68 protein-coding genes and 3 tRNA genes (2 of these 71 cut by a window edge) are annotated in these 57,671 nt (G+C 36.0%); 11 read left to right on the top strand and 60 right to left on the bottom strand.

What is annotated here, in order from left to right; all coding sequences use genetic code 11:
• From rpsK to FNOD_RS05995, 35 genes are all read right to left on the bottom strand, one after another.
• Positions 1-134, bottom strand: partial view of a 30S ribosomal protein S11 gene (gene rpsK, locus FNOD_RS05825; RefSeq protein WP_011994272.1) — the beginning only. Its footprint begins 259 nt before the window's first position; the window shows 134 of its 393 coding nt (coding positions 1-134); it begins with the start codon at positions 132-134; its stop codon lies off the left edge, out of view.
• Positions 135-227: 93 nt separating this feature from the next.
• On the bottom strand, positions 228-599 hold the full coding sequence (gene rpsM / locus FNOD_RS05830; RefSeq protein ID WP_011994273.1) for a 30S ribosomal protein S13: 372 nt from the start codon (positions 597-599) through the stop codon (positions 228-230).
• 46 nt (positions 600-645) lie between these two features.
• Complete coding sequence (rpmJ, locus tag FNOD_RS05835; RefSeq protein ID WP_011994274.1) at positions 646-762, bottom strand: 50S ribosomal protein L36; 117 nt, start codon at positions 760-762, stop codon at positions 646-648.
• 41 nt (positions 763-803) lie between these two features.
• The gene (gene infA / locus FNOD_RS05840) at positions 804-1,067 is read right to left on the bottom strand and encodes a translation initiation factor IF-1 (protein ID WP_083756826.1); all 264 of its coding nucleotides are present in this window, start codon (positions 1,065-1,067) and stop codon (positions 804-806) included.
• Between the two features lie 47 nt (positions 1,068-1,114).
• On the bottom strand, positions 1,115-1,867 hold the full coding sequence (gene map, locus FNOD_RS05845) for a type I methionyl aminopeptidase (protein ID WP_011994276.1): 753 nt from the start codon (positions 1,865-1,867) through the stop codon (positions 1,115-1,117).
• Positions 1,864-2,520, bottom strand: coding sequence for an adenylate kinase (locus FNOD_RS05850; RefSeq protein WP_011994277.1), 657 nt, complete (start codon positions 2,518-2,520; stop codon positions 1,864-1,866). Before FNOD_RS05850 ends, map begins: the two co-directional genes overlap by 4 nt.
• Before the next feature lie 19 nt (positions 2,521-2,539).
• A complete protein-coding gene (gene secY / locus FNOD_RS05855) occupies positions 2,540-3,826 on the bottom strand; it encodes a preprotein translocase subunit SecY (protein ID WP_011994278.1) in 1,287 nt (428 codons plus the stop codon).
• A 2-nt stretch (positions 3,827-3,828) separates the two neighbouring features.
• On the bottom strand, positions 3,829-4,275 hold the full coding sequence (rplO, locus tag FNOD_RS05860; RefSeq protein ID WP_011994279.1) for a 50S ribosomal protein L15: 447 nt from the start codon (positions 4,273-4,275) through the stop codon (positions 3,829-3,831).
• A gap of 14 nt (positions 4,276-4,289) precedes the next feature.
• Positions 4,290-4,475: a 50S ribosomal protein L30 gene (gene rpmD / locus FNOD_RS05865; protein WP_011994280.1), complete on the bottom strand. Its 186-nt coding sequence runs from the start codon at positions 4,473-4,475 to the stop codon at positions 4,290-4,292.
• A 3-nt stretch (positions 4,476-4,478) separates the two neighbouring features.
• Positions 4,479-5,009: a 30S ribosomal protein S5 gene (rpsE, locus tag FNOD_RS05870; protein ID WP_011994281.1), complete on the bottom strand. Its 531-nt coding sequence runs from the start codon at positions 5,007-5,009 to the stop codon at positions 4,479-4,481.
• Between the two features lie 22 nt (positions 5,010-5,031).
• Positions 5,032-5,400: a 50S ribosomal protein L18 gene (gene rplR / locus FNOD_RS05875; RefSeq protein ID WP_011994282.1), complete on the bottom strand. Its 369-nt coding sequence runs from the start codon at positions 5,398-5,400 to the stop codon at positions 5,032-5,034.
• A 13-nt stretch (positions 5,401-5,413) separates the two neighbouring features.
• Complete coding sequence (gene rplF, locus FNOD_RS05880; RefSeq protein WP_011994283.1) at positions 5,414-5,968, bottom strand: 50S ribosomal protein L6; 555 nt, start codon at positions 5,966-5,968, stop codon at positions 5,414-5,416.
• A 13-nt stretch (positions 5,969-5,981) separates the two neighbouring features.
• The gene (gene rpsH, locus FNOD_RS05885; protein ID WP_011994284.1) at positions 5,982-6,386 is read right to left on the bottom strand and encodes a 30S ribosomal protein S8; all 405 of its coding nucleotides are present in this window, start codon (positions 6,384-6,386) and stop codon (positions 5,982-5,984) included.
• Positions 6,387-6,403: 17 nt separating this feature from the next.
• A complete protein-coding gene (locus tag FNOD_RS05890) occupies positions 6,404-6,589 on the bottom strand; it encodes a type Z 30S ribosomal protein S14 (protein ID WP_011994285.1) in 186 nt (61 codons plus the stop codon).
• Positions 6,590-6,607: 18 nt separating this feature from the next.
• Positions 6,608-7,162, bottom strand: a complete 555-nt coding sequence (gene rplE, locus FNOD_RS05895) for a 50S ribosomal protein L5 (protein ID WP_011994286.1) — start codon at positions 7,160-7,162, stop codon at positions 6,608-6,610.
• Between the two features lie 13 nt (positions 7,163-7,175).
• Entirely contained in the window at positions 7,176-7,499 is a 324-nt protein-coding gene (gene rplX / locus FNOD_RS05900; protein WP_011994287.1) for a 50S ribosomal protein L24, read from the bottom strand.
• A 13-nt stretch (positions 7,500-7,512) separates the two neighbouring features.
• Positions 7,513-7,881 (bottom strand): 50S ribosomal protein L14, encoded by a 369-nt coding sequence (rplN, locus tag FNOD_RS05905; protein ID WP_011994288.1) that lies wholly within the window; start codon positions 7,879-7,881, stop codon positions 7,513-7,515.
• The gene (rpsQ, locus tag FNOD_RS05910; RefSeq protein ID WP_011994289.1) at positions 7,878-8,180 is read right to left on the bottom strand and encodes a 30S ribosomal protein S17; all 303 of its coding nucleotides are present in this window, start codon (positions 8,178-8,180) and stop codon (positions 7,878-7,880) included. Before rpsQ ends, rplN begins: the two co-directional genes overlap by 4 nt.
• A 5-nt stretch (positions 8,181-8,185) precedes the next feature.
• Positions 8,186-8,386 (bottom strand): 50S ribosomal protein L29, encoded by a 201-nt coding sequence (gene rpmC, locus FNOD_RS05915; RefSeq protein ID WP_011994290.1) that lies wholly within the window; start codon positions 8,384-8,386, stop codon positions 8,186-8,188.
• Positions 8,383-8,811, bottom strand: coding sequence for a 50S ribosomal protein L16 (rplP, locus tag FNOD_RS05920; RefSeq protein ID WP_011994291.1), 429 nt, complete (start codon positions 8,809-8,811; stop codon positions 8,383-8,385). The genes rpmC and rplP overlap by 4 nt, the downstream gene beginning before the upstream one ends.
• A 103-nt stretch (positions 8,812-8,914) precedes the next feature.
• Entirely contained in the window at positions 8,915-9,544 is a 630-nt protein-coding gene (gene rpsC, locus FNOD_RS05925; protein WP_011994292.1) for a 30S ribosomal protein S3, read from the bottom strand.
• A gap of 24 nt (positions 9,545-9,568) precedes the next feature.
• Positions 9,569-10,012: a 50S ribosomal protein L22 gene (gene rplV, locus FNOD_RS05930; RefSeq protein ID WP_011994293.1), complete on the bottom strand. Its 444-nt coding sequence runs from the start codon at positions 10,010-10,012 to the stop codon at positions 9,569-9,571.
• A gap of 14 nt (positions 10,013-10,026) precedes the next feature.
• Positions 10,027-10,314 (bottom strand): 30S ribosomal protein S19, encoded by a 288-nt coding sequence (gene rpsS, locus FNOD_RS05935; protein WP_011994294.1) that lies wholly within the window; start codon positions 10,312-10,314, stop codon positions 10,027-10,029.
• Positions 10,315-10,330: 16 nt separating this feature from the next.
• Positions 10,331-11,158, bottom strand: coding sequence for a 50S ribosomal protein L2 (gene rplB / locus FNOD_RS05940; RefSeq protein ID WP_011994295.1), 828 nt, complete (start codon positions 11,156-11,158; stop codon positions 10,331-10,333).
• A 13-nt stretch (positions 11,159-11,171) separates the two neighbouring features.
• A complete protein-coding gene (gene rplW / locus FNOD_RS05945; protein WP_011994296.1) occupies positions 11,172-11,474 on the bottom strand; it encodes a 50S ribosomal protein L23 in 303 nt (100 codons plus the stop codon).
• Positions 11,471-12,142, bottom strand: coding sequence for a 50S ribosomal protein L4 (rplD, locus tag FNOD_RS05950; RefSeq protein ID WP_011994297.1), 672 nt, complete (start codon positions 12,140-12,142; stop codon positions 11,471-11,473). The genes rplW and rplD overlap by 4 nt, the downstream gene beginning before the upstream one ends.
• A gap of 107 nt (positions 12,143-12,249) precedes the next feature.
• Positions 12,250-12,873 carry a 50S ribosomal protein L3 gene (rplC, locus tag FNOD_RS05955; RefSeq protein ID WP_011994298.1) on the bottom strand — a complete coding sequence of 208 codons (624 nt, stop codon included), beginning with the start codon at positions 12,871-12,873 and terminating at the stop codon, positions 12,250-12,252.
• A gap of 20 nt (positions 12,874-12,893) precedes the next feature.
• On the bottom strand, positions 12,894-13,202 hold the full coding sequence (rpsJ, locus tag FNOD_RS05960) for a 30S ribosomal protein S10 (RefSeq protein WP_011994299.1): 309 nt from the start codon (positions 13,200-13,202) through the stop codon (positions 12,894-12,896).
• Positions 13,203-13,301: 99 nt separating this feature from the next.
• Positions 13,302-14,504, bottom strand: coding sequence for an elongation factor Tu (gene tuf / locus FNOD_RS05965; protein WP_011994300.1), 1,203 nt, complete (start codon positions 14,502-14,504; stop codon positions 13,302-13,304).
• Between the two features lie 69 nt (positions 14,505-14,573).
• The gene (gene fusA, locus FNOD_RS05970; RefSeq protein ID WP_011994301.1) at positions 14,574-16,649 is read right to left on the bottom strand and encodes an elongation factor G; all 2,076 of its coding nucleotides are present in this window, start codon (positions 16,647-16,649) and stop codon (positions 14,574-14,576) included.
• Between the two features lie 53 nt (positions 16,650-16,702).
• Positions 16,703-17,170: a 30S ribosomal protein S7 gene (rpsG, locus tag FNOD_RS05975; RefSeq protein WP_011994302.1), complete on the bottom strand. Its 468-nt coding sequence runs from the start codon at positions 17,168-17,170 to the stop codon at positions 16,703-16,705.
• 15 nt (positions 17,171-17,185) lie between these two features.
• Positions 17,186-17,590 (bottom strand): 30S ribosomal protein S12, encoded by a 405-nt coding sequence (gene rpsL, locus FNOD_RS05980; protein ID WP_011994303.1) that lies wholly within the window; start codon positions 17,588-17,590, stop codon positions 17,186-17,188.
• A 282-nt stretch (positions 17,591-17,872) separates the two neighbouring features.
• Positions 17,873-17,947 (bottom strand) — tRNA-Gln (locus FNOD_RS05985).
• A gap of 50 nt (positions 17,948-17,997) precedes the next feature.
• A tRNA-Val gene (locus FNOD_RS05990) sits at positions 17,998-18,072 on the bottom strand.
• Between the two features lie 88 nt (positions 18,073-18,160).
• Complete coding sequence (locus FNOD_RS05995; RefSeq protein ID WP_011994304.1) at positions 18,161-20,170, bottom strand: alpha-amylase family glycosyl hydrolase; 2,010 nt, start codon at positions 20,168-20,170, stop codon at positions 18,161-18,163.
• A 100-nt stretch (positions 20,171-20,270) separates the two neighbouring features.
• Here FNOD_RS05995 and FNOD_RS06000 point away from each other — a divergent pair.
• Positions 20,271-20,360: transfer RNA gene (locus FNOD_RS06000), tRNA-Ser, on the top strand.
• Positions 20,361-20,369: 9 nt separating this feature from the next.
• On the opposite strand, the gene FNOD_RS06005 is transcribed toward FNOD_RS06000, so the two are convergent.
• From FNOD_RS06005 to FNOD_RS06095, 19 genes are all read right to left on the bottom strand, one after another.
• Positions 20,370-21,680 (bottom strand): MFS transporter, encoded by a 1,311-nt coding sequence (locus FNOD_RS06005; protein WP_011994305.1) that lies wholly within the window; start codon positions 21,678-21,680, stop codon positions 20,370-20,372.
• A gap of 37 nt (positions 21,681-21,717) precedes the next feature.
• The gene (locus tag FNOD_RS06010; protein ID WP_011994306.1) at positions 21,718-22,461 is read right to left on the bottom strand and encodes a DUF3298 and DUF4163 domain-containing protein; all 744 of its coding nucleotides are present in this window, start codon (positions 22,459-22,461) and stop codon (positions 21,718-21,720) included.
• Positions 22,462-22,470: 9 nt separating this feature from the next.
• Positions 22,471-23,424 carry a 2-hydroxyacid dehydrogenase gene (locus tag FNOD_RS06015; protein WP_011994307.1) on the bottom strand — a complete coding sequence of 318 codons (954 nt, stop codon included), beginning with the start codon at positions 23,422-23,424 and terminating at the stop codon, positions 22,471-22,473.
• Between the two features lie 179 nt (positions 23,425-23,603).
• Positions 23,604-24,824: a M48 family metallopeptidase gene (locus FNOD_RS06020; RefSeq protein ID WP_011994308.1), complete on the bottom strand. Its 1,221-nt coding sequence runs from the start codon at positions 24,822-24,824 to the stop codon at positions 23,604-23,606.
• Between the two features lie 33 nt (positions 24,825-24,857).
• Positions 24,858-25,595, bottom strand: a complete 738-nt coding sequence (locus FNOD_RS06025; protein ID WP_011994309.1) for a class I SAM-dependent methyltransferase — start codon at positions 25,593-25,595, stop codon at positions 24,858-24,860.
• A 27-nt stretch (positions 25,596-25,622) separates the two neighbouring features.
• On the bottom strand, positions 25,623-26,912 hold the full coding sequence (locus tag FNOD_RS06030; RefSeq protein WP_011994310.1) for an IMP cyclohydrolase: 1,290 nt from the start codon (positions 26,910-26,912) through the stop codon (positions 25,623-25,625).
• A 17-nt stretch (positions 26,913-26,929) separates the two neighbouring features.
• A complete protein-coding gene (locus tag FNOD_RS06035; RefSeq protein WP_011994311.1) occupies positions 26,930-27,574 on the bottom strand; it encodes an SDR family oxidoreductase in 645 nt (214 codons plus the stop codon).
• Positions 27,575-27,618: 44 nt separating this feature from the next.
• The gene (locus FNOD_RS06040; RefSeq protein ID WP_011994312.1) at positions 27,619-28,941 is read right to left on the bottom strand and encodes a peptidylprolyl isomerase; all 1,323 of its coding nucleotides are present in this window, start codon (positions 28,939-28,941) and stop codon (positions 27,619-27,621) included.
• A 67-nt stretch (positions 28,942-29,008) separates the two neighbouring features.
• A complete protein-coding gene (locus tag FNOD_RS06045; protein WP_011994313.1) occupies positions 29,009-30,691 on the bottom strand; it encodes a peptidylprolyl isomerase in 1,683 nt (560 codons plus the stop codon).
• Entirely contained in the window at positions 30,688-32,217 is a 1,530-nt protein-coding gene (gene lysS, locus FNOD_RS06050) for a lysine--tRNA ligase (RefSeq protein WP_011994314.1), read from the bottom strand. The genes FNOD_RS06045 and lysS overlap by 4 nt, the downstream gene beginning before the upstream one ends.
• A gap of 42 nt (positions 32,218-32,259) precedes the next feature.
• Complete coding sequence (gene greA, locus FNOD_RS06055; RefSeq protein WP_011994315.1) at positions 32,260-32,730, bottom strand: transcription elongation factor GreA; 471 nt, start codon at positions 32,728-32,730, stop codon at positions 32,260-32,262.
• A 36-nt stretch (positions 32,731-32,766) separates the two neighbouring features.
• Positions 32,767-33,228 carry a transcriptional regulator NrdR gene (gene nrdR, locus FNOD_RS06060; RefSeq protein ID WP_011994316.1) on the bottom strand — a complete coding sequence of 154 codons (462 nt, stop codon included), beginning with the start codon at positions 33,226-33,228 and terminating at the stop codon, positions 32,767-32,769.
• A gap of 35 nt (positions 33,229-33,263) precedes the next feature.
• Positions 33,264-34,190: a DNA-binding protein WhiA gene (whiA, locus tag FNOD_RS06065; RefSeq protein ID WP_011994317.1), complete on the bottom strand. Its 927-nt coding sequence runs from the start codon at positions 34,188-34,190 to the stop codon at positions 33,264-33,266.
• A gap of 2 nt (positions 34,191-34,192) precedes the next feature.
• Positions 34,193-35,149, bottom strand: coding sequence for a gluconeogenesis factor YvcK family protein (locus FNOD_RS06070; RefSeq protein WP_011994318.1), 957 nt, complete (start codon positions 35,147-35,149; stop codon positions 34,193-34,195).
• Positions 35,146-35,994, bottom strand: coding sequence for an RNase adapter RapZ (gene rapZ, locus FNOD_RS06075; RefSeq protein ID WP_011994319.1), 849 nt, complete (start codon positions 35,992-35,994; stop codon positions 35,146-35,148). The genes FNOD_RS06070 and rapZ overlap by 4 nt, the downstream gene beginning before the upstream one ends.
• Positions 35,927-36,757, bottom strand: coding sequence for a glutamate racemase (murI, locus tag FNOD_RS06080; RefSeq protein WP_011994320.1), 831 nt, complete (start codon positions 36,755-36,757; stop codon positions 35,927-35,929). Before murI ends, rapZ begins: the two co-directional genes overlap by 68 nt.
• 26 nt (positions 36,758-36,783) lie before the next feature.
• The gene (zapA, locus tag FNOD_RS06085; protein WP_011994321.1) at positions 36,784-37,041 is read right to left on the bottom strand and encodes a cell division protein ZapA; all 258 of its coding nucleotides are present in this window, start codon (positions 37,039-37,041) and stop codon (positions 36,784-36,786) included.
• Positions 37,028-37,279 carry a hypothetical protein gene (locus FNOD_RS06090; protein WP_011994322.1) on the bottom strand — a complete coding sequence of 84 codons (252 nt, stop codon included), beginning with the start codon at positions 37,277-37,279 and terminating at the stop codon, positions 37,028-37,030. Before FNOD_RS06090 ends, zapA begins: the two co-directional genes overlap by 14 nt.
• Positions 37,280-37,303: 24 nt before the next feature.
• Positions 37,304-37,915, bottom strand: coding sequence for a site-2 protease family protein (locus tag FNOD_RS06095; protein WP_011994323.1), 612 nt, complete (start codon positions 37,913-37,915; stop codon positions 37,304-37,306).
• Positions 37,916-38,039: 124 nt separating this feature from the next.
• Between FNOD_RS06095 and FNOD_RS09700 the strand changes: the two genes are divergently transcribed.
• A complete protein-coding gene (locus FNOD_RS09700; RefSeq protein WP_011993737.1) occupies positions 38,040-38,978 on the top strand; it encodes a DDE-type integrase/transposase/recombinase in 939 nt (312 codons plus the stop codon).
• A 35-nt stretch (positions 38,979-39,013) separates the two neighbouring features.
• Here FNOD_RS09700 and FNOD_RS06105 read toward each other — a convergent pair whose 3' ends face one another.
• From FNOD_RS06105 to FNOD_RS06115, 3 genes are read right to left on the bottom strand one after another with little or no spacing between them, the layout of a single operon-like run.
• Positions 39,014-40,384 (bottom strand): B12-binding domain-containing radical SAM protein, encoded by a 1,371-nt coding sequence (locus tag FNOD_RS06105; protein WP_011994324.1) that lies wholly within the window; start codon positions 40,382-40,384, stop codon positions 39,014-39,016.
• On the bottom strand, positions 40,356-41,114 hold the full coding sequence (locus tag FNOD_RS06110) for a type III pantothenate kinase (RefSeq protein ID WP_011994325.1): 759 nt from the start codon (positions 41,112-41,114) through the stop codon (positions 40,356-40,358). Before FNOD_RS06110 ends, FNOD_RS06105 begins: the two co-directional genes overlap by 29 nt.
• 56 nt (positions 41,115-41,170) lie before the next feature.
• Entirely contained in the window at positions 41,171-42,667 is a 1,497-nt protein-coding gene (locus tag FNOD_RS06115) for an HD domain-containing protein (RefSeq protein WP_011994326.1), read from the bottom strand.
• A gap of 179 nt (positions 42,668-42,846) precedes the next feature.
• Between FNOD_RS06115 and FNOD_RS06120 the strand changes: the two genes are divergently transcribed.
• From FNOD_RS06120 to FNOD_RS06140, 5 genes are all read left to right on the top strand, one after another.
• The gene (locus FNOD_RS06120) at positions 42,847-44,667 is read left to right on the top strand and encodes an ABC transporter substrate-binding protein (protein WP_011994327.1); all 1,821 of its coding nucleotides are present in this window, start codon (positions 42,847-42,849) and stop codon (positions 44,665-44,667) included.
• Positions 44,668-44,760: 93 nt separating this feature from the next.
• Complete coding sequence (locus tag FNOD_RS06125; protein ID WP_011994328.1) at positions 44,761-46,143, top strand: ABC transporter permease; 1,383 nt, start codon at positions 44,761-44,763, stop codon at positions 46,141-46,143.
• A gap of 24 nt (positions 46,144-46,167) precedes the next feature.
• On the top strand, positions 46,168-48,660 hold the full coding sequence (locus tag FNOD_RS06130) for an ABC transporter permease (RefSeq protein ID WP_011994329.1): 2,493 nt from the start codon (positions 46,168-46,170) through the stop codon (positions 48,658-48,660).
• A gap of 5 nt (positions 48,661-48,665) precedes the next feature.
• Positions 48,666-49,670 carry an ABC transporter ATP-binding protein gene (locus FNOD_RS06135; RefSeq protein ID WP_011994330.1) on the top strand — a complete coding sequence of 335 codons (1,005 nt, stop codon included), beginning with the start codon at positions 48,666-48,668 and terminating at the stop codon, positions 49,668-49,670.
• Positions 49,651-50,652: an ABC transporter ATP-binding protein gene (locus FNOD_RS06140; protein ID WP_011994331.1), complete on the top strand. Its 1,002-nt coding sequence runs from the start codon at positions 49,651-49,653 to the stop codon at positions 50,650-50,652. Before FNOD_RS06135 ends, FNOD_RS06140 begins: the two co-directional genes overlap by 20 nt.
• Before the next feature lie 64 nt (positions 50,653-50,716).
• Here FNOD_RS06140 and FNOD_RS06145 read toward each other — a convergent pair whose 3' ends face one another.
• The 3 genes from FNOD_RS06145 to FNOD_RS06155 all read right to left on the bottom strand — a co-directional run bounded on the left by FNOD_RS06145 (position 50,717) and on the right by FNOD_RS06155 (position 53,694).
• Positions 50,717-51,175 carry a flavodoxin family protein gene (locus FNOD_RS06145; RefSeq protein WP_011994332.1) on the bottom strand — a complete coding sequence of 153 codons (459 nt, stop codon included), beginning with the start codon at positions 51,173-51,175 and terminating at the stop codon, positions 50,717-50,719.
• A 143-nt stretch (positions 51,176-51,318) separates the two neighbouring features.
• Positions 51,319-52,527: an iron-containing alcohol dehydrogenase gene (locus FNOD_RS06150; RefSeq protein ID WP_011994333.1), complete on the bottom strand. Its 1,209-nt coding sequence runs from the start codon at positions 52,525-52,527 to the stop codon at positions 51,319-51,321.
• 234 nt (positions 52,528-52,761) lie between these two features.
• Positions 52,762-53,694 (bottom strand): L-lactate dehydrogenase, encoded by a 933-nt coding sequence (locus FNOD_RS06155; RefSeq protein ID WP_011994334.1) that lies wholly within the window; start codon positions 53,692-53,694, stop codon positions 52,762-52,764.
• A 156-nt stretch (positions 53,695-53,850) separates the two neighbouring features.
• Here FNOD_RS06155 and FNOD_RS06160 point away from each other — a divergent pair, with 156 nt between their 5' ends.
• The 4 genes from FNOD_RS06160 to FNOD_RS06175 form a co-directional block, all read left to right on the top strand.
• Positions 53,851-55,794: an alpha-amylase family glycosyl hydrolase gene (locus tag FNOD_RS06160; protein WP_011994335.1), complete on the top strand. Its 1,944-nt coding sequence runs from the start codon at positions 53,851-53,853 to the stop codon at positions 55,792-55,794.
• 103 nt (positions 55,795-55,897) lie between these two features.
• A complete protein-coding gene (locus tag FNOD_RS06165) occupies positions 55,898-56,572 on the top strand; it encodes a hypothetical protein (protein ID WP_011994336.1) in 675 nt (224 codons plus the stop codon).
• Between the two features lie 92 nt (positions 56,573-56,664).
• Positions 56,665-57,396 carry a hypothetical protein gene (locus FNOD_RS06170; protein ID WP_011994337.1) on the top strand — a complete coding sequence of 244 codons (732 nt, stop codon included), beginning with the start codon at positions 56,665-56,667 and terminating at the stop codon, positions 57,394-57,396.
• 21 nt (positions 57,397-57,417) lie between these two features.
• Positions 57,418-57,671: the beginning of a hypothetical protein gene (locus tag FNOD_RS06175; RefSeq protein ID WP_011994338.1), read on the top strand. 913 nt of this gene lie beyond the right edge of the window; 254 of the gene's 1,167 nt are visible here — the first part of the coding sequence; the start codon lies at positions 57,418-57,420; its stop codon lies beyond the right edge, outside the window.

Consider the following 57,671-nt stretch of genomic DNA (forward strand, 5'->3'; position numbering starts at 1 on the left):
CAGCTTAAAACGTGTCCTGTTGGATCTGTCAAGCTGATTATTGTATTATTGTATGTTGACTTTATGTGGACTACACCATGATCAACCGCTACTCTTTTCTTTTGTTTTGTTCTTGTTGTTCGGCCTTTTGCCATTATTTTCCCTCCTTTTACATTTCTTCCATACTTTTACATGCACTCGCTAGTTACAAGTTAAACATCTTTTCGGGTCCGATTTTAAAGAAAAACTTATTTACCCTTTTTCTTAATTCTGCTTGGTCTTGGACCTTTTCTTGTACGGGCATTTGATCTTGTTCTTTGACCTCTAACTGGAAGCCCTAACTTGTGCCTTAAGCCGCGGTAACATCCTATATCCATTAATCTCTTTATATTTCTCATCACTTCTGTTCTGAGTTCACCTTCTACTTTGTAATTCTGTTGAATGAAAGAAGCTATTTTGCTTATTTCATCCTCAGTAAGTTCTTTAACTCTCTTGTCAGGGTCTACACCTGTATTCTTACATATTTCCATTGCGCGTGTTGGTCCTATACCGTAGAGATATCTCAATGCAATATGTACTTTTTTATTACTTGGTATTTCAACACCAACGATACGAGCCATTAATCTCCCTCCTTAATTCTATCTCTCAACTATTAATACTTAGTACTTAACCTTGTCTCTGATTATGTTTTGGGTTTACTTTACATACAACGTAAACTTTTCCTCTTCTACGGATAACCTTACAATATTCGCATCTTTTTCCAACTGATGCCTTTACTTTCATACTTAATCTCTCCTTTCGGATATATTCATTTTATTTTTCAATTATTCGTCGTCATCTAGTATCTCTTCTTCGCCCTTTGAGTCAAGTTTCTTTCTGTAAACTATTCTTCCACGAGTGAGGTCGTAGATTGTAAGTTCAACGACTACCCTATCACCTGGTACAAGCCTTATAAAGTTTTTGCGCATTTTACCAGAAACATGAGCGAGCACTTTAAAACCGTTGTCGAGTTGTACTCTGAACATAGCATTTGGTAGTGCTTCAACTATTGTTCCTTCCATTCGTATGACGTCTTCCTTGTTTTTCAGATAAATCACCTCGCGAATACGAAAGTTTCTCTCAGTTTAAGCTTGTATTATTCGGCAAGAGTTAAAATTTCATAACCGTCTTCTGTCACTGCTATCGTGTGTTCAAAGTGTGCCGCTCTCTTGCCATCCCTCGTTACAACCGTCCAACCATCATCTAATATAACCACGTGCCAGCCGCCTTCAGTAACCATTGGTTCTATCGCAATTGTCATTCCCGCTTTAAGTGTTATACCTGTACCTGGCTTTCCATAATTCGGTACTTGTGGGTCTTCATGCAAAGACTTTCCTACTCCATGCCCTACAAAATCTCTTACAACACCAAAACCATGACTTTCAACGTAATTTTGGACTGTAAAAGAAACATCTCCTAATTTTATGCCAGGTCTTATTATTTTTATAGCCTCAAAGAGAGATTCCTGAGTAACTTTTACAAGTTTTTCACCAACTTCATCTGTTTGACCAACTATGTAGCTTATCGCTCCATCTCCATAGTAACCATCATAAATTGCTCCAACATCTATTGAAACTATATCACCTTTTTTTAAAACTTTCTTCTTCAGCGGAAAACCATGTATAACTTCGTCATTTACTGAGACAGTTGTTATATATGGATATCCACCATACCCTTTAAACGCAGGTTTACATTTAAGCTCTTTCAAAATCTTTTCAGCTAAGATTTCTATATCATGGGCGGTTGCACCCTCTACCACTAATTTTTTTGATTCCATAAGTATAGTACCAACCGCCCGACCAGCTATTTTCATTTTCTCAATTTCTTCTCTCGTCTTAAGTCTTATCATTTCTTTTCAAAGCCACCTAATATATTAAACAATATTTTCATTACTTCTTCTACACTTTTTCTGCCATCTAATGTAAAAAGTTTGTTTTGATTTTTATAATATTCGATTAACGGCGATGTTTTTTCGATATAGACTCTGTATCTGCTCCTTACGATATCTTCTTTGTCGTCATCTCTTTGTATTAATGTTCCACCACAATCATCACAAATGCCTTCAACTTTAGATGGAAGAGTAATTACGTTATAAACCTTACCACATTTGGAACAAACACGTCTTGTGGATATTCTCTGAACTACCGTTTCTTCGTCTACTTCAAAGTAAATAGCACCATCTAATTCCTTACCCATTTTTTTGAGCATTTCATTTAAAGCTTGGGCTTGATTTAATGTCCTTGGATAACCATCGAGTATAAAGCCTTTTTTACAATCGTCTTGTTTCAAGCGTTCTTCGACAAGTGCATTTGTTAGTTCATCCGGAACGAGATTTCCTGAATTCACTATATCCTGGACTTTTCTACCAAGTTCGGTACCTTTTGCTATCGCTTCTCTGAAGATATCTCCGGTTGATATATGAGGTATAATGTATTTTTCCACAACTCTTTTAGCATATGTACCTTTACCTGCACCCGGAGGTCCGAGGAATATAAGGTTCATAATTTTCACCCTCTTGAATTTATCTTCTACCAGCTATCTTTCCTTTTTTAACAAAGCCTTCGTAATTTCTCATAATCAAGTGTGCTTCGATTTGTTGAGCAATATCTAAAGCAACTCCAACCGCGATAAGCGCACTTGTACCACCAAGCCAAATATTTACACGTGTAATTCCTTCAACTAAGTAAGGTAACAGTGAAATACCAACAAGGAAGATCGCTCCGAGGAATGTAACTCTGTTGAGAACGAACGTAATGTATTCCTCTGTTGGTTTTCCTGCCCTTATTCCTGGTATAAATCCTCCATATCTCTTAATATTTTCGGATATATCCTTTGGATCAATAACAACAACACTGTAGAAGTATGTGAAGAAGAATATCAAGAGCGCGTAAATTATCATCATGAGAGGACTTTGCATGCTGAATAGTTTAATTGCCCACTGAGCACCTGTGATTTGCGCAATTGCTTCTGGAATACTAATTATTGCCCATGCAAATATGATAGGAATAACACCTGAGTGATTAACTTTTATAGGCAAGTATGTGCTTGTTCCACCGTATATCCTTCTTCCAACCATTCTTGTTGCATATTCAATTTTGATTCTTCTTTCCGCTTGTTGAACGTATATAATTGCAACAACCATAAATATTGCAACTGCGATAAGGAATATCCAACCGAATATATTAAGATTACCAAGAACCGCACTTCTGAAATATGCTGGGTATCTTGAAACAATACCTGCGAATATCATTATACTAACACCATTTCCAATACCTTTTTCTGTAATTCTATCGCCAATCCAAAGAAGGAACATTGTACCAGCAACCAAGGAAACTGTTGAAACAAATGAGAATAACCACGTATTGATTGCGATGATTCCTTGGTAACTTCTTGCAAGACCAAAAGAAACTACGAATGATTGTAATGCTGCCAATCCAAGTGTAAGATTCTTTGTGTAGTGTTGGAATTTCTTCCTACCTTCTTCACCTTCTTTTAAGAGCTCTTTCAAAGAAGGAATGATGGAAGCAAGAAGCTGCATGATAATAGATGCGTTAATGTATGGAGTAACGCTCATTGAGAATACGGAAAATCTGCTGAAAGCACCTCCGGTGAAAACATCATAAAAGCTGAGAACGCCTCCAGCAAGACCTGTACCTTGTTTGGAAAGCGCTTCCCCCCAAGCTTTGATATTTATTCCTGGAACCGGGACATAAATACCCAATCTGAAAACAAGCAACATTAAGAATGTAAAGATAACCCTATCCCTTACCTCTGGAATTTTCATCGCATTTCGCAGCGCTTTCCACATTATTAAATCACCTCTATTTTTCCGCCAACTTTTTCAATCTTCTCCTTCGCCTTTTCACTGAATTTATGTGCTTTAACTGTGAGTGGCTTTGTTATTTCACCTCTTGCAAGTATCTTTACACCATCGTAAATCTTATCGATAATTCCTTTTTCAATAAGAACTTCTGGTGTAACTACTGCGTTACTATCAAATTTCTCCTCGAGGGTCTCAAGGTTAACAACAGCGTAAAACTTCTTTGTGAAGTTTTTGAACCCAAATTTTGGAAGTCTTCTATGAAGTGGTGTTTGACCACCTTCCATCCAAGCTCTAACTTTTCCTGTACCTCTTGATTTTTGACCTTTGTGACCCTTTCCTGCGGTCTTTCCTTTACCTGAACCTTGTCCTCTTCCAAGTCTTTTGTATTTTTTGTTCGACCCTGGGGTAGGTTTTAGGTCCTCTATAGTAATCATGCAAATTCCCCTCCTTATTCTTCGACTTCTTCAACTTTGACAAGATGTTTTACTTTCTCAACCATTCCACGAATCTGAGGTGTATCTTCTTTAATTACTGTATAATGCATTCTTCTTAATCCAAGTCTTTTAACTGTATCTTTCTGATCGTATTTATATCCAATCGGACTTCTTACAAGTGTTATTTTCAGCTTCTTCATACATTAGCCCTCCTTTTTAACACCGCGTACTACTTGAGCTGGGGTAATATCTCTAAGAGCTGCTATTTTGTCTATACTGTAAAGGTTCTTTACGCCATTTACTGTTGCTTGAGCCATTATTACTGGATTTGTTGACCCCATTGCTTTTGTAAGAACGTTTTGAACGCCCGCAAGCTCAAGGATAGCACGTACTGTACCGTTGGCAATTATACCGGTACCTGGTGCAGCAGGCTTCATAAGTATCTTAGCTGCGTCTTGTCTGCCAACTACTTCGTGAGGGATTGTACCCTTAACTACAGGAATTTCTATTATATTCCTTCTTGCACTAACAAGCGCTTTTCTAATTGCATCAGGAACTTCTCTTGCTTTTCCAACACCGACACCGACTTTACCATTTCTATTTCCGACAACTGCAAGAACTCTGAAAGAAAGATTTTTACCACCTTTTGTAACTTTAGTCGTTCTTCTAATTTCAATAATCCTTTCTTCAAATGTTTCACCTGCTTGTTTTATCTTTTCGGCAATTTCTGACACTGTGAGCACCTCCTACCAAACCTTAGAATTTCAATCCAGCTTCCCTTGCCGCATCTGCAAGGGCTTTTACTCTACCATGGTACTTAAATCCACCGCGGTCAAAAACTACTTCCTTTATACCTTTTGCAAGTGCTCTTTCTGCTATAAGTTTTCCTACTTCTTTTGCCGCTGTGATGTTCCATGTCTTTTGAAGTTTTTCCTTCATAGCCTTTTCTACGGTTGACGCTGCAACCAAAGTAATACCTTTCGTATCATCGATTATTTGAGCGTACATGTGTTTTTCGCTTCTGAATACAGCAAGTCTTGGCCTTTCAGGAGTTCCAAAAATCTTTTTTCTTAACCTTTTATGTCTGACAAGTCTCAATTGCCTTCGGTCTTCACGTTTAATCACGTTTTATACCCCCTTATGCTTTCTTTCCTTCTTTAAGTTTGAGAACCTCGTCTACATACTTTATACCTTTACCACTGTATGGATTTGGTTCTCTCCACTTGCGTATATCTGCTGCAACTTGTCCAACTCTCTGTTTATCGATTCCACTAACAATTATCTTATTTGGTGCGGGGACTTCTACTTTTACATCAGCTGGTACATCGAATTCTACTTGGTGAGCATAACCGAGGTTCATGATTAACTTATTTCCTTGAAGTTGTGCCCTGTAACCGACGCCAACAATTTCAAGTTCTTTCTTAAATCCTTCCGTAACACCTAAAACCATGTTTCTGATAAGTCTCCAGTAAGTACCGACCATTGCTTTGAATTTTCTCTCATCTGCTTTTCTCTTTGCTACTTCAAGATTTGGTGTAACCCAAACTTCATTACCTTCGACTTTTATAGAAACAAATGGATGATTATTTAATTTCAATTCACCCTTTGGGCCTTTAACTTTTATCTCAGAGTCGGTGATTGATAACTGAACATTTGTTGGTAAAACAATTGGTTTCTTCGCAATACGTGACATGTACTACACCTCCTTACCAGATGTAGGCAATAACTTCTCCACCGACTCCATGTTCCGCTGCTTCTTTGTCGGTGAGTACGCCTTTTGATGTGGATATTATGGCAATACCGAGTCCATTTTTAACTCTTGGGATATTGTTTTTACCAACATAAATCCTTCTCCCAGGTTTCGAAACACGAACAATTCCATGAATTACTCTTTCTCTGTTCTTTCTTGTACCTTTGTATTTCATTTGAATTCTCAAAATTCCTTGTTTTCCATCTTCAATGTATGTGTATCCCTTAATAAATCCTTCCCTAACAAGAATATCAGCTATTGCTTTTTTTAAGTTTGATGCAGGAACATCTACTTGTTCTTTAAAAACTTGGTTTGCATTTCTTATTCTTGTAAGCATGTCAGCTATTGGATCGCTCCACACGGTTAACACCTCCATAATTACCAGCTTGCCTTCCTAACGCCCGGGAGTTTTCCCTCGTTAGCCATTTTTCTAAAACACACTCTGCAGATTCCAAATTCTCTGTATACTGAATGGACTCTTCCGCAAATGCTGCATCTTGTGTATTCTCTAACTTTAAACTTTTTCGGCTTCTTCCATCTTTCGACCATTGATTTCTTTGCCATTTATTTTTCCCTCCTTAATTACTGCTTTTTGAATGGGAAACCAAGTAACTCAAGTAATCTTCTTGCTTCTTCGTCTCTTTTTGCTGTTGTAACCACTACAATATCCATACCTTGGATCCTCTTGATCTGGTCTGGTGAAATTTCTGGGAATACCAATTGTTCTGTTAAACCGAAACTGTAATTACCTTTTCCATCAAATGAATTTGGATTTAAACCTCTGAAGTCTCTAACTTTAGGTAAAACAAGATTAACAAGTTTGTAGACAAAATTGTACATTCTTGGCCCTCTGAGCGTTACTTTTACACCAACGCTCATACCTTTTCTTATCTTAAAGTTAGAGATACTCTTTTTTGCTTTTGTGATTATTGCCTTTTGACCAGCTATTGTTGTTAATTCTCTTGCGTGCGCTTCTATAACATCTTTATTTCTTGAACCTTCACCAACACCCATATTTATAACTACTTTAACAAGTCTTGGAACTTCATGAATATTTTTATATCCAAATTCTTTCATTAAAACCGGCACCACTTCTTTTTGATACTTTTCCTTCAAAGGAACAAATTCGTAGGCCATTTTTTACTCCTCCTTACTTCTTATCTATGATTTCTCCACATTTCTTACAGTATCTAACTTTTGATCCATCTTCGAGTACTCTAAATCCTACTCTTGTAGCCTTATCACAGCTTGGACAGACTAACATAACCTTTGACCAGTAAAGTGGTGCTTCTTTTTCAATTATACCGCCTTGTCTCATTTGTCCAGTTGGTCTTTGATGTCTTTTTACGATGTTTACGCCTCTGACTATTAATTTTTCTTCTTTTGGAAGTACTTGTATAACTTCTCCTCTTTTACCTTTATCTTTTCCGGAAATTACTTGTACTGTGTCACCCTTTTTTATCTTCTGTGCCATCGATTACCACCCCTTACCATACTTCTGGTGCGAGAGATACTATTTTCATGAAACCTTTTTCTCTGAGCTCTCTTGCAACAGGTCCAAACACACGTGTTCCTTTTGGCTGGTTGAATTTATCAAGAACAACAGCTGCATTATCATCGAATCTTATATAGCTACCATCTGGTCTTCTAATTTCTTTCTTTGTCCTTACAACAACTGCTTTAACAACATCACCTTTTTTGATATCTGTATTTGGTACAGCTTCTCTTACACTGCAAACTACTATATCGCCAATTGTTCCAAATTGTTTGTGTGAACCACCGAGTACTCTTATTACTCTTAATACTTTTGCACCTGAATTATCAGCCGCTACGAGGTAGCTTTCGTTTTGTATCATTGTTCACTACCCCCTTCAATATCAATTGTTTCCTCTATCTCTGGCGTTTCTGAAAGTTTTGAACGTTCAAGAATATTAACAACTACCCATCTTTTGAGCTTGCTTAATGGTCTTGATTCTTCAATTTCAACAACATCTCCAACTCTGCATGCGTTATTTTCATCGTGTGCATAAAATTTCTTCGTTCTTTTAACGTATTTTCCAAATTTTGCATGTTTAACGAGTCTTTCAACTTTAACCGTTACAGTTTTATCCATTTTGTCGCTTACAACAACGCCAACTAATCTTTTCTTAGGCATGTGTATTACCTCCTTATACCGAGTTCGCGTTCACGTAGAATAGTTTTGATTCTTGCGATATCTTTTTTCGTTTTTTGAATAAGGCTTGGGTCCCTCAATTCGCCTAGTGCATTTTGGAATCTCAAATTCATAAGTGTTCTTTTCTTTTCTTCAAGTAACTTCAACAATTCTTCATTATTCATATTTCTGATTTCCACTGGTGTCATACTGCTTCACCACCTATGTGATGTCTTGTCACTATTTTTGTTTTTATTGGTAATTTTGTGGCTGCATATTCCAAGGCTTTGATTGCTAATTCTTCCTCAACACCACCAATTTCGAACATGACTTTTCCAGGTTTTACCACTGCTACCCATCCTTCAACGTTACCTTTACCTTTACCAAGTTTTGTTTCAGGTGGATGTTTTGTGTAGGATTTATCAGGGAATATTTTTATCCAAAGCTTACCTTCTTTTTTCAATGTCCTTGTTATAGCAAGCCTGCAAGCTTCGATCTGTTGAGCTGTGATCCATGCTGGTTCTAAAGCTTTTAATCCGTATTCGCCAAACATTACAAGTGCTCCACCTTTTGCATCGCCTTTTGTTCTACCTCGGTGTTGTTTTCTGTATTTAACCCTTTTTGGCATTAACATGGCTGTTTACCTCCCTTATCTCGCCTTTATCCTGCCTTCTTTTGCCTTAGCTTTTCAGGTCCTATCTGTGCTTTTTTCTGAACTTTTCAACACTTTATATCATTTATATGTTTTGATCGCCTTTATATATCCAAACTTTTATTCCGATTGTACCGTACTTTGTTTCTGCACGTGCTGTCGAGTAATCTATGACAGATCTAAGTGTTTGAAGTGGAAGTCTTCCCTTAAGATACCATTCTGTTCTCGCAATTTCCGCACCAGCAAGTCTTCCAGAAACCATTATCTTTATACCTCTTGCCCCTCTCCTGAGCGCGGCAGTAATTGCTCTCTTCATGACTATCTTGTAAGATGCACGTTTTTCTATCTTTTGAGCAATAGATTCTGCCACAAGAGATGCCTCTGTTTCGGGCGTTTTTAATTCGATTATATCAATTCCAAATTTTCTGTTGAAGTTTGCTTCTAATGCTTGTCTCAATTCTGTTATACCTGCGCCTTTTTTACCTATTAATATACCAGGTCTTGCTGCATAGATTGAAACTAAAACTCTTTCAGCATCTGGTCTTTGAACAAATACTCTTGCAATTCCAGCTTGGTTGTAATTTTTCTTAATGAAGTTTCTTATTGCCTCGTCTTCAAGTAAATATTCACTGTATTTTTTCTCATTAAACCACTGCGCATCCCATTCAGAAGTTAAACCGAGCCTAAATCCTTTTGGATGTACTTTTTGACCCACCTGTATCACCTCGCAAAGTATTTATTATTTTGCTTTTGTCTCATTTTCTTTTTCTCTATCCCTAACAATAACAGTTATATGGGACATTCTCTTTTGAATAATATCCGCTCTTCCTCTACCGCGCGGCCATACTCTCTTCATTCTTGGGCCATCGTTTACATAACATGCTGCAACATAAAGGTTTTCCTCAGAAAGTCCGAGGTTATTTGTTGCATTCGCTACTGCAGATTTTAACACATTATATACGATTCGTGCAGCCTTTTTCGATGAAAATTCAAGAAGATTAAACGCTTCTGAAACATTTTTACCCCTAATGGAATTGATTACTGACCTTGCTTTCCTTGGAGATATGCGGACAAATCTTGCAACTGCCCTTGCTTCATATTTTGGTAACGTTGCAAGTGTCTCTTTTCTCTTTGCATGGAACTTGGACCTTTTGAGTCCTTCTCTTTTAATGATAGTTTGCATTATCAATTCCCTCCTTATTTCTTGACCTCACCTTTTTTGGCTGACTTGTTCGTATGTCCACCAAATCTTCTTGTGAATGAGAATTCACCAAGTTTGTGTCCAACCATATTTTCTGTTATATATACTGGTATGTGTTTCATTCCGTTGTAAACAGCTATTGTATGACCGACCATTTCTGGAACGATTGTACTTGCTCTGCTCCATGTTTTTATTATTTTCTTTTCACCAGTCTCATTGAGCATTCTTATTTTTTTGATAAGTTTGGGGTCTACGAATGGTCCTTTTTTGCTTGAACGGCTCATTTATTACACCTCCTGATTAACCGTTTCGTCTTCTAACGATGAATTTATCGCTTGCTCTCTTACCTCTCCTCGTCTTGTAACCTTTCGCTGGGACACCCCATGGACTCTGTGGATGGTGACCTTTACCTCTACCTTCTCCACCACCGTGTGGGTGATCAACTGGGTTCATGACAACACCACGTACATGTGGCTTTCTACCTTTCCATCTTTCTCTACCGGCTTTACCAGATACTTCGTTTTTGTGGTCTTCGTTTCCTACCACGCCAACCGTTGCGTAACATTTTATATGTACTTTTCTCAATTCGCCAGATGGCATCTTCAAGAGTGCATAGTTACCTTCTTTTGCCATAAGTTGACATGCTACACCAGCACTTCTTGCTATCTTCGCCCCACCACGTGGTAAAAATTCTATACTGTGAACGATTGTACCAACTGGTATATTTTCAAGCGGAAGAGCATTACCTGGCTTAATTTCTGCTTCAGGTCCTGACATTACTGTATCTCCAACGTTAAGTCCATTTGGTGCAAGAATGTACCTTTTTTCACCGTCAGCGTAAATTAGCAAAGCAATTCTTGCGGTTCTATTTGGATCATATTCAATTGATGCAACTTTTGCGGGGATATTTTCCTTTTCCCATCTTCTGAAATCAACAATTCTGTAAAGTCTCTTGTGACCGCCACCTCTGAATCTAACTGTTACTCTACCATGGTGGTTTCTTCCTGCGCTTTTCTTAAGAGGAACAACAAGTGACTTTTCTGGTTTTGTCTTTGTAATTTCCGAAAAGTCTGGAATTATCATGAATCTTCTACCTGGTGTTGTTGGTTTAAATCTTTTAAGACCCATTGTTTTTCACCCCTTATGCCTGGAGTTCTTTAATTGCATAGCCTTCTGCTAATTTGACTATGGCTTTTTTCCATTCTTTCGTGTAACCTTCTCTTGCCATGTAACCTCTTCTGAGGTCTCTCTTTGGTTTTGGTTTGACTATAACTGTATTTACCCTTTCAACTTTAACATTGAAAAGTTTCTCAACAGCTTCCTTTATTTGGGACTTATTTGCATTTTTGTCAACTTCAAAAACATACTCTCTATTGGCTCTGAGCATCATCGATTTTTCACTTATTACTGGTCTGATGATGATATCTGAATATTCTTTTCTCATTTGCTGAGCACCTCCTCAATTTTGCGAACGGTGCCCTCTGTAAGGACAACCTTTGAAGAGTTGATTATATCGTAAACGTTCAAACCATCGATGTTTACCGGATTCCCGTTGTTTGGATTATCGGCAATTATTACTTTTACTCCAGGAATGTTTCTTCCAGAAAGTTTTACATTTTCGTATACTTCTTCTTTTCTTGGAAGAACAAACAATACTTTCTCGTCAGCGATTCCAAGATTCTTAAGAACTTCTCTCATTTGTTTTGTTTGAGCCTTTTCAAATCGTATGTCGCTCACAACAATAAGGTTTCCTTCCTGGAAGCGAGCAGAAAGTGCTGATTTAAGTGCTAATTTTTTCATCTTTTTGTTCAATCTCTTAAGGTAATTCCTTGGTTTTGGACCGTGTGCAACACCACCGTGTCTCCAGTGAATTGCTCTTATGGAACCTTGTCTTGCTCTACCTGTATGCTTTTGTGGCCATGGTTTTCTTCCGCCACCAGCTACTTCTCCTCTTGTCTTTGTGGATGCTGTCCCTGCTCTCGAGTTTGTAAGTTGCATATCGATATAGCGCCACATGACATCAAGGTTTGGTTCAACGTTAAAAACTTCATCAGCAATTTCGATGTTACCGATCTTTTCACCTTTAATGTTATACAATGTTACCTGTGCCATACTCTTCGTCCTCCTCTACTTCATTTTCGGAGCACGTCCTTGTTGTGTTTTTTACGCTGTCAAAAAAATAAATAAGCAATAATTCAAAAATATTGAATTGTTTTGAATTATTGCTTGACAGCGCTCCTTATAATAACAAGGCTGCCCCTCGCTCCTGGCACTCCACCTTTAACTGCTAAAAGGTTGTTCTGCGCATCAATTGTGACTACTTCAGAGTTAAGAATTGTTACTCTTTCATTACCATATCTTCCAGGCATTCTTTTACCTTTGAATATTCTTGCTGGTTCAGTGTGTTGACCAACAGAGCCAAGCTCTCTGTGGAATTTTGCACCGTGTGCTTTTGGTCCACCTTGGAAGTTCCATCTTTTCATTGCACCAGAGTAACCTCTACCTTTTGTCCATCCTGTAATGTCTATTTTATCGCCTTCTTGGAAAATTGCAACTGTTATTTCTTGACCAACTGAATATTGGTCAACATTTTCTACTCTGAACTCTTTTAAAACTCTCATTGGTTTAACATTTGCTTTTTTAAAAACACCAAGCATTGGTTTTGTGAGTTTCTTTTCATTAACTTCTTCAAAACCAAGTTGTATTGCGTTGTATCCATCTTTTTCAACAGTCTTCTTTTGGACAACAACACATGGACCCGCTTTAAGAACTGTTACTGGAACAACCTTTTCATCTTTCCATAATCTGGTCATTCCAACTTTTCTTGCAATTATAAATTTCATCTCAAAACACCTCCGAGGACTCACAGATTGATTTCAACGTCGACACCTGCTGGAAGATTAATCTTCATCAGAGCGTCAATCGTCTTTGAGTTCGGTTCAATTATATCAATCAGTCTCTTGTGTACCTTTTTCTCAAATTGCTCACGTGAGTCTTTGTGCTTGAGTGGTGACCTAAGCACTACGTAAAGCGACCTTTCTGTTGGCAATGGTATTGGTCCCGATACCTTTGCATTTGTTTGCTTTGCAACTTCAACTATTTTCTTGGCTGATTCGTCAAGTAATCTATGATCATAAGCCCTCAACCTTATTCTAATTTTCTGACCTGGCATGTCTTACCCTCCTTCTTAGAAAAGGGGGGGAATCCCCCCGATTACAAGTATATGCGCTATTTCTGTGTTTTCTTTGCAATCTTTATAGCATGTTTCGAATTACTCAATTATTTCGGAAACGACTCCAGCTCCGACTGTTCTTCCACCTTCACGAACTGCGAATCTCATACCTTTTTCGATTGCTACCGGGTAGATGAGTTCAATTGTCATTTCAACGTTGTCACCAGGCATAACCATTTCTACACCTGCTGGAAGGTCAACGATTTCTCCTGTTACGTCAGCTGTTCTGATGTAGAATTGTGGTTTGTAACCTTTTGTGAATGGTGTGTGTCTTCCGCCTTCTTCTTTCTTCAAAACGTAAATGTTTGCCTTGAATTTCTTGTGTGGTGTTATGGAACCTGGTTTTGCAATAACTTGTCCTCTTTCAACTTCGTCTTTGTCAACACCTCTTAAGAGACATCCAACGTTGTCACCAGCCATTGCTTCATCAAGTTCTTTTCTGAACATTTCAACGCTTGTGATAACTGTCTTCTTTGTTTCGTAGCTCATACCGATGATTTCTGCTTCAACACCTGGTTTGATTACGCCACGTTCGATTCTTCCTGTAACAACTGTACCTCTACCTGTGATTGTGAATACGTCTTCGACAGGCATAAGGAATGGTTTATCAACTTCACGAACCGGATCTGGGAAGTAGCTGTCCATCGCATCAAGAAGTTCTTTTATTGCCTTAAGATCTGGGTGGTTTGGATCATTTGGTGCTTCAACTGCTTTAAGAGCAGAACCTCTGATAACTGGAAGTTCATCGCCAGGGAATTCGTATTTGCTGAGAAGGTCTCTAACTTCCATTTCAACAAGGTCAACAAGTTCTGGGTCGTCAACCATATCAACTTTGTTTATGAAGACAATCATCGCTGGAACGTTAACTTGTCTAGCAAGGAGAACGTGTTCTCTTGTTTGTGGCATTGGACCATCTGTTGCCGCAACGACAAGTATTGCACCGTCCATTTGAGCTGCACCTGTAATCATGTTCTTAATGTAGTCAGCGTGACCTGGACAGTCAATGTGTGCGTAGTGTCTCTTTTCTGTTTGGTATTCAACATGTGTAATGTTGATGGTAATACCTCTTGCTCTTTCCTCTGGTGCCTTATCAATCATTTCGTATGGTGTGTAATCTGCCCATCCAAATAGAGAACAGTACTTTGTTATAGCTGCCGTAAGTGTTGTCTTTCCGTGGTCAATATGTCCAATCGTACCAACGTTCATGTGAGGTTTGGTTCTTACAAATTTTTCCTTTGCCATACTTTTGCCCCTCCTTCTTCACCTATGGTGGAGTTTAATTTTGGTTTGGTTATTTCCTGTTAACTATTATTAGCCCTTAAGTATCTTTTCAGCTACTTTTTCAGGTACTTTCTCGTAGTGTGAAAGCACCATCGTGTAATTTGCTCTACCTTGAGATAATGACCTAAGTGTTGTCGCGTAACCAAACATTTCACTCAATGGAACGAGAGCCTTTACTACTCTCAAGTGACCCCTGTTTTCAAGGGCATCTATGTGTGCCCTTCTAGAATTAAGATCCGCAATGATGTTACCCATGTAGTCTTCCGGTGTTGTTACCTCAACTTTCATTATAGGTTCGAGTAATACCGGATTTCCTTTCTCCATGGCTTCCTTGAAAGCCATGCTTGCTGCTATCTTAAATGCCATTTCTGATGAGTCAACTTCATGGTATGAACCATCGAGTAACGTCGCTTTGATTCCAACAACTGGATATCCAGCCAGTACTCCAACTTGCATTGCTTCTCTGATTCCTTCCTCGATAGCGGGAATGTATTGTTTTGGTATCACACCACCAACTGTCTTATCAACAAATTCGAATGTCTTGTCAAGCCCAAGAGGCTCAAATTGAACAACTACATGACCATACTGACCTCTGCCACCGCTCTGTCTTATGTACTTACCTTCGATTTTGACATCTTTCGTTATTGTTTCTCTATAAGCGACTTGTGGTTTACCAACTCTGACATTGACGTTGAATTCTCTCTTAAGTCTGTCAACTATAATCTCTAAATGCAATTCTCCCATACCGGAGAGAATTGTTTCGCCAGTTTCTTGGTCAACGTACGCCCTAAGTGACGGGTCTTCATCAAGTAATGATTGCAATGCTTTTGAGAGTTTTGTTTCATCATCTTTTGTTTCAGGCTCTATAGCTATCGAGATAACTGGTTCTGGAAATTCCATCTTCTCTAATATAACATATGTATTTTCTTCACAGACCGTATCACCAGTTATCGTGCTCTTCATTCCTATAACGCCGACTATATCTCCAGCCCTTACATACTCAACATCTTCACGCTTATCAGCATGTAAGAATATGAGCCTCGAAACTCTTTCTTTAACGCCTTTTGTTGTATTTATAACGTAACTTCCTTTTTCAAGCTTTCCACTGTAAACTCTTAAGAATGTGAGCTTACCAACGTATGGGTCTGTCTGAATTTTAAACGCATACGCAACAAAAGGAGCATTCTCTGTAGGTTGAACTTGTATCTCGTTACCTGCTTTGTCAAATCCTTTAACTGGCGGAAGATCCAATGGTGATGGCAAGTACCTTACAATTCCATCTAAAAGAGGTTGAATACCAAGATTCATTTTTGCTGAACCACAAAATACTGGTGTCCCTAATCCTGCTATTGTTATCCTTCTGAGTGCTGCATGAATTTGCTCAATAGATGGTTCTTCCCCTTCAAGGTACATCTCCATTATTTCGTCGTCAACTTCTGCGATTTTTTCTATCATGTCTTCTCTTGCTTCATCTGCTTTGTCTTTCCATTGCGTTGGAATTTCTTCAACTACCATTTCAGTACCTTCAGGATTAAGCCATCTGATAGCTTTCATCTCGATTAAATCGATAACACCCGCAAAATCACTTTCAGCACCCATTGGTAACTGAACGGGAATTGGATGTGCACCAAGCCTTTCGACCATTGTTTGGACAGCCATTTCGAAATCTGCACCGGTTTTATCCATCTTATTCATAAACGCAATTCTTGGTACGTTGTATTTATCAGCCTGGCGCCAAACTGTTTCAGACTGTGGTTCAACACCTGCCGTTGCGTCAAACACAGCGACTGCTCCGTCAAGAACTCTTAAAGATCTCTCAACTTCAATAGTAAAGTCAACGTGTCCCGGTGTGTCGATGATATTAATACGATGTTCTTTCCAGAGACACGTTGTAGCAGCCGATGTAATGGTTATACCTCTTTCCTTTTCTTGGACCATCCAGTCCATCGTTGCTGTACCATCATCGACACTACCTATCTGATGCTTCCTACCTGTGAAATAGAGAATACGCTCGGTAGTGGTCGTCTTACCGGCGTCTATATGAGCCATTATTCCTATATTCCTTAACTTATTCAGGTCGACATATAATGCCTTTATCTCTTCCATACTTTCCTCCTCGAAGACATATAACTTTGAATCTTATAGAAATATTAATAATATTACCATCTGAAGTGGGCAAATGCTCTGTTAGCTTCTGCCATTTTGTGTACGTCTTCTCTCTTCTTAATAGCCGCACCTGTGTTATTGTACGCATTCAAAAGCTCTTCTGCTAATTTTTCTTGCATTGGTTTTCCTTTTTTGGATCTTGCAATATCAACTATCCATCTAATAGCAAGTGTTGTCTTTCTGGGTTCTTGAACTTCAACTGGAACTTGGTAAGTTGCACCACCAATTCTCCTTGGCCTTACTTCTACAATAGGTTTAACGTTTTCTATCGCCTGTTTAAAAACTTCTATTCCGTCCTTACCCGTCTTTTGACTGAGTATATCAATTGCACCGTAAACTATCTTTTGAGCTATTGATTTCTTTCCATCCCACATAATTTTATTAACCATCCTTGTTACAAGGACTTCGCCGTAAACTGGATCTGGTGAAACTACTCTCGGTTCGGCTCTTCTTCGCCTCATTCAATTCCCTCCTTATTACTTCTTACCTTTTGCGCCTGCTGCAGCTCCGGCTTTTGGTCTCTTTGCACCGTATTTACTTCTGCTCTGGCGTCTGTTTTCAACACCCGCTGCGTCTAACGCACCTCTTATAATCTTGTACCTAACACCTGGGAGGTCCTTAACCCTTCCACCTCTTACAAGAACAATCGAGTGTTCTTGAAGATTATGACCTATACCAGGAATATATGCAGTCACTTCAATACCGTTGCTTAATCTAACTTTAGCTATTTTACGAAGAGCAGAGTTCGGTTTTTTTGGTGTCATTGTTGAAACCCTAACGCAAACTCCTCTCTTCTGTGGATGACCTTGCAATGCCGGTGACTTAGATTTTTCCTTAACTTTTTCCCTTCCGTGTTTTACTAACTGATTAATCGTTGGCATCTTAACCCTCCCTTCAAACTATACATTCGTGTGATATTATAAACTCTGTTTTAATAAAAAACAATAAAAGCCGTGTGAATTTTTTGTTGCGTACACGACCTCGTGCGTTTTTGCGACATAAGCATAATAATTTACAAACAAAAGATTATTTACATTAACCGAATCGTTTCGTTAACATTCTAACTTCTGGTAATACCAAAATAATGGGCGCATATGCGCCCGTTGATTTTCTACATCTTATCGTTATTTGCATTAATGAGTGCAGATAATGAGAATTAAAATTGGCTGGGGCGGTAGGACTCGAACCTACACAACTGGAGCCAAAGTCCAGGGTCCTGCCAATTAGACGACGCCCCAGCGTTAACGCCGTATCGCCTAAATTTGACCCTCATTTTATTAACTAAAATTGGTGGGTGCGGCAGGGATTGAACCTACGACCTCTTCCGCGTCAAGGAAGCGCTCTCCCACTGAGCTACGCACCCACTTTTAGGTATCGCTGACCTCATTGGTCAGCGATACTGATTTTACTATGTATCTTTAAATCTGTCAAGAGGTATTTTATTTAAAAATTTATAATTCTCTATTTATTAACATTATAACAAAATCACCCGATTGAAGTTCATATGGAATAATATTACTATTTGATATTGGTAAATTCTTTGCTCCAAATTTAGTTATAACTTTTACACTTTTTACTTCAATCTCTCTTCCAGCGGTTTCATTAACAAAAACTTCAATATACCTTCCCTGAGCAAGATTTAGATTCCCAAGTACAATTAATCCCTGATTATCTTTCCAGAAGCTGTAATTTGCTGTTAAACCATCTTGGTAGTTTAAATATACATATCGGAATTCACCATCATAGAATTCAGAAACCTTTTCCCTTATAGATAACAATCTCCTCAAGTAATTATAAATTTCATCGTTTGCTTTGTCCCAGTGTAATGCGTAATAATCAAAAAAAGCAAGCTTTCCATAAAATTGGTCATTTGGTGGCAATACAGTTTTCCCGAATATGTTGTTATCCAAACCAAGGTTCATTGGTTGAACTTCCTCTATTTCCTGTCCACTGTTTATATATGGTATCGCGTTCGGAGCAAAATACAATAATGCAGGTGCAAGGTATTTGAGCTTATCACCATTTTCTCTTACAACTATCCTTGGAGTATCTGGTGTTTCGCAAGAAGCAATAAAAGGTACTTTAAGATAAGGTACTGTCTCTTCAATGAATTTGTAAAATTCTCTTGGTCTTGCAGCTGCATACCAGCTGTTACCTAATATACAATCGTAACCTTCTCTCTTTGCTTTTTCATCGTTTTTCATTTCAAGTTCTTCGGCAATAAACACGAATGCTGGGTCTATTTCCCTGGCTTTTGAAATAATCATATCCTGAAGACTTGCGGGCAATGCATGTCCCATATCAATCCTTGCTCCATCTATTCCAAATCTTTTTTGGTAAGACGGAATTATATCTGAAAGATATTCCCATAACTCCATATTTGGTTCATTACCTGGGAATTTACTCGACTTAACAACATCAAATAAAACATAAGGTGGTTGGTTTTCCGGTAAGTATTTCTGACTTTCCGCTGGATGATCCAAATACAATCTCAAAAATGTAACATCGTCCCAAGTTGGTTGAGGATCATTTACCCAGTCGGAAAAGCCTGGAGGTGTAATAATTCCAAACTCACGAGCGATATTTGAAAGGATATCGCCTTCCATCTTCTTAACTCTCTGCCATTTCTTTGGATCTAACTTGTTTGGTGGAAGCGTGAATTTTGCAAGATGTTGTTTAACTTCTTCATTTGAATATATTACAGATAAATCTGCTGGATCTGGTATTTTAAAAGGTAATTCAGGTATGTGTGGTGGTTTGTAACTTGCCACTTCTTCTATCCTTATCCAATAGAACCAATCTGGGTGTTCTTTTATTAAATCACTATCCCTTGCGGCAGTTCTTGGTATAAAATCAAGCACAACACGTATACCAAGCATATGCGCCGCTTGAACAAGTGCTTTAAATTGCTCATCAATAGATATTCCTTCAAGAAGTGGGTCATGGTAGCTTTCATCAAGCTCAACAGGATTTTTAACCGCGTACGGTGAACCAACCTCACCTTTTTTGAAAATGTTGCTCATTTTCGAAATAGGGAGCATATACAAAATATTGATTCCCATGTTTTTCAAATATGGTAACAACGCTATCATCTTTAAAAACGTTCCAGATTCTTTGTAACCGAAAATATCTTCTGGTTCAAAAGCACCAAATCCTTTGTGGTTGTAAGCCGCTGTAGCTCTTGGAAGGGCGCCGTATATCTTACCTTTACCAATCCAAATAGGTTTTACCTCACCATTTAACATTGCTAAAGATTTTGAATAATCGAATCCTTTATCATTTTCAAGGATATAATCGATTAAGAAGGCAAAATATTCGTATGGATCAACGAAATAGCGCCCATCTTTAATGGAAACCTTTCCAGCATAATGAGAAATAAACCATTGCTTAGGTAAAGCGTAAAGTGTTTTTCCGGTAATTTTTGTTTTCAAATAATCTCTCAAGTCTCTAAGTTCATTCATACTTGATACCTCCTATTTAAAAATCTTAAAAGATTTAACATTGCTTATTTTTCACCACTTGACGAACTCTAATAATCATTGTATAATCTTACCGCTGGACGGAGGCGTGTCCGAACTGGCTAAGGAGCCGGTCTTGAAAATCGGTGGTGGTCAAACCACCGTGTGGGTTCGAGTCCCACCGCCTCCGCCATTTTTTATTTTATACCTCTATACCTTCTCCAATTTCTCTATTTTTTAAAGCTAACTCTCTCATTTTTTTATTTAATGCTTCAACTTCTGTATCAAAATACCATGCTGTTAACATTAGGAAAAAGCCACATATAAACCAAAAATACGCACTTAATTCAAGAGCGGCGGCCATACTTCCAAGACTCACCGAAAGCGCCCCACCAACAAAACGACCAATTCCAGTACCTACAGAATCAGTTAAATTAAATATGGAAAATATTCTTCCTCTGTTCTTCGGTTCATTCACATTTAAAAGCATCATCTTAACATTTGGCCCTGTGTAAGAGTCCATCATCGCCGCTACAAATCCTAACAAACCAAAAATCAAAAAGGTACCCGGCATATAGTTAAATTTAAACACCCAAACAGTGAAAAATACACCTAAGATTGTTGTAACAGCAGATACAAGTGGAACTAGTCTACGAGAAATCGAATAAAGTTTTTCTCCAACAATACCACCTATAACATTCCCCGCAATGCTTCCTAAGGCAAAAATCAGAAACATCGTTGTGGCTTGATTTAAATCCATGCCTTTCTCTCTTCTAAAGAACTCTATCATAAAATATGGTATAGCGCCCCAAGGAACTGTACCTGCAATCCCTTGAAAGAATAAAAGCAAATTTGTTTTTATTTTTACAAGATTTGCGTAATCTGAAAGCTTAATACTATACTTATATTCAACCTCCGTACTTTCAAAGCCTTCCTCGTGAGCTGCTCTTTTTGGTTCATCAAGATAATACCAAATAAGTGGAATAAGAATTATATTAGGAGCGGAAACAAGGATAAATGGTATCCTCCAACCAAGAATATTAGCTGTATATCCAGCCACTAACATTCCCAATATACTTCCCACAGTAGAAGCAAGTCCAAGTATTGAAACTACCTTTCCCCTCTCTTTATGCCCAAATAAGTCACCAACAATTGAATATGAAATTGGAAAAGAAGCACCAACACCGATACCAGTCAAAACTCGCCAGAAAAAAAGCTGGCCAAACGAACCTGAAATGGCCGTTAAAAGGCATGGAATTTCCCCAACTAATATAGAACCAACCAACAACTTCTTTCTGTTGTACTTATCACTTAAAAATCCCCAAAAAAGGCTGATAATGGCCCCTACAATACTGAAAACTCCCCCAACAAGTCCAATATGCGAATCGGTAACATTAAATTCTTTTTCAATCATACCAATAACAGGACTCATCACCATCTGATCGGCGTTGAGTATAACAAGTAATATAAAGAGAAAAATTACAGTCCTTTTTCTATTAATATCTTTACTCAAAAGAACCCCCCCATTCGATACCAAGAAATTAAAAATTCTACTTTAGTAAAGACAAAATATCATACTTCAAAAACTTTTCAATAACATTCCATGGTATAACAAACTCTGGCATACCTGAAGCATAAGGTGCCAAATCGTAATGCGGGTACATAATAATCAAACCGTCTTTAGAAATAGTAAATTCTCTTGAGAAAATATCATCTTTTAAAATATTCATAGGAGCATCCGGAAAGAAATCTGTGTTATTTTGCTCTATTTGTTTCAAAATATTTGACTTTATTGTATCTTCTGCCTCTTCTTTAATTATATCATAAAGCTTTAAGACTTTGGAATTTTTAAGATCTATATTGTAAGTCTCAAAAAAAGTTATACCATGAGCTCCTCCAGTAAATTGATAATAATAAACTACAAATGAAAGAAAATCCTTTCCTTCATATCTAACGTCTACACTAACATAAGCTTCGTAAGGAGTATGTTGAACGTCTTTATCATGATCTTCTTGTGCTATCCCTTTTACCTCGTTCACAAATTTTTTTATTTTTTCTTCAACTTCAGAATTGAATTTTTCTTCAAAATTAGAATCTTTAAGGTATTTTAAACGAGGTAATTCAACATGTATCCGTACAATTTCGTTTTCAGTAGAACTTTTTACAATTTCAAAAACTTTCATTCTTGATATATAGAATACCACAAGCAAACTAATAAGCATAAGAACACCTATCATGAAAATTCTTGAACGCGTTTCTGAAAATTTTTCCATAAAATCATCTACCTTTCTCAATTTTTCAGATCACCAAACGCAATTTGATGGTCTTTTTCCATCAAGAGCTTCCATTACATTTATCGCAACTATCTCTGACATTTTGTCACGAGTTTCGTAAGTAGCAGAACCTATATGTGGCAATAGCACAACATTATCAAGTTTCTCGAGCCCTGGAGTTAAAACTGGCTCATTTTCGTAAACATCAAAACCCGCACCTGCAATTCTTCTCTCTTTCAAAGCCTCATACAATGCCTGCTCGTCAACAACAGGTCCTCGCGCAGTATTTACCAATATAGCATTTGGTTTCATCTTAGCAATTCTTTCTTTATTTATGAGGTGATACGTCTCCTTTGTGAGAGGCGTGTGTAGCGAAATATAATCTGAAATTTCAACCAACTCATCAATATTTACATATTTCGCGTTGTATTGTTTTTCAATTTCCTCTGGTAATCTATTACGGTTGTAATAAACAATATTCATACCAAAACCGAGGGCTCTCCGTGCAACCGCCTGTCCAATCCTTCCCATCCCAATAACTCCAAGAGTTTTTCCATATAAATCGTAACCTAAAAATAGCTTCGGTTTCCAACCAACAAACTTACCTTCACGAACAAACTTATCAGACTCTACAATTCTCCTCGCAACTGCGAGAATCAAAGCAAAAGCAATATCAGCCGTTGCCTCAGTTAAAACTCCCGGAGTATTGGTAACGTATATTCCCCTCTCCTTAGCAGCCTCAATATCTATATTATTATATCCAACAGCATAATTTGCTATAATCTTAGCTTTCTTCAGAGAATAAATAAATTCTTTATCAATAGGATCCCTTAACTGAGTTACTATTGCGTCGGCATATTCTGCACGTTTTATCATCTCTTCTTTTGATAAAAACTCTTCGCCTGTATAAACATCTACTTCAAACCTTTCTTTAAGCATATTTATGCCTTTCTCAGGAATAGCGTAAGTTACAAAAACTCTCACTTCACTACACCTCCAATCATGCGTAAAATATCTGATTATATTCTATTCCAAAAACCAATTAATTCAACTTTATATTTTTATTTCCCAAAAATTTATAAGAAAAAACCAGAGGGGACCTCTGGTTTATTTGAGAAATATATATCCTTTCACATTGTTCATTAATTTTGATTTTTTCAATATTATTTTAAATTCAAAAGGTGTTTTATCCTTTCCTCTGGAGCGGGATGATTGTAGTACCAGATTTTATAGAGTGGCAAAGGATTTGGATTTGATAAATTTTCTTTTACCAACTTTTTGAGTGCTGAAATAATATAGTCTGGGTTTTCTGTGATTTTTGCGGAATATCCGTCTGCTTCGTATTCCATTTTTCTTTGTAAATAATTAAGCAATGGCTCAACAAAATAAATCAAAGCACTTATAAATGTAAATGTGTAAAAAATAACAGTGTAAGGTTTTGAAATGCCAAATGGTTGTATTTGGAAAAGATACAGATAAACAAAATTGCTAAATAGTAATACTAATGTTGTAGAAATTGATGATATGGCTATGAGTTTAGCTATATGTCTATGCGCATGATGACCAAGTTCATGAGCAACAACTGCTAATATCTCATCATCCGTTTGCTTAAGTATGTTATCATACAAGACTAATCTTCTTGCCTTACCAATTCCAGTAAGGTATGCGTTTTGTTTTTTTGTTCTTTTTGAAGCGTTCATAACGTAGATGTTTGGAACTTTTACGCCAGACTTAGTCAAAAGTTTTTTTAGTTTTTCTTTTAATTCTCCATCTTTAAGTTCTGTGAATTTATAAAATAGTGGTGCGATGAGAATTGGTTGAATGTATGAGAAAAATAATAAAAATAAAAATACAAGGATTGATAATTGCCACCACCAAATTGTGAAATGTGTTAAAAACCACATTGAGCCAATCAAAATTGGAGTGGCTATAGTTACAATTAAGACTATGGATAATAAGCTGTCAAATATAAAAGTTTTAAGTGTAGTTGTGTTGAAACCATATTTTTGCTCTATAACGAATGTAGAAAATAATTTGAATGGCAAATCGATTAGAAAATCTATTAAACCATATATACCAGCAAAGAGTAATGCTTGTAGATATACGTTTGCAGTTAAATTACTAACTATTTTTTCAAGAAATGGATAACCTTTTAGCAAGAAAACCAAGGTAACAATAAGATTTACTAAAGTTGAAACAGCAGAAAACATGGTTCTGTCTTTGAGGTATCTTTTTGCTTTTTCGAAATTTTCCGCAGACATAATGTCCGATAAAATATCAGGTACATTTTTGGTGTTTAAAGAATATTTCAAATTTGCCAAGCTTAGTACTACTTCCCAAATTTCTTTGAAAATAACTAGCAGTATTAAAACTTTAATAAACAATCCCCATCCCTCCTAATGTTTCCCTAAATTTCTTTAATATTTCTCATGATTTTTCATTACAAAAAGCAAGTGCTCAGCTTCTTTGGTAAGGTATTTACCATATTTAAAATTAAGTGTTTCATCACTGAAAATCCCAAGAGCTGATACTTCAACCAATTCTAAAGAAAAATTTTTAGAGATTTCTATTAAATCCTCTTCGGAAAAAGCGCGAGCTATGAAGGTACCGTATTCAGAACCTATCGGCAATTTTTTGTACTTTTTGAGGTATTCATAATCACTTTTTTCACCGTAAATTATAACATCTCGAAGGTATGAATAAAAATTATCGACGGTACCGAAAATATAGGTACCGTCTTTCGATAATTTCTTTATATTGTTAAGAACTTTCTCTATGTTCTCAACGTAACTTAGAACATCTCCAAAAAGGAAGATTACATCAAATTTCTCATCTAATTGTATATTCTCAGCTTTTTCACATATAAAAGTGCATTTTTCACTGTAATTTTTCAATTTTTCTTTTGCTATCTCTAACATATTCCATGCAGGTTCAACCAACACAACTTGTGCCCCATTTTGCACAAACCACTGAGACCACTGTCCTGTCCCTGCGCCTATATCTATGACTTTTTTGTCTGAGAAATCGCTAATATAACTTTTTAAAACGTATTTTATTTGTTTTTTCGCATTTTCCCAATATTTGTCTAAGTACATTTCATCGTAAATGTGTGCAATTGAGTTATAGTATTCGTAAGATTTTTCTATGTGTCTCAAAAATCTTACACCTCTTTTTTGAATTTCTCAAAAGCCAATTATTTCAATGCCTCTTTCCTGACATAATTTTTTAAATACATTGTCTATGATTCCGTTAGTTGCAACCGATATTGGTTTTGTGGCTGTATTTTCCAAAACCTTTTCAAGTGCTTTTACTGGACTATTTAAATCAATTTCAATATGATAATAGCCATCTTCAGTAATTAGTACGATTGCATACTTTGGTAACAATTTTAGCAAAAGATTTATTTCTGAATTACTTTGAATGTGTTCTTTAATCATTATGTTTTCTATCATATATCCAATAGAATATTTCCTGTTTTTGTTCGAATCACTTACGTATTCGTATTGTATAATTTCCTTTCCTTTAAGTGTTTCTTGTACAAATTCTTTGTCCTCGATTTTTTCGCATGCTATAGTTGAAAATGTGCTTTCTTTAAGTTTTCTAGCCATGTCATTTGTAAGTTCTCTTAAAACAACTGTTTCACCTTTAATATCGCAAATTCTCTTTCCAGATTTTTTAAGATCCACCAAAGTTGATGGTATGTTCCCAACAAGCCCTATAACCAAATCTGGGTTAATGTAAGATAAAATAGCTCCGGCAACTATTGAAGAAGCATTTTTGGTATATTTTGAAAGTCTGATAAATTTATCTTCAACTTTATCTAAAATCTCGTAGTCAAATTGTGGATTAATGAATCTTTCGAATGTCATATGTTCAAATTTTTCTGAAGCAAATAGTTCAGATAATACTCTATGTATCGTCGCATCGTATTTCATTGTATGATAAAAGGCTTTTAAAGCAAACATCCTTCTGTCGTGCAGTTGAACATCTCCACACAAATCAATGGATTTTATTACTTTATCATAATCTGCAGGATCACAAACAACAACAACGTTTCTGTGGTTTTTCGCCGCGGCTCTCAGTAAAGCAACACCACCTATATCTATATTTTCAATAAGTACATCTTCATCTCTCGTTTTTTTCTGCACTTCGTCAAATGGATAAAGGTTAACCACAACCAAGTCTATGGGCTCAATAAAATTATCCCGCAAATCTTTTACATGACTTTTGTCACCGAGATCTGCAAGTATTCCACCGAATATTTTTGGATGGAGTGTCTTAACTCTTCCACCAAGAATTTCTGGAAAACCGGTAACATCAGAAACTTGTTTTACAGGTATTCCTGCGTCAGAAAGTAATTTGGCAGTCCCACCGGTGCTTATTATTTCAACACCACGATCTACTAAATTCTTTGCAAACTCAACAAGTCCTGCTTTATCAGAAACACTTATCAGAGCCCTCTTAATATTCATCACTCAGCCCCCCACTTTTACCATTCTATCAATTTTCCTGTGTAGTCTAAGAATATACCTGATTTATCAAGATTTCTAATTACATTAATTATACCAGCGGCTGATTCTTCAGGTAACACTGGAGCATTGCTACCACCCATGTCAGTTTTAACCCATCCAGGATGAATAGAAATAACTTTCATATTTTTAAGTTTGTGTGATAAAAGTTTCGTTGCCATATTTAGAGCTGCTTTTGAAATAGAATACGGTATGGAAGACGTTCCACCTGTATTAGTTATACTTCCAAGGATACTGGATATGTTAATTATCTTCGCACTTTCTCTTAATTTCCCTGCTTTGTATAACTCTTGAACAAGCATATACGGTCCTAATGTGTTCACTTTAAACGAAAGAAGCATACCTTCTTCGGTAACTTCGGGAAAACGTTCTTCAATAAGCACACCTGCGTTATTTATAAGCACATCAATTGGCTTGTCAATTTTAACCACGAATTCTTCTATTGATACAGGGTCAGAAACTTCAAGTTTTAACGCTCTTAAATTTTGGTGTTCTATAGGCATGGAAGTTCTGATGCCCACGGTGACTTCTTCGTTCTCTTGAAGAAGTTTTTTGGTAATAGCCAAGCCAATGCCTCTATTTGCACCTGTGATTACCCAGTGCATCGACTCACCTCCATATAATAATATATAGTAATATAAGTTCTTACTTATTGCCCTAATTCAAACTTATATTCTGGATTGGCTTGGAGTAATTTATCACGATAACCTTGGGCTGTTTCTTCATCGCCAAGGCTTTTGTACATGTAGTACAAATATTCCATTGCTTTTTGACTAATTTGCGGGTTTTCGGAATTCACAAGTTCGTCAAGTTCTGCCAAATTATTATAAATATACTGAAGGACAGAATTTATATCTCCATTTTTGATGTAGTAAAGCAATATCTTAGATAATTCAATATTGTATTCAAGAACAATTTCTTCAGAATTATCAAATTGTCTTAATCTTGAAAGTATTGAGAATGTCTTATAACCATTTTCATAGAGTTTTAATATTGCCGCTTTGTATTCCTGTTGATATTTTTCTGTCAATTTCGCATCTTCCATAGTTGATATAATACCTGCTAACAACCAAATATCATCAGTTTTAAGTGTTTTATCTTCGTTAAACATTCTTGAATAATAGTCGGAAGTAATTAATTCAGGGTTTTTCCCTTGTACATAATCTACCCATATTGAATAGCTTACTGGAACAACGATCTTTAGTTTTTCAGTTGCGATTTTCGAATTGAGGTAATCTTCAAATTTTTTGTTCCCTAAATCTTGCTGAACTTCCGCATACTTAGATGATTCTTTGAATTTATCAAATGTGGAAAAGTCATTGTGATTCCTAATTAAGAATACAAAATTACCGTTATCTGTAATTTGAATTCTTATTTTACTATCGTATTTTCCAAAGAGTGTATCAACAAATATTTCGGAGGTTTCTGATTTCTTCAATCCATCATACGATTCGCTTTGCACATTTGTCGCTTCTTTGATTCCTTCAAGTGCTTTTTGGAACCCTTCTTTTAACGCTGTATCAAAAAATTTCTGTGCTTCCTCCTGGGTTTCGAATATTACATAATCGATGTCAACATATTCTTCATCTTTCATTAGTTGTTCTCTATTTTCATTGTAATATTTCATCATTTCTTCTTCAGAAATTGTGGAATGTTGTTTAGAAAACTCATCCAAAGAAAGATTTTCAAGTTTAGCAAAGTATTCTTTAACTTTATCTTGTAAAAGACTATTTAATATATATGCTTTTACATATGGTTCCTCAAAAAGTGGATCAAAACTGCCGTAATAAGATAGATAGATATCGTATGTTTCTTCAACTTCTTTTTCTGAAACTTCTGTGCCTGGTACTACTTTTCCGTTTAGTTCAAAAAATCCAAACACCTTGTTATCTGTGCCTGTTTGAGCAAAAGAACTTGAAATCACTACAAAACCGATTAAAAAGACCAAAAAAATAAGTTTTGAATTTCTCATATTAAACACCCCTCATTCTCCTATGAAATTATCCCCCGCACTATTCGCGGGGGATTATTTTTTGCCCTTATTTACCTGTATTTGTGCTCTCGTTTGTTGTATTTGTACTTTGTTGCGATGCTTCTTGCTGTTTAATCATTTCATCAAGTTCCTTTTCAGCTTTTTCAAAATCCAAGCTGTAATCAGGTTTGATTTCTTTTAATTTCGTAAGGTATTGTTTGGCTACTTTTGGTTCGTCAAGCGCTTTGTTCATATCGTACAACTTGTAAATAGAATCAGCTCTTATATTTAGTTCCGTTGAGGTAGAATCAGCAAGATCAGCAAAACCTTGATATACTTCAAACAGTTGATTCATTACATATTGAGCTCCACCAATTGATAAGTATGGTTTTATTTCATCGTACAGTTTTGAGTAATAATCAAACGCGATCTGTTTGTTTTCCGGATTGTATTCTTTCATCCTTCTAAGAATTTCTTTTGACGAACCTTTTGTTGCTTCATAGATTGAAGATACGATTTTCCTTTCAAATCCTTTTACGTCCTCTTTTACTTTCTCAAGAGCTGTATCCGTGCTTTCAACTATTCTATCTGCAACTACCAAGAAGGCTGCTTTTTGTTCATTTGCAATATCTGTTCTTACTTCACCTTTTTCATCGAATAATTGTTCATAAAATTCCTTATAAACACTTAAAAGGTCTTTGTTTTCTGAACTAAGTGCTTTGTACCATGCCTTGTAAACCGGATCTCTCAATTCAAATGAGACTTTGTTTTCGTCTTTCCATTTTTTGAAATTATCAGAGAATTTTTTGTTTATAAGTTCAGTTCTAACTTCTGTATAACCATCTGTCTTGACAAAGTTTTCATAAGTATCAGCTTTTTGGACACTTTTTACATTGAAAACAAAGAATGAATTGTTGTACGGTAAAGAAACTAAAGTTGACGTTGCATCAAATATTTCTTTTTCAAGCTCCTCAGGTAATGTACCTTTTTGTAATGTGTACGGTGAAAGTGTAACTGAGAGTTCGGAAGCAGCTTGAGTTACTCCTTTTTCTGTTGCAAGTTTAACAAAATTTTCCATTTCATCTTTTGAATTAAACGTTGCATACTCTACTTCCGCTTTTGTGTATTTTTGTACTATGTCATTTTTGTTTTCATTATAATATTTTTTGATTTCGTCCTCACTAATGGCACCAAGCTTTTCTTTAACGGCAGATATAATCAACTCTTGTTCTTTGTTTTTTCTGAATTCTTTCTCATAATTTGACAAACTTCCATATTGTGCTTTTATTTGTTGTGATTTCGCTTGATCTTTCTTTATATTATCCATTTCCTTTTTAACTTCTTCATCGAGTTTTTTCTTATCTGCCTTTATATCATTAACTTTCGCGTAATAAAGCATTGCCTTATTATTTAAAAAGTAAACAGCGATAAGCGTTTTAACGTATGGTTCTTCAATAACAGGGTCAATTTGTGGATTTCCATACGCAGCAAGTAAGTCTCCATATTTTTGTTCTACTTCTTCTGGGAATACCCAATATGATTGATCTTTTGATGGTTCGCCACTAATTGTTAAATATCCTACAGTTTCTTCTATTGTTCTCTTAACTTTCTTTGCACCAGGCGCATAGTTAACTGCAAGTGCCCAAAGAGCGATACCAGCAACGAATGCAATAGCAACAATCCAAATGAATATCTCTTGCCATCTCTTAATGGTTTTCCTCACTTTAACATCTTTGCTTTCCTTACTCATGCTTTATTTCCCCCTTCTTTTTCTATGATTTCAGATTTTTCTAAATCGGTGTAATCTTCAATATCTATATCTCCTTCTGGTCTCACAAGTGGGAATGCTATAACGTCCCTTATATTAGCACTGTCTGTAAGCAGCATTACCAATCTATCTATTCCTATTCCGAGTCCTCCAGTTGGTGGCATTCCATATTCCAGAGCTCTTACAAAGTCTTTATCTAGCATTTGAGCTTCCTGATCGCCAAGGTCTCTAAGTCTCAGTTGGTTCATAAATCTTTCAAGTTGGTCAACAGGATCGTTCAATTCACTGAATGCATTGGCCATTTCTCTACCATAAATTATAAGTTCAAATCTTTCCGTTACCCTTGGATCTTCTCTGTGCTTTTTGGCAAGTGGTGATATTTCAACAGGATGTTCGAGTAAGAACGTTGGTTGAATAACTTTGTCTTCAACAAGATCCCAAAGTTTCTCTATCATATGGCCTCTATCGTTTATATCAACTTCCACTCCATTTTCTGCAAGCACTTTTGCCATTGTTTCATCACTATCTTCTATGATATCAACACCAAGATTTTCTTTTATGAAATCTCTCATCTTTACTCTTCTCCAAGGTCTTGTAAAATCAATCTCTTGACCTTGATATGTTATCTTAGTTGTACCGTATAGTTGCTCAACAAGGTATGTTATAAGTTCTTCCGTAAGGTTCATCATATCTTCGTAATCAGCGTAAGCTTGATAAAGTTCTATTGATGTAAATTCTGGGTGATGTTTGTAGGAAATCCCTTCGTTTCTGAATATTTTACCAATCTCGTAAACCTTATCAAAACCTCCGACTATAAATCTCTTAAGGTGTAATTCCGTGGCAATTCTAAGATACATGTCTATATCAAGAGCATTTAAATGTGTAATAAATGGCCTTGCAGATGCACCACCCGTAAGGTATTGAAGTATTGGCGTTTCAACTTCAAAAAATCCTTTCTTTGTAAGAAACTCTCTAATCATCCTTATAATATCCGATCTCATTCTAAATCTCTTAATTGTTTCGTCGTTTGCAATCATATCAACATATCTTTGCCTGTAAAGTACTTCCTTGTCCTTTATACCGTGCCATTTTTCAGGCATTGGTCTTAAAGGTTTAACCAGAAGTTCAAACTTTTCCACAAGTATGGTGATTTCACCAGTATTGCTCTTAAATACTATACCTTCAACACCAACTATATCACCAACTGTGACACGCTCTTTGAAAAATTCGTAATTCTCTGTTTTGTCTTTTCTAATGTAAGCTTGGATTCTTCCATATGTATCCTTTATATGGAAAAAAGCACTTTTTCCGTGTTCCCTTATTGACATTATTCTACCAGCAGTTGAAACTCTTTTATCGGTTACTTCACCGTTAGAAAGATGTTCAAACTGCTTTTTGATGTCTTCCGTTGTATGTGTTTTATTGTAAGAATACGGATAAGGGTTAATTCCTAAATTACGAAGTTCATCTATTTCTTTAATCCTTGCTTCTCTAAAATCCTTAAGCAAAATACTCCCTCCTTAGACAGATTAACAGTTTTTATAATTTTCTTATCTTGAGTTTATCTCAATAACTTGATATTTCACTATCCCTTTTGGTGCCTTGATTTTTACGGTTTGACCTTTCTTTGCGCCATTAACTCCTCTTCCAAGGGGCGATTCTATGCTTATTTTATTCGCAAATATATCTGCCTCTTGCGGGTTCACAAGTTGTATTTTCATTTCTTCACCGGTATCTAAGTTTTTAAGAATGACCCAGTCACCAAGATTAACAGTTGATGAATTGGAAGCTTCCGTTATAATCTCTGCATTCATTAACATCTGCTCAAGTTCATTTATTCTCGATGCTATTCTACCTTGCTCATTTTTCGCTTCTTGGTATTCAGAGTTTTCTGACAAATCACCAAGTTCTCTCGCAGCTTTTATTCTTTCAGGAATTTCAAACATGAGTTGTCGTTTTAATTCATCAAGTTCTTTTTTTAGAAGCTCGTAGCCTTCTTTCGTAAGTTTAACTTTTTCCATCTAAATCCCTCCTAAAGTTTCTAAAAGTTTATATTATTATATTTGTCCCTCGTTTCTTAATTCTTTTATAACCTCGATAAACTGGTCAATTTCTCTAAAATCTTTATATACAGACGCAAATCTTACATAAGCTACCTGATCCACTTTTCTCAATTCTTCCATAACTAACTTTCCAATTAACTCAGATGGTACCTCAAGTGTACCACTTTTTTGTAATTGCGAAACTATGTTGTCAACAATTCTTTCCATATCATCTACAGTAATAGGTCTTTTTTCAAAAGCCTTTAGTAAGCCGTTCAGAATTTTCTTTCTATCGAATTTTTCTCTCCGCCCATCTTTTTTTATAACAGTTATTGGTCCAGTTTCATACCTTTCATATGTTGTAAACCTTGCATGGCATTGTGGACATTCTCTTCTTCTTCTTATAGCTCTTCCCTCACTTAATTCTCGTGAGTCAAGGACTCTTGTATCTTCGTATCCACAAAATGGGCAACGCATTTTCTACACCTGCCTTATTACTTTAAAGAACTATATTATTCATTATTATTCATTTTTCCGTCGTTTCTAATATTTTCTGCAATTTCAAATATTTTCTTTATTCTATTATAGACCATACTTTTTGTCAGTGGCGGATCAAATAGCTCCCCAATCTCGGTTAAAGACAAATCCTCGTTTTCTAACCTCAACTTAGCCAATCTTCTCAAATCTGGAGGAATAGCGTCTAAACCTATGGTGTCTTTTATAAAATTTATCGTTTCTATTTGTTTTGCATTGCTTTCTCCCGTTCTTTTAGCGTTAGCTGTGATAAAATTCAACGAACGATTTATATCGCTTTTTATTTCTCTAGAAGTTAATATTTTTTCAAAATGAGCAGCGCCTCTAATGGCGCCCATAAGTTCTAAGATTTCCTGAATATCTCTACCTCTCTTTATATAATACCTATAATTATAATTCATCTTTGAAATTTTCCCTGACACACCAAGCATTTCATCTAACAGTTCATCAACATATCTTAATAGAGATTCATTATACGACACAAACTCAAGATGATAATGTTTCGAAGGATCAGTTACAGAACCTGAAGAAACAAATAAACCTCTGAGAAAAGCCCCAAAATAGCCTATATCTTTTTCTATTATACCAGGTAATTTTAAAATAGAAATTCCCAGTTTGTCCAAAATACTAACTGGGATAAATATTTGCACTCTCTTTTTTTGCAACTTATTCTTGAGTAAGGTCAGTCGCTTTTTATCAACACCAAGATAGTGCATTAAATTCATTATTCGTCTTGCTGCTGGAATGAAACCAACTTCAAGTTGTATATAAACATCTGTGGAACTTTTTACGATAATGCCTTTTCCTTTTAAATAACCGATAAGCTCAGTTTGAGCTTCTTTACTATCAAACATTTCAATTTGGCACAATTCACCTTTTACTTCTTCTGAAAATGAATATCTCACATTTACACCTCATTAGTTAACACTTTCTTTGATATTTCAAATAGAGCTTTTGCAATCAAAAACGAATCATGACGTATACGTGGTTCGTTCTCAAGTATGATTTTTGAAAAGTGCCCAGCGATTACACGATGATCATTTATATCAAGCTCAACGGGTACAGAGTTCCTGATTTTGTATTTTTCTAAGACTTCTGCTTGAGATGGTGGGAAAGAATATATTACAAAATCAAGCTTTTGCTCCAAATATTTTTCTATTTCCAATACATGATCATTTAACTTATACCCAAATGTTTCCCCTGGCTGAGTCATTATGTTTGCGATATATATTTTTATAGCCTTTGATTTCTTGACAGCTTCTTTGAAACCATCTACTATAAGATTTGCAATTATACTTGTATAAAGGCTCCCTGGACCAAAAACAAGCACATCGCTTTGAACAATAGCATCATAACAACTTGGATTAATCTGAATTGGTGTTTCAAGTTTCAGCTCAACTATTTTTCTCATTGATTTTTTTCCGTAATCTACGATTTTTGTCTCGCCCGCGACAGTTTGACCGTCTTCAAAAACGGCAACAAGTCTTGCCATTTTATCCGATACGGGAAGCACGCGCCCTTTAATAGCCAGTATATCTGCAGCTTTTGCTACGGCTTCTGGAAAACTACCCGTGAGTTTTGTAAGAGCAGCTAGAATTATGTTACCGACCGCATGACCATTTAAACTCCCGTTTTTGAATCTATAGTTAAAAAGCTTGCCAAGAATATCTTCATCATTGGCAAGAGCAACCAAATTATTGCGTACATCACCAGGTGGTGGTACGTTCAATTCTTCTCGCAATATTCCGGAGCTTCCACCTTCATCGGTAATAGTCACAACAGCTGTTAGATCCGACGAATATAGCTTTAAGCCTCTTAATAAAGTAGAAAGACCTGTTCCTCCGCCGATTGCTGTTATTTTCATCCAAGTTCTACATCCCTATGTTCAATGGTAACTTTGTAATCTTTATTCAAGAACATCTGCCCAAGTTCTTCGGCAAAATAGACAGACCTGTGCTTTCCTCCTGTACATCCTATTGCTACAGTTATCTCTTTACGTCCTTCAGTCTCGTACCTTGAAATAGCTATGTTAATTAATTCATAAATTTTATTCAGATATTCAGAAACACCATCAATTTTCCTAAGAAATTCTTTGACTTCTTCATCTTTACCTGTTTTTGGCCGTAATTCATTTATGTAAAATGGATTTGGGAAAAATCTAGCATCGAAGACAAAATCAGCATCTAAAGGCATACCATACTTGAAGCCAAAGCTGATAACATGCACAACAAAAGTCTTTTCGGATTTTTCTTCAAGAAAAGTTGTAAGTTTTGTCCTTAATTGATGGGGATTTAACATGGTAGTATCTATAACTAAATCTGCGATTTCCATGATTTCTTTCATAATTTCAAACTCGAGTTCTATTGCTTCGCCTATCGAATTGGTCTGCTTTGAAAGAGGATGTGAGCGTCTGGTGTGAGCAAATCTTTGTATGAGGGTGTCTTTAGCCGCAGTCAAAAATAATACCTTTGTAAAAGGATATCTTTCTTTAACATCTTTTATAGCATTTTGAATATTCCCAAAAAGATAACTTCTAATATCAAGAACAATCGCAAGCTTATCGACATTGTTAGATAATATGCTCGCAACTTGATAAACCACTTCCGGAGGAAGATTATCTATGCAAAAAAAACCTAGGTCTTCAAGTAGTCCCGCCGCTGTCGATTTGCCCGCTCCCGAATGACCCGTCAATATTACAAGCTCTTTCAAAATAAACCACCTTCTGTTCTAACTCAGAAATTTCAAGATGTTTAATCTGGTAAGGATGCCTAAACCCAATTTTTTTAATTTTTCTTTCAAATTCATCCGGATTACTGGTTACGTAAAACTCCACAAATGGTCTTCCATTTAAAACTAAGTGTGAAACCTCACGTACAAGTTCATCAGCCGGATCGATAACTCTTACATTTCCCATAACTCTCATAATAATATCCTTCAAAAATGGGAAGTGAGTACAACCTAAAATCAACTCATCTGGTTTAAATTTTCTAAATGGCTCAAGATAAAACTTAACTACAGCTTCTACCATGTTCCCATAAAATATTCCTTCTTCAACAAGAGATACAAAAAGTTGAGCTGGTCTTTGCATCACTTTTTTCCCTTTGGCTTCAAGTGCATTTTTATATATACCACTCTGTACAGTTGTATGAGTACCTATCACAGCAACTCGTTCATATTTTGATGCACTAACGCCTGCTTGAATTATACTGTGATAAGGAATTCTGAAGTTATTTCTGTATTTTGAAAGTGTTGAATCTGATGTATTACATGCAGCAAAAATACGCTCGACTTTCTTTTCCATAAGAAAGCCGATAATTTCTCTACTGAAAGTTTCTATCGTTTCACTTGATTTCGTACCGTATGGAGCGCGCATAGTATCAGCTACGTAAATATAATGTGCTGGAAGCGTTTCTATGAGCTTTTTTAGAACAGACAAGCCACCAATTCCTGAATCAAATAACCCTATGTTCATGTTAGATGTTTTCACCTTCCATTTTTTTACTGCAATACATTTTTAAGTTTTTCTTTCAGTCTAAAAAGTGTACTTTCAATATTCTTTTTAAGATTATACTCTTGTTCAAGTAAATCACATAACATTAATACGAGGAGTTCGTCAAACGGAATCTCCTCGTACAAATTCTTATAGTTTAGCTGAAGGTCCTTAATTCTTCTATTTACATAGTTTATTAATTCTTCAGATCCATCAGTTGCGAATTCATAACTTTTTCCATATAGCGTTATACTAACCCTCTTCATGGTAATTCACATCCAAGACTTTCATAAGGTCTTTAACCCTTATGACTAGCTTGTTCATTACCTCTTCATTATTTTTGAGAACTTCTTCGAGCTGTCGCTTTTCGTTCTCCAAAGTGTTTATTTTCTCAATAGCCTGGTTTAACTCATTCCATAAGCTTTCGTTCTCACTCTTAAGTTCCTTATAAATTGTTATTAACCCTTCCACTAAGCGTTCTAATTCTTGCATCTTATCATCCATTTTACCACTCCTCCCCGTGTTTTACTAGTTTCGAAATGTAATAAAGTTTGTTACATTTGTGATAAATAAACTCAAAGGCTGCATTATCATAGGCAAAATCCACAGCACAAGCAGCCCTATCATAAATATGATACCATAAAAACTAAATTTTAAGTACCATTCATAATATTTTGATGGAAGAAATGAAAGAATAATTCTTGAACCATCAAGCGAAGGAATTGGGAATAATGATATTATAGCCAATGTCAAACTCCACTTGGCTGAAGTATAGAATAAATTAAACAAAAGTGCGTTATTCAAAACCCTACATAAATAAGCGTACAAAAAAAATAGTATGAAGCTCGATATTATTCCAAATATAGAGTATATGAATAATTTTTTTCCCTTAGTTTTTGAATAATCAATTGCAGGTTGATGAATCCAACCAAAGTCAAAAAATATAAATGTCAGTAAACCGATTGGATCAACATATTTAAAAAGGCCATTCTTTTTGAGAAATACTACTTTATCATCGGTCCTAATATTTATAAGTTTCATAAAAAAATTTCTTAACCATTCCCGTGGTAAACTAATTAAAAGGTAAGCAATTAAGCCAATTATAATATTTTTAATAACAGATATAAGCAAAGCTGACAAGAAAATCCCCCCTATCTATTAAATGATTTTGTTAACCAAAGGTATTGATAAATTTCAAAAACCATATTATCTTCTTAAAGAGGGGACACCCCCCAATATACTCTCAATAAGGAGGTATCCCGACATGACTAATATCCAACTCAAATGCCCTCATTGCGGCTCTTCTAACTTCATCAAAAATGGTCATGATAAGTTCAAAAACCAAATCTTCTTTTGCAAAGACTGCAAGCGTTACTTTAAACTTTCTTTCACCAAAAAACACAAACTTTTCTCTTTCCCTTACCCTCGTTGTGTTCATTGTAACCATGTCATGGAAATTTACAAAATCCGCCGTTATTTCGTTCGTTTCAGATGCAGAAAGTGCAACTTCAAAACTTCTGTTCCACTTTCTCTTCCTCAGCCTGTGCCTTTCAACTTTCATCCTTTCAAATTCTTCCGTTTCCCTATCTATATCATTCTCAAAGCTTTCATATTGTACTTCAAATACAACCTTTCTCTTCGTGCTATTAAAGCTTGCTTGAATATCAATGTCTCTCATGTCGCTATTTACAAATGGATTATCAAGTTATCTTCTGTTATTTCGCTTTTTGAGTTTGAGAATGTATTTAAAGTTCATGGTGATGAAACAGTTATTGTATTTCGAGACAAAAAGTACTATGTGTGGCTATTAGTTGAGCATGGTACGAATTTAATAGTAGCTTGGCATGTATCAAGATATCGTGATATGTCACAAGTTAAGATATTGTTAGATAAATACTTTAGTCAAAGAAAACAAAACACACAAATAGAGTTAATAACCGATGGACTAAAAGCGTACGAGATAGCAGTAAAACTAAATTTTGATAATGTTGAGCACAGAGAAGTAAGACTAGGTAAAAACAACGAATGTGAATCGAAATTTTCGTTATTTAAGATGTTTGTTAGAGCGAAAAGGAGCTTCAAGAAATTTAGCAACATACGGTACTATGTAAATGGTTTTTGTGTAGTAAGGAACCTATGCAAGTTATATGAGAACGAAAATGAGATGATTACAGCTTTAGCTTCCATCATCACTACTAGTTAACAGCATCTATTAAATTATATCAAAACTTAACTAAATTAAAGCGATTCTCGTGTATATAACCTTCTTTTCTCTTGAGCGTATTCTTTTAATCTTCTTATTTGTTCTATTCTCATATTATCCCACCAGTAAGGTAGTATTGTGTTGTTAAGCAACAAAGGATCTTCTGTACCTTTCAATAAACCTTTATTCACAAGCTCAATCCATATATCTGTTCCAACAATAGGTGTAAACTCGTTTAAAGAATAATCTATGCCAACAGAAGAACAAACATCAACAGCATTCTTAACATCTTCTTCTGTCTGTCCTGGAAGATTAATCATTATATACGCACTGACTTCTTTGTAAGTAAAGCCTGCACTTCTAAGTATTTCTGCAGCTCTTACAACATCTTCATCCCTAACTTTACCACCTGTTTCAAGTTGAAGCTTACCAGATGTTTCATATCCAAGTTTTATCGTTTTAAAATTAGCTTCGTAAAGTAAATTGGCAACTTCTTCGTTTAGCAATTTTGCATGGATACCGTTTGGAAGATGAAATCGTATTTTTTTGTTTAAACCTCGTGCGATAATCTCAGATAGTATTACTTTCAAATGTTTTTGCCATTTTATCAATATCGCATCATCGAAAAATACTATATCTTGGATTTTCAACAATTCTGAAAACTTCTCTATCTCATCTAATACTCTGTATGGGTCTTTGAATTTCATCCGTTCCCAATTTCGATGAGCAATACAGTAAGTACATTTGTAGGGGCATCCAAGCGTTGTTAAAAGAACAACGTAGCCTATTCGTTCGTAAAGCTCATAAGCAGGTGATAGTTCCAAAAACCAATCTTTTTCAGAATTTTGGAGATTCCAGCCAAGTAAATCATTTAAAAACTTTGGTAAAAATCTTAAATCCGTTTTCGTAAATATATAAGCACCACTTTTTTTCGCTATGTGCGGCTGGTTCCTTACAAAAAAGCCGCCAAAAACTATTGGTACATCTAGTTCCTGCCTTAATACATTTATTGTATCAAAATACCCCGGATACCAATAAGTGAGAGTTGAAGTAACGAAAATGGCGTCTATACTGCCATTTTCTTTTATTTTTTGCAATTTTTTCCTAAATAATTCTTCTGGCATCCCATACCTTTTATATTTCCTTGGTACAAAACTGAGAATTTTAGGTTTTTCTATTTCTATGTGTGGAAATTTACCGGTACCGTAAAATTTATCCTTTGGAACCTTTGTATAATCTGATAATTCTGGATCGTATCTATTCATTAAATCAATTAATTCAACTTCTATGCCTAAAGATTTAAGGAAAGAACCGACATATAAAAGGCCAACAGGCTTGAGCCAAAAATCGTAAGCTGCGAAATCCTCTATCCATGGATTAACAAGCAGAATTCTTTTTCTCTTCATAAAAATAATACATCCCTCTCAATGTAAGATCCCTATCTACGACTCCATCAACAATTTTCTGAACATACAAAGCATGACCACCAGTATGAATTATAACAGGTGGAGTATTATACTCTTTCGTTATATTTTCCACAACATATTTAATCGCACCAACTGTTGCATTTATCGTTCCTATTCTTATATTCGATTCCGTGTCTTTTCCAATGAAACCATCGTACGGCTTAACCTCAACAAGCGGCAGTTTAGCAGTACCCTTAAAAAGCGCGTTTATCATCATTGCGAATCCAGGCATTATAACTCCGCCTTCGTAAACACCATCTTTTAGCACGTCAATAGTTATAGCTGTTCCGTAATCTATAATTATACAATCTTTTCCATACTCTTTGTACGCTGCTATAACATCGCATACCCTATCTGCTCCCAATTCCTTTGGATAATTTATATTCCATACAATTTTATTGTAATCCGTCGAACTGACAAAGTAAACATTTCCATCACCATATTTATTCGCAAAGTACTCAAAAACAATATTTAAAGAAGGAACAACAGAAGAAACAACAGTTGCAATACCTTCTATTACTGTGCCACCATATAAACTCTTTAAGAAAACGTAAAGTTCGTCTTCTGTTTCATACTTTTTTGTTGATATCCTGTATTTTTCAAACATTTTTCCATCTCTTGTCAAAGCTACAGTGGTATGTGTATTTCCAACGTCAAATAATAAGAGCATTGAATACACTCCCTTCATCATTTAAAAGACCATTTTGAAAATTCAAATGATTTATTCTACCATCTTGTTGTTATCTCTGTAACCGTTTCAGGTAACATCTTATACTTTTCAAGAATCTCTCTAACATCTTTTGTCACATAAATGCGTATTATCTGTATAAGGTTGCTTTTCATAAAATTGTAAGCTGGGTAATTTTTTACATACTCCTCGAATGTCATAAGATGATTTTTCTTGATAATGTATATGTTACTTCTCAAAAATTCCTCAGGATGAACTATGGTAAGCTTGTAAGGGGTGTCTATCCTAAAAACATCATCGAAGTTATTAATCATATACAGAATTATTCTTTTATCTTCTTCATCTGCAATTTCATAAGACCTTTCGAGTTTCAACCTTATTTTCTGTAATAAATCACTTGCTATTCCTTGACTAACGAGTGAGGGGTCAACTCCTTCTATTGAAAACGGGGTTTCGAGAACTAACTTCCATAAATTTCTCGACTTCAATCTCTCAACAATCTCGTACGCCATAACGATATCAAGTTCAAGTGGTTGTAAATCTATTTCGTATTTTAATAAACTTTGCTTTGTCTCTTCATCACCGCCGTATTGTTCAACCAAATCATTAAATTTATAAATAACTTCGTTTATAATCGTCTGGTCCGTTAAATCAAGGAAAGAATGTATATTCATTACCCTTTCATCTAGTCTCAAAGCTTTATATGATAGCTCCAAGAGTTCCTGTATCATCATATCCGCAGCACGTGATGTTTTATGAAAATAAACATTTTTATACATCATAAATCTTCCAAAAAGTATGGTGTATATCTCATCAACAACTTTTGAATCATACGCTAAAATACTTTCATTATCTTTGTTGACTATCATAGCATTCCTTATGAGTCTGTCAATTGCACCTGTTCCAAATCCACGCGTGCCAGCGTAATACGAATCTCTTAATACAAAATCCAACCTATCTGCGCCAAGAGGACCCTGAACTATCGCGAAATCTATAGTTCCATGTTCTTCACCTTCGTAGACTTTGATGACCTCTTCCATTAACTGAGCAAAATTATCTTCCATATTATTTGATAATTCACCCAACGTAATTTCTAAGTCTTCTATAACTGCTTTTTTCAATTTAGCTGGCGCTTCATCATACTTTTTTTTCATCTCTTTTGGGAAATATTCCCTCAATAACCTATGTCTGTATTCATCATGACCATCTTTAAATCCAAGTTTTTTGTAAACTACGTCGTCAAATTGATGGCTAAAAGGTCCATGACCAATATCGTGAAGTAGACCTGCCAACCTAAGAATTCTAACTTTATCGGGAGTATCGTAAAGATGTTCGGCATACACACCGGAAAGGTGCATAACACCAAGTGAATGCGCAAACCTGGTATGTGTAGCTCCAGGATAAACATACTCAGAACCTACGAGTTGGCTTAAATATCTCAAACGCTGCATTGCTTTTGTATCAATTACAAGAATCTCCAAAGGGTAAAGCAAAATTTCGGAGTAAATCGGATCCCGGGAAACTTTATAATACACAAATATCACCTCCAATTATATTTTATCATATAATGTTAGAAATATGCAAAGAAATGCTTGAAAAAGCTTCCGAAAATTTGTTTCAATTACAATTTGCAAAAGTTTATGAAATTATTGTATAATATATTCGAAAAAAATTTCAAGGTGGTTCCCACACTAAAAAGAAGGAGGGGTTAGCTGTGAAGAAACTTGTTGTATTTTTAGCAGTACTTTTTGTAGTTTCGCTTTTTGCAGTGCAAGTAAACTACGGTATATTCTCTGATATTACAACAACAAACATTTGGAACTTACTCGGTTCAGGTTCGTCTTCCTGGAACTTCGTTGTCCAACTTTGGAAATATCCATCACTACTTGGTATGAACAAAGAAGGTCAGCTCATACCATCCGCAGCTGCCGATATTCCAAAAATCGTTAAAGAAGGAAATATGTACACCGTTACAGTGAAACTCAGAAAAGATATGCGCTGGTCAAACGGTGCACCATTTACAGCAGACGATGTTGTTTTTACGTACACAACGGTTAAAGGCATGGAAATACCAGGTGGTAACTGGGGCGGAGCTTACGAACCAGAAAAAGTTGAAAAAATCGACACATGGACAGTAAAATTCTACTTCAAGGAAAAGAAGACAATGACAATTTACTATGACACATTAATGACGGCAATTGTCTGTAGCAACTATTGGAAACCTATAGTAGATAAGGCAAAGAAACAGAAAGATCCAGTTAAATGGTTACTCTCTCAAGAAGTTATAGACCCAGGTATAACAGCACTCAACCTTGGCAAAATTGAAAAAGGTGCGTTCGTACAAGTTGTAAAACAAATTTCAAATGATAAATATTGGTCATACGGAGAAAAGAACTTATACTACAAAAACGGCGGTTTTTCAATTGTTAACCCAAAGACAGGTTTCAAATGGTCAACAACAGATCCAAAACCGGCTGGCGATGTAGCTCTCGAAGTTGTTAATGGACCATTTGTAGACACAATAGTTTACAAAGTTTACGGTAACAAACAAGTTGCTATTCAAGCACTTATCGCCGGTGACATTGACTACATTTACAACCCAGTTGGACTAACGGCAGGTGAAGCAGAGCAACTCAAGGGACAGAAAGATATAAAGATAGTTTCCAACCCACAACTTGGTTTCAGATACCTTGCATTCAACATGAGAAAATTCCCAATGAACGTGAAAGAATTCAGACAAGCATTGGCAGCATTAATCGACCGCGATTTCATATGTAACCAAGTGCTCCAAGGTAGAGCTATTCCACTTGCAACACCAGTGCCACCAGCCAACACATTCTGGTACAATTCCGCAGTTAAAACTATCGGTGAAGGACTCAGTATGGGTGAAAGATATCAACTTGCAATCAATTTACTTAAGAAAGCCGGCTTCAAATGGGACGTTGAACCCGTTATCGATCCAAAAGATACAAAAAACCCAGTTAAAACACAAGGTAAGGGCTTAAAAGGTCCAGATGGCAAACCAGTACCAACACTTACCCTCTTATCACCAGGTATGGATTACGACCCAATGAGGGCACAAACAGCTATGTATATTGAACAATGGGCAAAGAACATCGGTATGCCAATTAACCTTAAACTTACAGATTTCAACGAAATTTCAACAAAAGCATTCGATGATGTTGACTTCGATATGTACATACTCGGTTGGGGTGTCGGAAGAGTTCCAACATACTTCAAATCATTCTGGCACAGTGGAGAAATGGCACCAGATGGATTTAACACACCAGGTTACAAAAACCCAGAATTTGATGCTCTTGTAGAAGAATTTGAATATGCCGATGACTTCAATCAAGCAAGAAAGGCAATATTTGAAGCACAAAAGATACTCGCAGACGATCTCCCATACATAATCCTCTTCACAAATCCAATGATAGAAGCATATAGGACCTCCATTAAATTCCCATTCGACAATATGCTTGATGGTATCCAAGGTTACTACGGATTCCCAGAAGGAGTAAAGAAAGCACAATAATTCCAAGCTTTAAAATCCCTTCAGTCCCCCGGAAGGGGGACTGTTTAGTTCAAAAATATAAACTAATTTTAAAAATTCAAAGGAGAGGTGAAGATGACAAAACAAGTACTATTAACTATATTTGGAGTAATTGTTCCACTAATTGGTGTGTATTATTCTGTAAAAAAAGGTAAAAAACCACTTAATTACATATTTTTGTTAATTTCTCTCGCACTATACTACGGTGCTCTTTTCAATGTAAAATACCTTTATTTATTCAGTCCAAGATTCAACTTTATCATCGCTCCAATTGTTTATTTCTATTCATTCGACTTACCGGGTCTTGCAAAGTTCATAAGAAATCGCTTGGCTCAAATTGTGCTCTTACTTGTAATCTACGTAACCGTGGTATTTTTCATTTTCTTAGCAATGCCTGGTGATTACACAACAAAATTCTTGGATCCAAAATTAATGAGAAACCCTGAGATGTACGAACGGATGAAACAACTCTTTGGAGTCGAAGACCCGTGGTATGTAAAATACTACAAACATATGAAAAACTTCTTCAATTTGGAAATGGGAATTTCGTTTAGTGAATATCCCAAAAAAGTTGAAGAAATTATAGCCGAAAGGTTGCCAAGAACACTATTTTTATTCTTAGCAAGTTCAGTACTTTCCTTCTTGTTAGGATTTGACCTTGGAAAAAGAATAGCATGGAAACGTGGAGGAATAACCGATAAAGCGGCAACACTTGTCGGTATTATCTTTTGGACAATATTTACTCCATTTTACATGCTTATAATAATATGGCTCTTCGCAGTTACTTTGAAATGGTTCCCACTTTCCGGATTCGTTACTCCATCAAAATGGTTTAATGCTCCATTCAGCGCACAAAACGTTTTCATAAGATTACTTTGGACAGAACTATTCTTACTCATCATGTGGATAATGGGTATAGCCATAGCAAGTAAGTTAAAAACAATAAAAGCCAAAAAAACCGCGATATGGTCATCAGTAATAGCTGGAATTGCTTTGTCTATAATTTACTGGCTAACAAACGGTATGGGAAGTTATGCTCTGGACATAATTTACCATTTAGCACTCCCAACAATCGCTCTTGTCACATTACACTTTGCAGGAGACATGTTAGTTATGAGAGACACCATGCTTGAAGTTATTAAAGAAGACTATATCACAACCGCACGCGCAAAAGGTTTGCCAGATAAAGTAATAAGAGACAAACATGCTGCGAGAACGGCTTTACTACCGTTGATGACCAGCTTTGTCATAGGTCTTGCCTCAACTGTCAGTGGTGGAGTCATCACTGAAACTATGTTCTCTTGGAAAGGTATGGGATTAACGTTGCTCGAAGCAACAACCGCGCAAGATACACCTCTTGCAATTGGATGTCTTGTCTTTACAGGTGTGCTCGTACTTTTTGCACACCTTATAGCGGATATACTGTACGCATTCTTAGATCCACGAATCAGATACTGATGGTAGCAAGAGAGGTGATATGAAATGGCAAACAAAATTAATCAATCAGTGGAAAGCCAAAATAGAAAAGAATCAATTGCTAAGATAAAGTTTAAACTCTTTATCAAGAATTTTAAGAAAAATTGGGCATTATTTAAAGAGAGTAAAATGGGAATGTTTGGGTTATGGGTCATTATAGCGTTTGGTATATTCGGCGCATTATCACCAATTGTTTTAAGAGTGCTTGACCCAAGCATATACGACCCTGTCGTTGGCCTTGATTCGAGAATACTCTCAACAAAGTACATAACCGATCATCTCTCAACACAAAATTTGGTTAAGGGTATAGAAATCCCATCCGCTCAACTTTGGGTTTACTCTTTCATGGATAAAGGAGAAGCGTTTAAATCTTCAATGGAGAACCTCGTTAGAAATTCCCAGTACGAGATAATGACAACATACGCACCAGATAGCTTTAGACACCTACTTGACACAATTGCAGATAGTTACATACCAACAAAGGAAAGATTGTATTTCCAAACAAGTGTTTCAGAACTCGTCGACCATGGCTTTATAAAATTTTCGCCAATTTCCTCAGCAAAAGATATAGGCAACAGGGATAAATTTTCATTTTCTGATTTCTCTGAATTATTACAAAAAATTGATTATAAAACTCTTGCCATTGCGCTTTCAAACTATAAAGATTCTGATGAAGTATCACGCGTTATCCTTTGGTTCAGAAGCTTAAATAGAGACAAACCAGAAGTTGTTGAAGAATTCAATAATCTCCTCATGCAAACATATTCAAGCGAAGAAGTCGAAAATGCAGAAAAGCAAGTATTAGAAGTAGCTAAAAGTGTTGCAAATGTAAGTACAACTGGACAGTTGTATGTGCAATCTGATACACAACTTTCAGAAGTTATTCAAAATAACATAGTACCAGTTGAATCGTTAGTCTATGCTGCAGCATTTAACGTTATTCCAGATTTACTTGTTCTATCAAAAGAAAATGGAAAAATTGAGGAACAGATAAGCAACAGTAAATTCTCTGTTTTACTCAATTATGCAAAATCGAAACTTTCAGATCTTTCAAATAAAGATATATACACCTCAGCGCTTTCAAAGGCTAATAGAACAATAAAAACAATTGAAGAAGAAATGAAATCCATAGGACTTGAAGTATCACACGAAAATACCGCTGAATTCCTCGAAATTTACGCAGGTATTGTTTTATCAAAAGTTTCAATAGATCTAAATCCTGAGTTAAGAGCAAAACTGGAAAATGAGCTTGGAGAATATTCCTCAAATGTTAGAAAGGGATTTGTCTATGAATTGAACAACGCATTTATAAAAATAGCTACAGCGAGGTCATTTATGGCTTCTTTACTTAACGACGAAAACATACCAGATAATTACGAAATGTTAGGTAGTAAAGTTATAAAAGTTCTTTCAGACCCAATAACATCCTTAATGGCTTACGCATACCAAGGAACGAAAAAACTAGACAAAGTTATAGCAAATATTGAAAATTCTCAGCTTGATGATTTCAAACGTTTAGATATAGTTGAAAAATTAAAGAGCTATAAAGAGCCTGTTGAAGCTGCAAGATTTTTAATCGGTGAAGGTGATATAAACGATAATATTTACTATAGAATGTTAAATGAACACAAACAATACTTGAGTGATACATCCGCATGGGCAAATATTAAAGATATAAAAGATTACGAAAAGCCACAGAAAACAAATTGGTCGAAAGAATTTGCGGAAAAGAAACTTGTTGAAATATTTAACACACTTTCTATAACAAATAAAATAGGTGTTGGACATCCACTCCCACCAAGTAGATGGCATTGGCTTGGTACAGACCCAGTTGGTAGAGATATCTTCGTCCAACTTATGGTTAGTACCCCGAGTGAATTTGTACTTGGTGTTCTTGCTGCTTTGATTACTGTCGTAATCGGTACAATTATAGGTACAGCAGCCGCATACTACGGTGGTGCTGTTGACATCATATTCATGCGAATAGCGGACCTTATGATGCTCTTCCCATCAACAGCATTCTTAATTGTTCTTTCCGGCTTCATGACGATGAATCTGTTCAAACTCGCAATTATTCTCGGTTTACTCGGTGGTTTTGGTGGCATAACACTTGTTCTCAAAGCTCAAGCTTTAACGATAAAAGTTAAGCCATATATTGATGCTGCGAGAGTATCTGGTGGAAGCCACGGATACATAATATTCAATCACATAATTCCAAATGTTATGCCACTTTCATTCCTATACATGATGTTCAATGTAACTGGTGCTGTCTTCTCCGAAGCAGTGCTCAGCTTCTTTGGGCTTATGAAAGTTAGAATGTCATGGGGATTGATGATAAATACAGTTTGGAGTTCAGGATATCTCGGCTCTGGCAACATAGGTGCTTATTGGTGGATGTGGGTACCAGCAGGTGGAGCTATTACACTGCTGTGTGCAGCATTCTACTTCCTCGGAAGAGGTCTTGAAGAAATCGTCAACCCAAGACTTAGAAAGAGGTGATAACTGTGGCGATATTAAAAGTTGAAAATCTCAAAATGCATTATAAAACAAAGAAAGGTTACGTTAAAGCCGTTGATGGTATCTCATTTGAATTGGAATCGGGCGAAAGCCTTGGTATAGTGGGTGAATCCGGTTGTGGTAAAACTTCTGTTTCAATGACCTTATTAAGAATACTACCTGAGAACGCTCAATTCATGGGCGGACATGTTTGGTTCAACGATAATGGAAAAATGGTTGACTTAGTTTCTCTCCAAGAAGACGAAATGAGACACTACAGATGGAAAGGCATATCGATGGTCTTCCAAGCAGCTATGAACTCACTAAATCCCGTTTACAAAGTCGGTGACCAAATTGTTGAAGCTATATTGAACCACTATCCTGATACACCCATTGATGAAGCAAAAGCAAAAGTCGCAAAACTTTTCGAGTTAGTTACACTCGACCCTAAACGCATGGAACAATACCCACACCAATACAGCGGTGGTATGAAACAAAGGGCTGTTATAGCCTTGTCCCTTGCTTGTGACCCAAAAGTAATCATTGCAGATGAACCTACAACAGCTCTTGATGTTATTGTACAAGATAAAATACTAAGAGAAATGAAGAAAATACAAAAAGAGCTAAACATGGCAATGATATACATCTCTCACGACATCGCAGTTATAGCAGAAGTCAGTGATAAAATCGCGGTAATGTACGCTGGCAAATTTGTCGAGCAAGCTGACTCTACGACTATATTCAAAAGACCAATGCATCCTTATACATTTTTACTCATGAACGCATTCCCAAGCCACGTTGGTGAAAAAAGAAAACTATTCACTATTCCAGGTGAACCACCTGACTTATTGAATCCGCCAACTGGTTGTAGATTCGCCCCGAGATGTCCTTGGGCAACGGATAAATGTAGGACAACCGAACCTGAATACGTAGAAGTTGAGAAGGGCCATTTCCTTGCTTGCTGGCATCCACTTACAGAAGAGGTGAGACAGAATGAGTTCAAAAAACAATAGAAACAACGTATTACTTGAAGTCAAGAACTTAAAAAAGTTCTTTGCATCAGAGAGAGCTCTCTTTTCGAGAGCCAAGCACTTTGTCCATGCTGTTGATGACATCTCTTTTGAAATAAAAGAAGGAGAATCTTTAGGATTAGTTGGAGAATCTGGATGTGGTAAAACAACTACGGGTAGGATGGTCGTAAGGTTAGAACAACCAACGGAAGGAACAATAAAACTACTTGGAAAACCAATTGAAGAATACGAAAGAATGGAATACCACGCACAAGTCCAAATGATATTCCAAGACCCATACGAATCACTAAATCCAAGAATGACAATATTCGATATAATTGCCGAACCTTTGAATATTCATAATGTTGGAACTTTAGAAGAAAGAGAAGAAAAAGTATCAAACTTGCTCCAAGAAGTTGGACTAACACCTCCAGAAAGCTTTTTGTGGAGATATCCGCACGAATTATCTGGTGGTCAAAGGCAAAGAGTCGCAATAGCACGTGCACTTATATTAAATCCAAAACTAATCGTCGCCGATGAGCCAACATCAATGCTTGACGTTTCTGTAAGAACAGGTGTTATGCACCTCATGATGGAACTCCAACAAAAGCACAATATGAGCTATTTGTATATCACACACGACCTTGCTGTTGCAAGATACATGGTTAACAGAATCGCTGTTATGTACCTTGGTAAAATAGTTGAACTTGCTGAAACGGAAGAACTGCTTCACAATCCTATGCACCCGTATACAAGAGCACTCATGGACGCTGTTCCAGTTCCAGATCCAGAATATAAAAGAGCTGAACCAAACATAATTGGAAACATAAGCGTTCCAATAGACCCACCACCAATTTGTAGATTTTACGATAGATGCCCATTCAAAGAAGAACGTTGTAAAACTGACCCGCATCCAGAATTAAAAGAAGTAGCACCAGGACATTTTGTTGCTTGCTATCCTGTACAAGAAGGAAAACTTAGATAAGAAATTAAATAAAAAAGGCTTCGGTGATTAACCGAAGCCTTTTTTTCAATTCAAATAAAATATTTTAAAAAGCCATTTTCCTTGCAAATTCCGCGGCAGCATTTAAATCAGACTCATCTGGTCTATCCGGATTGACTCCGCCTTTCTTTCCAAAAATCAATCCAAAATAAGAACCAGGGCAATTAAATTCACCAATCAAGTTAAAATTCTTTTTTTCTAAAAGTCTTATCATACTTTTGTGATACTTCTTCCCATCCAAATCCGCTGAAGTTGAAAATAAAAATACCTTCTTCCCATCGCCATCTTTGACCTTTTTAATTAACCTCTTTAATGATCTGTGCATACCAAAAGCATAAATACCTGAACCCAAACCAATAATATCGTATTTTAAAATCTCTTCAGGGCTTATTTCTTTAGGACCTTTAACTTCACATTTCAAAACCTCAGCCATCTTATTAGCAATTTTTAAAGTATTTCCTTGATGTTTAGACACACAAATTATAATCGCATTCTTCCCTTCCATCAGAATCCCCCCTCTTCATTTTTTAAAAAAGCTTAAAAAGTCTAATAATTATTTTACCACAATTTGAAGAAAATAAAAAAGAGATTGTGCACAAGGCACAATCTCTTTTCATTAAAATCACTATGAGTTCTTACATTGATTTCTCACATTCTTCTCAAAGAATTCTTGTATATTCTTGCTATAACTTCCCTTTCAGCCTTTATAGGTGCCACGCTGAGCAATAAATCAAGAGAAGGAGTTGTAAGCGCAAGATTGGTAAGCTTTTCAATATCTGAGTCTTTAAATCCTTCATCCTCAAGTTTTTGTGTAACTCCCATGGCAAATAACCAGTCCTCTATACCTTTTGCAATTTTCTCAGCTTCCGCAGGATTACCTTTTAAGCCAGGGACAATAGGTTCGTACACTTCAGCAAGAATTTCTGCAGTTGATGGGTAAATTTCCTTAACAACAGCTGGTAAAAGCATAGCAAGTCCCAAACCGTGAGCAAGCTCAGGTTTAACAGCACTTAAAGGATGTTCTAAAGCATGTGTGAAATGCAAAAGTCCATTATCAAAAGATATACCTGCTATCGCCGAAGCATAGAGTAAATAGTATCTTGCATTTAAATCGTTCGGATTACTCAAAGCTTGTGGCAGATATGTCGCAATCAATCTAACAGTTTCTTTTGCAAGGAGTATCGAATATGGATTCCTTGCCAGTGTTGTTGCTGCCTCTGTTATATGATTAAGTGCATCAATAGACGTATATAGCGTTTGCTTATACGGTAGAGTAACCATAAGTTGTGGGTCGTCTATGGCGAATGTTGGATAAATAACATCGTACGCAATAGCTGGTTTATATTCCTTCTCCAATATCGACGCAACGGCGAATCTATCAACCTCTGTACCAGTACCATGAGTTGTATTGATGGCAATTATAGGTTTTGCCCTCTCTGGTATAAACTTTCCTTCGTAAAGTTCTCGCGCATTCTTATCTTTATGCTCAAGTAACACAGCTACACTTTTTGCCGTATCAATAGGACTTCCCCCACCTATACCGATAACCGCTTCTGCTCCAAAATCTCTTCCAATTTTCGTTGCTTCATCAATTTGATCCGTTGTCGGATTTGGCGTTACCTTATCGTATAAAACATATCCAATGTTCCTTTCCTTAAGCGCCTTTTCCACTTTGTCCCATGCCCCTGTGACCTTATACGCAACAGGGTCAGAAACTATCAAAACTTTATCTTTTTTACTAGAAGAAAGCCACTCGGCAATATCTTTTATTTTCTCGATCGCACCAACACCAAAGTAACACGTTGTCTTACACCTAAGCTCAAAAACATTGTAAATGTTGACTTTTCTTTCCCACATACTTCTTCCATCCTCGATAGTATTTTAATAATCGTAAATTCCTGAAATCACTCTAGCTATTTGTGAAAAAAATCACTTACAACAATATTATAACTTAGGCAAAATTAATTTGTGTTAATACGTGAATAATTTTACGAAACAACAATGTAAAATATAAAATAACCAAAGCATAAAAAATAAGAAGTGCCCACCTAGGGCACTTCAGATGATTGGGTAATTTGTGAATAATATTAATTAAAAAATCTTACTTTTTATCTCCTCAATAGATTTTTGTATAACACTTCTTGAGTATTGAAATTTCTTTTCTTCGTCTTCGCTCAAGTTCAATCTTAAAACTTTTTCCACTCCACTTTTACCGATAACTGAAGGATAACCGATATATATACCATCAACCAAAACAGATATCGTCCATACTCTTTTTTCGTTTCGCCACATACTTGAAATTAATCGTGCGGTTACAGCACCAATAGCGAGGTTAGTCGCTCCTTTTCGTTCAATTATTTCATATGCTGCTTTTCTAACTTTTTCCTCAATTATTTTAAGATTTAAACAAAAGCCTTGTTCAGAATTATTTTCACACAACTTACAGTAATCTATTAACTTTAACCCGCCTATGGTTGCATTGGAGAATGGTACAAATTCGCTATCTCCATGTTCACCGATAACGTAAGCATGTATACTCGCCGGAGATATACCACATTGCTGGGAAAGTAAAACTCTCAAACGAGCGGTATCTAAAGTGGTTCCTGTACCAATAACTCTTTGCGATGGTAAATTAGTAAATTGCCAAATAAAATATGTCAGAACATCTACTGGGTTTGTCACATTTATAATTATACTATTTGGTGAATATTTGACTATATCTTCAGATATTTCTTTCATTATACGCACATTATCTCCAAGAAGTTCCAGCCTTGTCTCACCAGGTCTTTGACTTCTACCAGCGGTTATAACTATGAAATCGCTATCTTCAATATCTTTTGAGTCTCCAGCCCAAATATTGCATGATTTAAACATAGAAGATGAATGGAGCAAATCTAGAGCTTCACCTTCTGCCCTTTTCTTATCTATATCTATCAAAACCATTTCATCAACAAGACTTGTATGCAAAAGCGAAAAAGCAATACTAACTCCAACTCTCCCTGCTCCATAAATTGAAACTTTCATTTTATCACCCCTTTATGAATTAGTCTAAACTAATTATAACATAAATTGATAATATTTCAAATAAAAAACCAGTGGAAATTTCCAAGAAGAAAATTCTTAAACAATCTTCAAAAGTTATAATAATAATAATTGAAATTTTGAATTGGAGGCTTTGCTATGAAAAAAAACACCGCGAATTTTAGCTTCATTTTTATAGTGTTAATGTTAATTTTCTCACTTTCATCTTGCTTTTACACAATTAGGGAAGAAGAAAGTTTCGTAAAAAACATCAAAGCATCCTACAATACTGACACAAACGAATTGCGTATTAATTGGGACGTTGGAACTTTAAATACCAACACTGATATTAAATATTATGTGCTCAAGAAACTGAAAAATGAAAATCAATATCGTAAAATAGGGGAAGCCAACGGAAAATTCTTTGGATTGAATAACTTTTCAGGAAAAGACTTCTGGAACATTGAAAAAATCGGAATAAAAGCTATTGTAAATGGAAAAGAAAGCGAAATCATCGAAATTTCAAAGGAAAGTATAGATCTTATATCTTTGGACGTTCCACTCACTTCTTCAACGATGTACACATTGTTTATCCGCTCTTTCTATGATACAAATGGAGATGGAGTGGGAGATTTTAATGGGGTCTTACAGAAAGTTAATTATCTAAAATCTCTTGGAATTGATACTGTTTGGTTTTTGCCATTTAATAAAAGCAAATCCTACCACGGATACGATGTGGAAGATTATTACGATGCGGAACCAGATTATGGAACATTGGAAGATTTAGACAACATGATAAAAGTTTTAAATGAAAACGGAATAAAAGTTGTAATGGATTTAGTTATTAACCACACATCTGATACTCATCCTTGGTTCTTAGATGCGATTGAAAAAACAAAAAACTCTCCATATTGGAATTACTACATAATGAGTCTGCAACAACCATCAAATACTAATCACTGGCATTACAAAATAAATTCAAAAGGGCAGAAAGTATGGTACTTCGGATTATTTGATTCATCGATGCCTGATTTGAATTACGCTAATCCAGAAGTTTTGAACGAAGTCAAAAAAATAATAGATTTCTGGATAACAATGGGAGTGGATGGTTTCAGATTGGACGCAGCAAAGCACTACTATGGATGGGATTGGAATGATGGAATAGACTCTTCAACAAGTGTTGCGAAGGCAATAGAAAATTACGTTAGAACTAAACTTGGAAATGACGCTATCGTTGTGAGTGAAGTTTACGATGGTTCTCCTGATGTACTTACTAAATTCACACCCATGCCTGTTTTTAATTTTACGTTTATGTACAATATAAGACAAAACTACGAAGAAAGAGATTATTTACTTCACGATTCAATTAATTGGATAAATCCTTCATCGTACTACTTAAACACCTATCATTTCCCTTTTATCGACAGCCATGATTTAAACAGATCTATATCTGAGCTTGTTGATTCCAAATATTCTGGAGATGTTCAATCGGCTACAAAGCAGTATTTACTTTTGAATGCGTTACTACTTTCACTAAATGGTATGCCAACGATATACTACGGTGACGAAATAGGCCTACGTGGTTGGAAATGGAACTCATATCCATGGGACTTACCCGTTCGCGAACCGATGCAATGGTATGCAACACAAAATGGCAGTGGTCAAACATATTGGACAAAGAGCTTTTACACAGGTATTATAAATGGCAACGCCAAAAACGATGGAGCAATTTACGACGATCCAAACGATGGCATATCCGTTGAAGAACAAGAAAGTGGATATACAATTTTGAATTTCTTTAGAGAATTCATAAATTTAAGAAAAACATATCCAGCATTAGCATTTGGAAATGCAACAATTGAAAGAGATTGGAAAAACCTGTACGTTTTGAAAAAGTCTTATGGTTCACAGGAAGTGTTTGTGTTAATAAACCTTGACCCAACATATTCAAATAATTATGAAATACCAGCAGGATACACGTGGATTTGGTATGCTTTCTTTAACGAAAGCTCTTTTGAATTTAGTCCAAAAAACATTCAGATTTTTCAAAACACACAATGGATCATAAACTCAAGGCAAGTTTATGTTTTCGTTAAGCAGTAAAATTTCTTTGGAACGTTTCCATGATGAGTTATTTATATAATAACAAAAAGTGGTATAATTTTTATGCTCAAGTTCTACACTTCACAGCAAGGAGGGGTAAGGTATGAAAAAGGCACTTTTTATAACTCTATCGGTATTACTAGTTGTATTCTTGACAAACTGTGCATTATTTGAAAAACCACCGCTATTGAAAACTATAACGGTTGATGCGACATTAACAGATTGGGAAAATTATGTTCATAATGACGCAACAGACTCACAATGGGGATCTAACAACGAAATCTACAAAGCTGGTATACTCTTCGACGCAAGTAATCTTTATATTGCCGGAGAATATACAAAGGAAGGATACAACAATTTTATGGTAATAGTTGACTTGTCTGGTGTAAATGGCGCGGCTGACACTTCAAAACATCCTTGGAACAGGCAATACAAATTTGAAAAAGGTGATGTCGATTTCGTTCTTGAAACATGGGGTGATAATGATAATTACGGAGCATGGAGATTCACAACAGATGCAGCCACAGTTACAGGAACACTTGCTTCCACAGAAGTCGAGGGAAGAAAAAGATTCGAGTTTGCAATTCCTCTTGAAAAACTTGGGGTAACAGATCCAAATAAACTTTCGGTAAAAGCGGTATTTGTACTCACCGGAAGTGCTGATTCAGGCAAACAGTGGGCAGGAGATTTCTATCCAGATCAAGGATTCGAAACAGGTAACGGTGGATACACTGCTCCAGTGGTTATAAAGAGAGTAATAGAAAATCCAAAGAAGTAAAAACAATTGATATCAATAATATCAAGGGGGCTTTGTGCCCCCTTATTTATAGGGAATTTCAAACTTTATAACTTTTTAGGAGGTGAATTTGGTTGAAAAGCAAAATTTACTTTGCCATTTTGCTGAGTTTGTCTTTTGTCTTACTTTTTTCCACAGGTTGTATGAAATTACTCAATATCCAAATTCCAGATGGAGTTTACGTTGTTGGCGATTGGAACAGCTGGATTCCTACCGAGAAGGATCAGATGGCATTTGATTCAGTAGAAGGATGCTACAAATTTGAACTACCAACCGCTTCGATGACATTTAAAGCAAGCAGATCAGGAACTGAATACTCAATCGGATGGTATAAGGTTATATATAAATCTGGTGGAGTAACGAAAGTCTCTGCCTCCATTCCTGTTTGGAAGGAAAACTTAAATTCAGATTCTTTAACTATATACGCAAGCCCAACAATTATGATTAACGGACAAGCGGTAGGTGTTGGAGATACCGAGAAATTTCAAACGAAAAAAAGCAAATGGTACGTTGGTGGAAAATTCAATAGCTGGAACTTAAGCAACGGTGAAATGACTTGGGATGATTCTAAAAAAGTTTTTAAATATACATTAACCAACTTCAATGCAAATGAAAAAAGTTACCAGTTCAAAGTAACAAGAAACATGGGTGGTTGGAAACCTTGGGAATTCAATTACGACGGCAAAAAATACGATGCAGGATTTGACAATAACACACTATCTCTAGAAAGTACGGGTCAAGTAGACATAGAAATAACTTTTAATCCAAAGTTTTCACTCATTGAAGCAATAGCAACTCCAAAGTAATATACAAGTGAGGTGAAGATCGTGAAACATAAACATGCCAAATTTTTTAATATCTTGATTTTAATCATCTTCTCATTCACCACTTTGTTTGCTCTTCAAATAAATTATTCCACAAAATTTTCAATGAGCTTTGATTTTTCAGAAGAACAATTAAAAACATATTTTGGCTCGGAGTTTCGAATGGCAGGTAGTTCTTTTGGTTCAGGATACGATTTATCGTTTAACCTCAATGGAACAAACTTAGAATCTGCAAAGCTTGTTTTAAAATTTGACAC

Source organism: Fervidobacterium nodosum Rt17-B1, assembly GCF_000017545.1.
Taxonomy (GTDB): Bacteria; Thermotogota; Thermotogae; order Thermotogales; family Fervidobacteriaceae; genus Fervidobacterium; species Fervidobacterium nodosum.

Coding starts and splice junctions, on each gene's coding strand:
- FNOD_RS06160 (WP_011994335.1), top strand. CDS start 53,851: ATGAAAAAAAACACCGCGAATTTTAGCTTCATTTTTATAGTGTTAATG.
- rpmJ (WP_011994274.1), bottom strand. CDS start 762: ATGAAAGTAAAGGCATCAGTTGGAAAAAGATGCGAATATTGTAAGGTT.
- murI (WP_011994320.1), bottom strand. CDS start 36,757: ATGAACATAGGGTTATTTGATTCAGGAATTGGTGGCTTGTCTGTTCTA.
- rpsM (WP_011994273.1), bottom strand. CDS start 599: ATGGCTCGTATCGTTGGTGTTGAAATACCAAGTAATAAAAAAGTACAT.
- rpsS (WP_011994294.1), bottom strand. CDS start 10,314: ATGAGCCGTTCAAGCAAAAAAGGACCATTCGTAGACCCCAAACTTATC.
- fusA (WP_011994301.1), bottom strand. CDS start 16,649: ATGGAAGAGATAAAGGCATTATATGTCGACCTGAATAAGTTAAGGAAT.
- FNOD_RS06145 (WP_011994332.1), bottom strand. CDS start 51,175: ATGGAAGGGAAGAATGCGATTATAATTTGTGTGTCTAAACATCAAGGA.
- nrdR (WP_011994316.1), bottom strand. CDS start 33,228: ATGCGTTGCCCATTTTGTGGATACGAAGATACAAGAGTCCTTGACTCA.
- rpmD (WP_011994280.1), bottom strand. CDS start 4,475: ATGAAGAAGCTGAAAATAACACTTGTAAGAAGTCCGATTGGATATAAA.
- FNOD_RS05850 (WP_011994277.1), bottom strand. CDS start 2,520: ATGAACCTTATATTCCTCGGACCTCCGGGTGCAGGTAAAGGTACATAT.
- FNOD_RS06165 (WP_011994336.1), top strand. CDS start 55,898: ATGAAAAAGGCACTTTTTATAACTCTATCGGTATTACTAGTTGTATTC.
- rplE (WP_011994286.1), bottom strand. CDS start 7,162: ATGGCCTACGAATTTGTTCCTTTGAAGGAAAAGTATCAAAAAGAAGTG.
- rplD (WP_011994297.1), bottom strand. CDS start 12,142: ATGGCACAGGTAACATTGTATAACATTAAAGGTGAAAAGATCGGTAAC.
- rpsL (WP_011994303.1), bottom strand. CDS start 17,590: ATGCCAACGATTAATCAGTTAGTAAAACACGGAAGGGAAAAAGTTAAG.
- rpsG (WP_011994302.1), bottom strand. CDS start 17,170: ATGAGGCGAAGAAGAGCCGAACCGAGAGTAGTTTCACCAGATCCAGTT.
- rplC (WP_011994298.1), bottom strand. CDS start 12,873: ATGAAATTTATAATTGCAAGAAAAGTTGGAATGACCAGATTATGGAAA.
- FNOD_RS06045 (WP_011994313.1), bottom strand. CDS start 30,691: ATGAGTAAGGAAAGCAAAGATGTTAAAGTGAGGAAAACCATTAAGAGA.
- FNOD_RS06070 (WP_011994318.1), bottom strand. CDS start 35,149: ATGAAAATAACAGCAATCGGCGGAGGAACAGGTCTTTCTACTTTATTA.
- rplX (WP_011994287.1), bottom strand. CDS start 7,499: ATGGCACAGAAGATAAAAAAGGGTGACACAGTACAAGTAATTTCCGGA.
- tuf (WP_011994300.1), bottom strand. CDS start 14,504: ATGGCAAAGGAAAAATTTGTAAGAACCAAACCTCACATGAACGTTGGT.
- rplP (WP_011994291.1), bottom strand. CDS start 8,811: ATGTTAATGCCAAAAAGGGTTAAATACAGAAAACAACACCGAGGTAGA.
- FNOD_RS06130 (WP_011994329.1), top strand. CDS start 46,168: ATGGCAAACAAAATTAATCAATCAGTGGAAAGCCAAAATAGAAAAGAA.
- FNOD_RS05890 (WP_011994285.1), bottom strand. CDS start 6,589: ATGGCAAAGAAATCAATGGTCGAAAGATGGAAGAAGCCGAAAAAGTTT.
- rpmC (WP_011994290.1), bottom strand. CDS start 8,386: ATGACACCAGTGGAAATCAGAAATATGAATAATGAAGAATTGTTGAAG.
- FNOD_RS05995 (WP_011994304.1), bottom strand. CDS start 20,170: ATGAATGAACTTAGAGACTTGAGAGATTATTTGAAAACAAAAATTACC.
- secY (WP_011994278.1), bottom strand. CDS start 3,826: ATGTGGAAAGCGCTGCGAAATGCGATGAAAATTCCAGAGGTAAGGGAT.
- FNOD_RS06040 (WP_011994312.1), bottom strand. CDS start 28,941: ATGAGAAATTCAAAACTTATTTTTTTGGTCTTTTTAATCGGTTTTGTA.
- FNOD_RS06030 (WP_011994310.1), bottom strand. CDS start 26,912: ATGAATATTAAGAGGGCTCTGATAAGTGTTTCTGATAAAGCAGGACTT.
- FNOD_RS06035 (WP_011994311.1), bottom strand. CDS start 27,574: ATGCACTGGGTAATCACAGGTGCAAATAGAGGCATTGGCTTGGCTATT.
- FNOD_RS09700 (WP_011993737.1), top strand. CDS start 38,040: ATGACTAATATCCAACTCAAATGCCCTCATTGCGGCTCTTCTAACTTC.
- FNOD_RS06090 (WP_011994322.1), bottom strand. CDS start 37,279: ATGGATGATAAGATGCAAGAATTAGAACGCTTAGTGGAAGGGTTAATA.
- rpsQ (WP_011994289.1), bottom strand. CDS start 8,180: ATGCCTAAGAAAAGATTAGTTGGCGTTGTTGTAAGCGACAAAATGGAT.
- rplW (WP_011994296.1), bottom strand. CDS start 11,474: ATGAGAAAAGAATATTCAGATATCATCATCAGACCAGTAATAAGTGAA.
- rplF (WP_011994283.1), bottom strand. CDS start 5,968: ATGTCACGTATTGCGAAGAAACCAATTGTTTTACCAACAAATGTTCAG.
- FNOD_RS06150 (WP_011994333.1), bottom strand. CDS start 52,527: ATGTGGGAAAGAAAAGTCAACATTTACAATGTTTTTGAGCTTAGGTGT.
- FNOD_RS06140 (WP_011994331.1), top strand. CDS start 49,651: ATGAGTTCAAAAAACAATAGAAACAACGTATTACTTGAAGTCAAGAAC.
- greA (WP_011994315.1), bottom strand. CDS start 32,730: ATGGAAAAAGTTAAACTTACGAAAGAAGGCTACGAGCTTCTAAAAAAA.
- rplN (WP_011994288.1), bottom strand. CDS start 7,881: ATGATACAAAACGAAAGCTACCTCGTAGCGGCTGATAATTCAGGTGCA.
- rplV (WP_011994293.1), bottom strand. CDS start 10,012: ATGCAAACTATCATTAAAAGAGAAGGACTCAAAAGGTCCAAGTTCCAT.
- zapA (WP_011994321.1), bottom strand. CDS start 37,041: ATGAAGAGGGTTAGTATAACGCTATATGGAAAAAGTTATGAATTCGCA.
- rpsJ (WP_011994299.1), bottom strand. CDS start 13,202: ATGCCAGGTCAGAAAATTAGAATAAGGTTGAGGGCTTATGATCATAGA.
- rplB (WP_011994295.1), bottom strand. CDS start 11,158: ATGGGTCTTAAAAGATTTAAACCAACAACACCAGGTAGAAGATTCATG.
- FNOD_RS06155 (WP_011994334.1), bottom strand. CDS start 53,694: ATGAAAGTTTCAATTTATGGAGCAGGGAGAGTTGGAGTTAGTATTGCT.
- FNOD_RS06125 (WP_011994328.1), top strand. CDS start 44,761: ATGACAAAACAAGTACTATTAACTATATTTGGAGTAATTGTTCCACTA.
- map (WP_011994276.1), bottom strand. CDS start 1,867: ATGATAAGACTTAAGACGAGAGAAGAAATTGAGAAAATGAAAATAGCT.
- rplO (WP_011994279.1), bottom strand. CDS start 4,275: ATGATTACTATAGAGGACCTAAAACCTACCCCAGGGTCGAACAAAAAA.
- FNOD_RS06110 (WP_011994325.1), bottom strand. CDS start 41,114: ATGCTCTTATTATTTGACGTTGGAAATACACATACCACTGTAGCTTTG.
- FNOD_RS06105 (WP_011994324.1), bottom strand. CDS start 40,384: ATGAAGAGAAAAAGAATTCTGCTTGTTAATCCATGGATAGAGGATTTC.